This is a genomic window from Streptomyces sp. NBC_01433 (assembly GCF_026340105.1).
Taxonomy (GTDB): domain Bacteria; phylum Actinomycetota; class Actinomycetes; order Streptomycetales; family Streptomycetaceae; genus Streptomyces.
Map to the genome: position 1 here is coordinate 230,687 of NZ_JAPEPM010000002.1, position 57,671 is coordinate 288,357.

Consider the following 57,671-nt stretch of genomic DNA (forward strand, 5'->3'; position numbering starts at 1 on the left):
ACGGCACTGAGCCTGATCGGGTTCTTCCTGGCGCAGCTGGCGGTCGGCGTCATGGGTGTGCTCGTGGTCAGTGGCGAGTACTCGACCGGCATGATCCATGCGACCTTCTCGGCGGTGCCGCGACGGCTTCCGGTCCTGTGGGCGAAGGCCACCGTGTACGCGGCGGTGACCTGGGGGCTGATGACCGCCATGTCCCTGACGGCGTTCCTGGCGGGTCAGGCCCTGATGTCCTCCACGGGAGCCGGTGCCTCGTTGAGCGACCCGGGTGTCACTCGCGCCGTACTCGGTACCGGTCTGTACCTGACCGTTGTGGGACTGCTCAGCGTCGCTGTCGGCACACTGACCCGTAACACGGCGGGCGGCATCACTGCCGTCTTCGGTCTGCTGCTGGTCCTGCCGGAGCTCGTCAGGGCCCTCCCCTCCTCCTGGGCCGACCGGATCGGCCCGTACCTGCCGAGCAACGCCGGACACGCGCTCGCCGTCCTCCAGTCGGATCCGAATACCTTGGCGCCATGGACCGGCTTCACGGTGTTCTGCCTGTACGCGGCTGTGGCGCTCGGCGGAGCCGCGGTGGTACTGAAACGGCGGGACGCGTAGTGGTCGGTGTGGATACGGTCGGATTCCGCAACCAGCGAGGTGGGACGGGCGAGGTCGTCGTCTCCCGACGGGCGGGACGCCGGAGCGAGTCGGCCTGGGTGCCTGCTGCCGGGGCGCTGCCCGCAGGCCGGGCCGTGCCGAGCAGCCGATGACGGCGACTGGGCCCGCCGCCACACCGGTCGGGCGGCCGTGGCGCACCCTGACCGGGCGCGCCCGGCTGCTGCGAGCGCGTGCGCAGCTGCCACCGGTGGCGGTGGACGCGACTCTGGTGACCGCGCTCTTCGTCCTCACCGCCTTCGCCGTCCGCATCGACCTGCACGACCGCCCCTGGCTCCTCGTCATTCAGGCGGCCTTGCTCCTGCCCCTGATGTGGCGGCGTCGGGCACCCCTGACGGTGTTCGCCGCGGTGGCCGTGGCGGCCTTCGCCCAGTGGCTCGTCGATGTCCAGCTACCGGCCGACATCGCGCTGCTGATCGCTCTCTACACGGTGGCCGCACACGCCGGCCGCCCGCTGTTGCTGCTGGCCGGTGCCGTCTCCGAAGCGGGGGTCCTGATGGCATCGGTGCGCTGGTCGACCGAGGGGAGATTTCTCGGGGCGGCCGTGAGCCTGACCGCCATGGCCACCGCAGCCGCGGTCATCGGCACGAACATGCGCACCAGGCGTGCCTACCTCGCGTCCGTGGAGGACCGGGCGGTACGTCTGGAACGTGAGCGCGACCAACGGGCTCAGCTCGCGGTGGCCGAGGAACGGGCCCGTATCGCCCGCGACATGCACGACATCGTCAGCCACAACCTGTCCGTGATGATCGCTCTCGCCGATGCCGCCGTCTTCGCCCAGTACCGCACCCCCGACAGGACGACCACCGCCATGCGGCAGGTCGCCGACAGCGGGCGCCAATCCCTCACCGAGATGCGACGATTCCTCGGGATCCTGCGTGCCGACGAACCGGACGCACTTCGTCACCCGATACCCGGCATCGCCCAACTGCAGTCCCTCCTCGACCAGGTGCGCACCGCCGGGTTGCCGACCCGCCTCCGTCTGGCAGGCGATCCCTCCCACGTCCCCACCGCCGCACAGCTCACCGTCTACCGACTGGTACAGGAAGCCTTGACCAACACCCTCAAGCACGCCCCTCCCGGCACCCGCGCCGAGGTGCGGGTGCGCTGCTCCGCCGGGACCATCGCCATCGACGTCACCGACGACGGCCACGGCCGCGCCGCGCTGGATCCCGACCCGCCGCGCGGGCACGGAATCCCCGGCATGCGTGAGCGCACGGCCGCCTACGGCGGAACTCTGCGGGCGGGACCGCTCCCGGGCGGCGGCTGGCGGGTCTCGGCCCACCTCGACCTGAGCACAGCTGGGACAACAGGGACAGTCGAGATAGCCGGGGCAGCCGGGACAGCCAGGACCGGTGCCGCGTGACGATCCGTATCCTGCTCGCCGACGACGAACCGCTGCTGCGCATGGCGTTCACCATGGTCCTGGAGGCACAGCCGGACATGGAGCCGGTCGGCGAAGCCGGGAACGGCACCGAAGCCGTACGACTCGCCCGGCTGCTCCGCCCCGACGTCGTCCTGATGGACGTCCGGATGCCCGGTAGCGACGGCATCGAGGCGACCGGTCGGATCATCCGGGACTGCCCACAGACCCGGGTCCTCATTCTCACCACCTTCGACCTCGATGCATACGCCTTCGCCGGACTCAGGGCCGGGGCGTCGGGCTTCCTCCTGAAGAACGCCCTGCCCGAGGAACTCCTCGCGGCCATCCGAAATGTCGCCGCGGGCGACGCGGCGATCTCCCCACGCATCACCCGTCGCCTGCTGGAGAACTTCGCCCACCAACTCCCCGTGGACCGTGAGCAGGTGGAGGACGAGCGTCTGGAACGGCTCACAGCACGCGAACGCGAGGTACTCGTCGAGGTGGCCCGCGGCCTGTCGAACACCGAGATCGCCGCCGCTCTGCATCTCGCGGAGGCCACCGTGAAAACACACCTGAATCGGATCCTGACGAAGCTGGAACTACGCGACCGGGTACAGGCCGTCGTCTTCGGCTATGAGACCCGCCTCATCCGCCCGGCATGAGAACGCTCACGGGCGTCGCATCACCGGCGGCCGGCTCTCCGATGCTGCCGTCCGGCGGGCGAGCACCGCCCGCAACCGCCTCGCCCTGCTCTTGTACGAGTACGAGGCAAGCTGCCGTGCCCCAAGGAGGACCTGGCAGCCGACTGGGACATGCGCTCACCGCCATCGCCGACGTGCCCCGGCCGGCGGCGCTCCACAGCGTGGGACCAAGAGCCGGACACTGTTCTGCCGCCGCGAGCCCCGGTCTGCTGGGAACAACCGCCTCGTACCCCCGCCTTGGCGGGCGACTTCGTCGGATGGATCGGTGACCGCGCATTCTGGCACCTCGATGACATCTTCGACGAGCGCAGGCCCTCCCGCGGCCAGGCCGCCGACCTGGGAAACGGTGCCCAGAGGCCCAGGTTTCGGGTCGGCGTACGGCGCCCGGCGCGGCTGTCTTTCCCGCCTCTCCGCGCGCGCAATCGTGGCAGTGGTGAGGGCGGGCGGTAGGTGTGATCGGCGCCGTCGCCCGCTTCGAAGGCGACTGGGGAGGTTCGCGCGCGCCTAGGGTGAGACCGCCTTGCGGTAGCCGGATTTCGTCCAGGTCGGGCCGGCCCCCGGAGCGGCATCGCTGCGGCGGGCGACGGCTCTGAGCAGCGGAGCGTCCTCCTGGGCCGGGGTGGTGCACAAGGCCGGACCGCGCTGCGCGCCCGAGCCGCGTACGCCGGAGCGGGTGCTCCGTATCGCCCTGATGCCGTCGGCTGCCGCGCGGCCTGCGAGCCGGACATCGGGCCGATGCGGCCCCGGTGGGCTCTGAGGCCCGACGTCCGGCCGTGATCCTCAGGCGCGGGCTGCCGCTGCGGCGATGATCCAGTTCCTGAACTCGACGGCGTAGTGCCGAAGATGATGTTCCAGGACGTCGTCCGGGCACGTGGTGGGCAGGTAGACCGTCAGGTTTGCGGTGAAGCCGTCAGCGGTGTCACCGAACTGGATCAGCGCCCGCCCGACGACCGTGCCGTCGGCCAGGAACAGGTTCGAGGACATCTTGCGCGGAAACTCGGACTCCGGGAGAAGCGCGTCCGCGTCCGCGGCCCAGGCCAGCGCGTCCGTTCCCCAGCCGCCCATGTAGAAGGAGCAGACGTGGGGGCCGATGTTCTCCACCACACGCGCTCCGATGGCATCGGTACCCATCACGTAGTGCTCGGGGTGCGCCGCGAGAAGTGCGCTCTCGTCGCCCGCGAACGCTTCGTCCATCCAGGCCAGAAACGTGCCGGAGGTGAGGCCCTGCGTCGCGAGCACGGTCGTGCCTGCCTTGAAGCTGCCGTCGGAGGCGCGAGCGCTCTCGCGCAGGAAGGCGTTGCCTTCCTCGATGTCCGCCGCCAGGAGGTCGAGGAGGCCCTGACGTCCCAATCGCGTCCTGAGGCGGTCCAGGGCGCGGCGGGCGTAGAACAGCTCGAAGTCGTCGATGCTCCCGGCTCCGGTGGGCCCTGACTCAAGCGTGACGGTCACGGGCGGGGAAGTCTGGCTGTCGGTCATGGTCGAACCTCCAGTAGAATGCGAATGTGAATTCACATTCGCATCATGAGGTTACCCATGGGAGTGCAGCACTTGTCAAAGAGACCTGCTGAGACCGCCGCGGATACCATGCGGGACATGACCGAGGAGCCAGACCGTCCCGCGCCCTACCGGGAACCCCGGCAGGCACGCAGCGCCGCGACACTGGCTCGCGTACTGCGGGCGGCCGAGGAAATCGCCTCCTCGTCCGGTCTGGAAGAGATGACGATCACCGGCGTCGCTCAACGCGCCGGTGTCTCGGTCGGCACGATCTACCGCCGATTCGAAGACAAGGAACAGCTCATCACCGCCCTGACGGAGCGGATGCTGGAGCGGCGCGAGGAGTACGTGGCCGAGCGACTGCGCGCAGCCGAACCGTCGCTCTCCGGCGTCATGGACGCCTACGCGAACGCGCTGCTGCAGTCCTTCGCCGACAGCAGCAAGCTCTTTCCCGAACTGATGCGGGTGCGGGGAACGCGTGCCCTGGACCGCGGGGCCCGCACCATCACCGAGATCCACCGCCTCCTGCTCCAAGCGGCAGCCCCCTACGCCGACCAGATCCGGCGCTCCAACGCGCAGACGGCGCTGGACACCGTGGCCCGCGCCATCCTCGGGGCCTGCTTCCACAACTCCGTACGCCCCGACCCCGCTACGGGCGCGGCCTCCCAACGCCGGTACGCGGACGAACTCAGCGACATGGCGATCGCTTACCTCATGACTCCCGACCGTCGCCGCACCGCTCGCAACTGAGGCCGCCGAAGCGACCGGACGCTACGTTCCCGAGGGCGTGCCGCCGGCCCGGAAAGGCGGCTGGGAACGGGCCACCGGGGCCTGCAGCGTACGGACCAGCCGGTCCGTCACCACACCACACCGTCGCACCCGTGCTTTCGGCCCTGGAGCGTTTCTCGTTTGAACTCGGTGCGCATGTGGTCCGCGATCGCCCAGCCTGCCAGGCGACGTGAGGCGGGGTATCCCTGCTGCAGATGATTCCGCACTTCACCGTACATCTGTTGAGAGCTTACGAAAGCCTGAGAAGTGGAGAGTTCACCCACCATGGGAATCATCGAGACACACCACGATGTGCTGAGCCGACGGCTGCCCGGCGACAGACTGGATGAACTCGCCGTCCACCAGGGGCAGTTCCACCAAGTGGTGATCGGCTCGGACCGGGTGGTGTGTTTCGCCCGCACCGAAGCGGCCGCAGTACGGCTGCCCGCGCGGGCAGCCGTACTGCGCGCCCTCGCCGGGCTCGACCTCGGCTTCCGCACTCCGCGGCCGCTTTCCGAGTCCGGCTGCCGGGCTACCGACGAACCGCCGTACCTGGTACTGAGCCGAATCCCCGGAGCCCCGTTGAAGGACGACGCATTCGACAGCCCCGAGGTGGCCGAGGCAGTGGCAACGCAGTACGCCACCCTCCTGTCCGGGCTCGCCGCCGCGGCCAACGACGAGAAAGTGCGTGCCGTGCTGCCGTTGGCCCCCGAGGGGGAATGGCAGGAGTTCGGGGCAGGGGTGCGCGCCGAGCTGTTCCCGCTGATGTCCGACAGCGGGCGGGAGCGCGCCGAGCGCGAACTCACCGCGCTCGACGCGCTCCCCCGCCTCACCGCCGCCGTGGTCCACGGCGACCCCGGCGGCGAGAACGTGCTGTGGGAGACCTCGGGCGGTGTGCCTCGCCTGAGCGGTGTCGTCGACTGGGACGAGGTCACGGTCGGCGACCCGGCCGAGGATCTGGCCGCGGTCGGGGCCAGCTACGGCGAGGAACTGCTGGGCCGGGTGCTCACGCTCGGCGGCTGGGCCGGCACCGAGATGGCCGGGCGGATCGCCGCTATCCGTGGCACCTTCGCCCTCCAGCAAGCCTTCTCCGCGCAGCGCGACGGCGACGAGGAAGAGCTGGCGGACGGCCTCACCGGTTACCGGTAGGCCGGGCTCCCCCGGGAGCCGGGAGCGCTGGGTGGACTCCGTGGCGCTCATGCGCCGTACTCCTCTTCTCCCAACGGCGCCACCCGTTCTCGGGCAGTATGAACAGCGGTTCGTAGAAGGAATAGCGCCGGGCCGGCGCATCAGGTCGTCGGATTCGACCGGGCTGCGGTAGCTCTCCGTCCAGTGGTGATTGCCTCGATCCTGGGCGTACTCGACTGCTTGGCGTGCCACCTCTTTTGTCGACGTACGGCACGTCGCAGACGAGGCGCGGAGTGGCGTAGCCGGGGAAGAGCCGCCGCGACCGGCTCACCCCGGGTGTGGCTCTCGCCGTCGTCGGTGTGAGCCACGACGGTGGGTCAGTTACGCGCGGAAAAGTGGCCGTACCGCGCGTGCGCCTCCCTACTCCGATGGCCTCGCCGCCGACCGGCCCCGGCCAGTGCGCAGCGCCCGGTGACCGGGTCGTAGATGGCGTGGACGGCGTAGAGACAGCTGGCGCCGGAGACTTCGACGTCGCTGTCCCCCTCCGTGTCGAGGTGGCTGACGAGGTCGTCGAGGCGGGCGAGGAGTTCGTCCGGGGACAGGTCAAAGGCGGAGAAGTCGTGCACGGCAGTACGCAACCGTCCCATGGTGGCGGCTGCGTGCAGGCCGTGGCCGACAGCATCGCCGACCACCAGCGCGACCCGGGCTCCGGGCAGCGGGATGACGTCGTACCAGTCCCACCCGCTCCCGGCTGAGCCGGGAGGTAGCGATGGGCCACCTCCAGGGCTGAGGGCGTGGGCAGGAGGCGAGGCAGCAGACCGCGCTGAAGGCTGACCGCCATGGCGTGCTGGCGGGTGAAACGGCGCGCGTTGTCGATGGCCACACCCGCTCGGGCTGCCAACTCCTCGGCGACGGACAGCTCCTCGGGCTCGACGGGTCCCTGCCCTTGCGCCAGAAGTCGACGCTGCCCAGCACCGCACCACGTGCCCGCAGCGGTGCGGAGACCAGGGAGTCGATGCCATAGCCCTGGACTGCGCGGGCCCTGGCGGGTCCCGGGCGATCCAGCCGTCGGAGGCGGAAAGCTCGGCCGTGAGGACGGCCCGGCCGCCGGCCATCCGAATGCGGCGTCCGCACGCCACGATGACCCGCCCCGGCATGTTTCCCTACGCCTCGGCCAAGGCCGGGCCCGTGTGCCTGTCACGCGGCAAGGCCCTGGAGGTCGGGCCGCGGGGGCCCGGGTCCACGCCGTCAGCCCCGGTCACATCGAGACCGACCTATTGACCGGGTACTTCGACCCGGAGCAGCCGGACGTCCGCCGGGACCGCGCTGGCCACACACGTCCTCGGCCGCCTCGGCACCTCCGACCACATCGCTTCCGTGGTCACGTTCCTCCCGTCCGACGCCGCGGGTTCCTCCTGTCCGACACCCGCGGGTTCCTCCCGTCCGACACCCGCAGGTTCCTCCTGTCCGACGCCGCGGGCTTCGTCACCGGTGCGGACTGGGCCGTCGATGGCGCTGTATCGGCCAGGTTCGCCTGACCGATACGCCGGAGGAACAGCCGGCACCGCTGTGTGTCCCGGAGCGGGGACGGCCCCGTCGTGGCTGCCAGATTCACGACGGGGCTTGAGGAGTTGTCACGGGGTGAGCGTGAGCGCACCGTCCGAGCGGTCGGCGGCCCGGTCGCGGATGACGGTCCACGCGGCGGTGTTGGGCGCCGTGGCGCAGTCGGCGGAGGTGGTGTCCGCCCCGACCCTGAGCGTGACCGGTGTGCCACGGACGTCGCCGAGTTGGCTGCTCATGATGGGAGTGATGGCGACGGTGCCGGCCGCCTTGGCGGTGACCTTGCCGTCCCCGTCGACTGCGGCGACGTTCGGATCGCTGCTGACGAAGGTGGCGGACGGCACGAGCGGCAGGATGTTGTCTGTGCCGTTCTTGGTCACCTCGTCGGTGCTGACCTGGGCCGCGTCGGTGGAGTTGAGGTCGGCGCGGAGGTTCAGTCCGTTGTCGAAGTTGTTGTCCTTGATCAGGACCCCGGAGGACCCGCGATAGGAGAACAGCGCGGTGGAGTACGGCGCGGCGGAAGGGACCGCGCGCACCTCCGTGGTGGCGCCCGGTGCCGGGCAGGTGTTCTTGGCCTGAGCGGTGACGGCCGTGTCGCGGCCGAGTCGGAAGACATCATTCCGCTCGAAGGTGACTACGCTCGCGCTCTTGACCTCAAGGAGCCGAACGTCACCGGCCCTGAACTCGTTGTCCTCGATGCGGATGTTGCGGTGCACCGGGGTCGCCGCGTCGACGGCCTGGTTGGTGGGTTCGACGAAGATCACCGGGCTCGCGGGGCGCAGGAACCTGTTGTTCCTGATCAGGACGTCGCGGACGGGACCGGACTCGTACCACTGGTAGGCGTCGGACGAGATGAAGACGCTGGACATCTGATTGCCGTCGAACACGTTGTCCTGTATGACGACCGGTTGCCGGGTGGTGACCAGCACGCCACGGGTGGGGATGTTCCGGAAGGTGTTGCCGCTGATGACGACGGCCGGTGTGTACGTGGTGTTCTCCACCACGAAGTCTCCTGCGGTCACCGAGGACGGGATGGCCCGGTCGAAGGTGACCGTCATGGTGGTGAGGGGCTTGCCGTGGTCCTGCCCCGAAGGGCCCTCGACCGATACGACCTCGGGCGGGGCTCCGGGGACGGCCGCCATGGTCCGCTTGGCCACGATCTCGGCCTTGTCGCCCGGGTGGAACTGCGGGAAGCCGGCGGTCTGGGCGTGCTGGTAGGTGAGTGTGAGCGTGTTCGGCGCGGGCCGCCCCGTCACTTCGACGTAGGTGCCGTGGATGTTGATCGCGTCGTCGTGCGCACCGTCGAACAGATTGTTGGTGACGCGTACGGTGCCCTTGACGCCGGACATCTGGACGAAGTCGGCGAAGCCGACCGTGCTGCGTCCGGAAGCGGGGTCGGTGCGGAACTCGTTGTCGTCGATGGTGATGTTCTCGCTCATCTGCCCGAGGAACCCGAACCCGTGCAGATAGCGGGCTCGCAGGCCCCGGACGGTCACGTCCTTCGACTCCCAGAAGAACGCCGATGCGGTGTCCCGGGTGTCCTCGCGCATCTGGTAGACGAGGCCGCGGTCGGTGGGGGCCGTTCCGTTCGTGTACTCGATGCGGAGCTTGTTGCCGCCCAGGTCGGCCATCGAGGCCACGTCGGTGAACAGCGGGTTGGAGCCGCGCCAGGTGCGCTTCGCCGCCGGGTCGTGGACCTGCGTGTAGCGCATGCCGTCGACGCCCGACCAGTACGGCCGGCCGGCGGCCGGGCTCTTCTCGCCGAGCCAGGTCACCTGGTTGCCGGCGACCGAGAACGGGTTGCCCGGCGGGATGCTCAGCACCCGGTACCCGCGGCCGTCGGCCACGCCCGTCCCGCTGACGGACGCGTCGACGACCTTGGGCGCGGTGACGTCGAAGCTGAAGTTCTGGACGGTGACGTTCCGGGAGCGAATGGCAGCGAACGTGGTCATCAGCCCATGGAACTGGAGATGCGACGCGCCGCCGTCGATGGTGACGTCGCTCATGTCCTCGACCAGGATCCCGATCCGCTTGTCCCGGTAATTCTGGTCCGCACCGACCGTGTTGGACAGGTAGAGCTCCCGCACCTCCGCCTGCTCGGGGTAGATCTGATACGTACCGTGCGGGAACAGCACCCGTACCGGCCCCTTGACGGTCCTGGCCTGGCGCATGGCCTTCGCAACGGCCGCGGCGCTGTCCTTCTCGCCCGTGGGGTCGGCACCGAACGTCGTCACATCGACAACCGTCTCGGCGGTCTCTGTCGCCGTCGCGGCGGGCACGGGCGCTACCAGCGAGGCGACCGCGGCGCCGACGAGCAACGCCGCCCACAGCCTGATACGGCCGCCCTTCCGAGTCGGAGATGCCCCGATGCCGACGGGTGTCGGCGGAGCATCGATGTTCCGTCGCGCACATGGGAGTTGCACTGATTCCTCCTGCGGTCTGTCGGAGATCACGGGCATCACATTCGGCATGAGGGATTTTCCCGCACGGCAGTACGACGGCACGGCCGGAAGCGGCACCACCTGCCTCACCCGCGGCTCACCTGCCGACGCGCCGCCACTGCTGGCCCGTGCCACCGTTGGCCGCCTGCTGCTCGACCGTCGCGCCGTCGGCATCGGAGTCGCCGGCGATCCCGAGGACCCGGCCACTGCGCGCGCAGGTGACGGTGATGTAGCCGTCGCCCGCGTCGGCGATCTTCCACTGCTGGCTGGTGCTGTGTTCCGGCGTCCACTGAACGATCTTGGCGCCGACGTCCGAGGTGCCGCCCCGGACGGACCAGACCAGGGGTGTGCTGCCGTGGGTGGTGTAGATCTCGTAGTGCCCTCCCCCGACGGGGACGAACCGGAACTGCTGGTTCACGGCCGCGCTCGGCGTGTACTGGATCAGCCCGGCACCATTGCCGGTGGAGGCACCCGGAACGTCGACCGCCTTGCCTGTCCTACGGTTGACCAGCTGGGAGACGGCGTGCTGAGCGGGCGGTGTGATGGCCACGAATCCGGCGGCGGGGATCGTGACGTGACTGCTCCAGTCCCCGAAGACGATATTGGTGGACCTGCCCGCCGCCCCCCGCAGCGTCGCGCCGGTGACCTGCCCGTCCTTCCACCGCATGTCGAGTGCGAAGCCCCCGCGTACCCCGATTCCGGTGACGGACCCGGCAGCGGCCCACGCGCGGGGCAGAGCCGGAAGCAGCTCCACCTGTCCGGGCCGGGACTGCACCAGCATCTGGATCATCGCCACGGATGTGCCGTAATTGGCGTCGATCTGGAAGACGGAACTGCTGCCGAAGCTGTACATGTCGAACATGTTGATCGCGCTGCCATTGCTGAAGTTCACCGACGGCTTCAGTACGTCCAGGACAAGCTCGTACGCCTTGTCCGCGTGCCTCAGTTTCGCCCAGCAGCCGGCCCGCCAGGCGCTGGCCCAGCCGAAGCTGGCCATGCCGCGGGCTTCGAGCAGCTTCGTCACTCCCGCGACGAGCTCCGCGGGCGAGTGTCCGAGGTCGATGCGGTCGCCGGGGAAGAGGCCGATGAGCGGCGACAGGTGGCGATGGGTCGTCTCACCGAGGTTGTCGTTGCTCATCCACTCCTCCAGCCAACCACTGGTGGAGCTGACCTCGGGCAGGTAGAGCCTGCCCTGGAGACCGGAGACGGTGGCGGCGTAGGCGGCGTCCTTGCCGAGTGCCGCGGCGGCGGCCCGGTAGTTCTGGAACAGTTGCCAGACCAGCTCCTGCGCGTAAGTGATGCCGCGTGCGTCCTGCGGCCCGTGTTCCGGTGACCAGTCGTGGTCGTCGACCAGGACCTGCTTCGTTCCACCGGTCGCGGGGTCGGGCACGGTCATGATGAGCAGCCGCGACTCCCAGAACTCACAGGCACCCTTGAGCAAGGGGTAGATCCTGGCCAGGTGAGCTGTGTCCTGGGTGTACTCGAAGTGCTCGTACAGGGAGTTGCACATCCATGCGTTGCCGGCCGGGTGCCACCACCAGCCGTTGCCGCCCCAGATGTTCGTGGAGATCCCCAGGGTCCAGCCGGCCACCTTGCCGGAGGTGTTGCGGAACCGGTTGCGGGAGTCCTGGAAGAGGTCCTTGGTGGTGGCCTGCCAGCCGGGCAGCTGAGCGACGCAGTAGTCGGTGAACGCGTCGAAGCACTCGGGCAGGCCCGCACGGTCGGGCAGCCAGTAGTTCATCTGGACGTTGATGTCGCTGTGGTAGTCGCTCATCCAGGCCGGAGCGTTGGTGTCGATCCAGAGCCCCTGGAGGTTGGTGGGGAGGCTGCCGCGGGAGCCGCAGATCGTCAGATAGCGGCCGTACTGCAGGTAGGACGCCTCCAGTTCCGGGTCGGGTGCGGATCCGCTCGCCGCCCGTGCTGCCAGCCGGGCGGGCGTGTCCATCGCCCGCTGCGCGGCGGAGGACGTACCCAGGTTCAGCGTCATGCTCTGCTGGAGCCGCTGGAAGTCGGATACGTGCGTGGCCAGCAACGCCGTTCCGGCGGCCGCCGTCGCCCGCGACGCCTTGGTGCGGGCCACGTCCAGGGGCACGAGGGAGATGTCCTTGTACGCGACGGACGCGTCGGCCTTGTAGTTGGTGCCGCCCGAGATGATCAGCACCACCTCGGTGCAATCCGTGAACGTCACCTTGGTACCGGACGCCGAGACGGTGCCGCCCTGTCCGGCAGCCTTCACCACCGTGGCGTACTTCAGAGCGTTCGGCAGCTCCGCCGAGAACGACGCCTCCGCGGCGCCCGCGTTCACCGACACGGTCTCGCCCCGGGTCCCGGACAGGGTCATGGACCCCGTGCAGGAGCCACCGCCACTCTGCGACAGCCGCACCACGATGACATCGTCGGGATGGCTGGAGAAGACCTCACGGCGGTACGTCACGCCCCCCGTCCGGTAGGACGCGGTCACCAGGCCATTGCTCATGTCCAGTGTGCGGCGGTAGTCGGTGACCGCTCCGGATGCGTGGGCCGGGATCTCCAGTACGGCCCTGGCCAGCGTCCCGAACGTACCGAAGTCGCCCGTGCCGTAAGGGAACTGCCCGTCCGCCTGGAGCGCGGCGTTGGCATGCCCGGTCCACAGTGTCGCGTCCGCCAGGACCATCGCGTCACGGGAGGGATCGCCGGTGACGAGAGCCCCCAGCCGGCCGTTCCCGATCGGCAGTCCTTCCTCGACGATCCGGTTCTCGGCGCCGGGCTTGGCGTACCGGAGCGTCACCGCGTCGCTCTCCGGCACCAGCGACAGCGTTTTCGGGCGTGCCACCGCGGCAGCGTTCGTGGTGAATTCGGGCAGTGACGACAGCGCGGCCAGCGCCGTCATCGATGCCGTCGCGCGCAGTACGCCACGACGGGACATACCGGCCTCGTCCTGGGCGGGAGGCTGGGCGTGTGTATGACGGGACATGGACTGCGGCTCCTTCTGGGGCAGCGGTGCTCGAATCGCGGGGGTCCGACGGCCGCTGGGCGGCGCCTGGCAGAAGTGCAGTGGTACGGGCGCACCATGTCAATGGTTTCGACAAGATTTCCTATATGATTCCCGACGGCTGACACGAGGTACACATTCTGGAACCGGCTCCGGGGAACGACATCGGGTGGTAGCTCCCCGCCGCGCGAACAGCAGGAAGCCAAGCCCCCACACCGCCATCCAGCTGCCTCAAGGGCACTTTTGCGGCATCGCACCCATGACGGCGCCATCCATCCCGGAGACGAATGACGCCGCAGGCATTGACGGAACGAGCACGCTGGTCAACTATCGCCTCATCGATTTCCTATCTGATTCTCAAGAAGGTGGTGGAGATGCGTCTCCCGACCAGAGTTGTCGTGCCGGGCGTTCTCGCCGTTGCCCTCCTCATGGCATCCTCCGCATGCACCGTGAAGACCTCGGGTGAACCCGCGGGCGACCGGTCCCGGGCGTCGGGCAGGACCGGCGGCGGTTCCGCCGAACTCGCCGACGGATCCGGCACCAAGGTGGCGCTCGTCCCCGGCGGAGCCCACCCGTACTTCCAGCCATGGAAGAAGGCCGGAGCAGCTGCCGAGAACGCCTACGGCCTGGGCGACGTGGCGTTCGACGAGACTGCCGAATGGGACCAGCAGAAGCAGAACAACCTGCTGTCCACACTCGCGGCACGTGGTTACAACGCCTTCGGCGTGTTCGGAGTCTCACCGACCGATATCAACACCACGTTCGCGGACCTGAAGGCGCAGGGGTTCGCGGTGGCCTCGCTCGGCTCGTGCCCGGCCGGCGGCAGGAACGAGGCCGAGTTCTGTCTGTCGACGGACGTCGAGCTCGCCGCCTACAAGGCGGCTCGGGCCGCCATCGATGCCATGGGCGGCAAGGGCACCCTGGTGCATCTCACCGGCAACAACGTCGACGCCAACACACAGCTCCGGATGAAGGGCGTCTCCAAGGCGGTGTCCGAGTCCGGCGGCAAGGTCACGCTGCTCCAGACCATCACCGACATCGACAAGGACCTCCAGACCGCGCAGAAGGCGGTCTCGGATCTGCTCGCGGCCAAGGGCAGCAGGATCCAGGGCATTGTCGCCACCGCCTACAACCCGGCGGTAGCCGCCGCCGACGCCGTCAGCAGCGCCGGCTCGACGGCCAAGGTCGTCGCCATCGACGACGACGCCAAGATCCTCAGCTCGATCCGGAAGAGCTCGGTCACCGCGACCGTCGTACAGAACCCGGTGGCACAGGCCGACGTCGGAGCGTGGGCGCTGGCGCTGCTGCGGACCGAGCAGTGCACGGTCCGCGACCCCGGGCAGATCGTGGACTCCGGCTCCTTCGTCGTCACCGAGTCCAATGTCGACGAGTACGACAACGACCGCAGGGCCAAGACCGCGCAGCTCAAGAAGCAGTTCGCGGACGACATCCTCACCTGCGGCTGACGCTGCCGCCGGCACTACAGAAATCGGACGTCGCACGATGAGCATCATCACGACCGCCACGACCCTGCTGGCCGACATCGCCGTGGAGACGGACCGCACCGACGCGGTGCAGGCCTTCGTCAAGCAGGAGACGATCCTCGTCGAGATCACCACCGCGGACGGTCTCCGGGGAACCGGCTACGCCTACACGATCGGAACAGGCGGATCCTCCGTCCTGGCTCTGCTCCAGGACCATCTTCTTCCCCTCCTCGTCGGTGAGGACGCCCGCAACGTCGAGGCACTGTGGCAACGCCTGTTCGCCACGACCCGGTCGACCACCACCGGAGCCATAACCTCCCTGGCCCTCGCCGCAGTGGACACCGCTCTTTGGGACCTCCGCTGCAAGCGCGCCGGGGAACCTCTGTGGCGGCTCGCCGGCGGTCATCGCCGCGAAGTACCCGTCTACGACACCGAGGGCGGCTGGCTCCACCTGACCACCGACGACCTGGTCAAGTCGGCTCTTCAGGCCCAGCAGGCCGGATGGGCGGGCGTCAAGATCAAGGTGGGCAAGCCTCACGTCGGCGAGGACGCCGAGAGGCTGCGCGCGGTGCGCGAGGCCGTGGGCCCGTCGTTGCACATCATGACGGACGCCAATCAGTCGCAGAGCATCTCCTCCGCCATCCAGCTGGCATCCGCCCTTGAGCCCTACGCCCCCTACTGGCTGGAAGAACCCATGCCGGCCGACGACATCAGCGGCCACGCGCAGTTGGCCCGTGCGACGACGATTCCGATAGCCGTCGGCGAGTCCATGTACTCGATCATGCAGTTCCGCGCCTACCTGGAGACACGCGCCGCCTCCATCGTGCAGGTGGACGCCGCCCGCATCGGGGGCATAACGCCATGGCTGAAGGTCGCGCACCTGGCGGAGAGCCACAACGTCATGGTCTGCCCGCACTTCCTGATGGAACTGCACGTCAGCCTCGTCGCCGCGGTACCCAACGGAAAGTTCGTCGAACACATCCCGCAGCTGCGTGCCGTGACCCGTACCGAACTGACCGTCCGCGACGGAATGGCCATCGCGCCCGACGAGCCGGGTATCGGCATCGACTGGGACATGGACGCCATCGACAACCGGCGGGTGTCATGACACCCCCCTCCGCTCCACCCGGCCTCGACGCGGACACCGAGGCACCGCCGGCCACCGCGCGCACACCGCACAAGCCGCCGTTCTGGGTGAACCAACGGCTGGGCCTGCTCGTGCTCATCGTCGCCCTGTGCGCGCTGTTCGGAGTGCTGCGCCCCGCCTTCCTCGACGAACGACTCGTACTGTTCCCGCTCCTGCGTGACATCGCGACTCTGACCGTGGTGGCCCTGGCACAGATGGTGGCCCTGTCCGTCGGGCACATGAATCTGGCCGTCGGCCGCATGGCCGCCTTCGGGGCCCTGTTCGCCGGGTTGGGATACGACCGGCTCGGCCTGCCCCTGCCGCTCGGGCTGCTGCTGTGCCTGTTCGCAGGCGCGGCCATCGGCGCACTGACGGGCTGGATCATCGCGCGAACCGGTGTGAGTTCCTTCGTGGTGACGCTCGCCATGGACTTCGCACTGCTGGGCCTGGTCTCGCTGCTGTACTCGGCCCTCACGGAGAACGCGGCGTTCACCACCAGGCCGTCGGGGCTGGCCGAGCTTCGTTCCTACTCGCTGGCCGACATCTGTGTCGGCCCGGTGTGCGGCTCCCCCGCTGTGCCGCAGATGATCCAGTTCACCGTGCTCGCGCTGGCCGGTCTCGGTTTCCTCTACGGATGCACCCGCCTCGGCCGGGAACTGCTGCTCACCGGTGCCAACCCGGCGGCCGCGGAGCTGTCCGGCATTCCCACGGGCCGCCGGGTCATCCTCGCTCACGCGCTGTCCGGACTGCTGGCCGCGCTCGCCGGTTTCATGGCCGCCGTCGGTACCGGAACCTTCCGCGCGTCCATCGGTGACGACTTCATGCTGCCGTCGTTCCTGGGCGCGGTGCTCGGCGGCACGCTGCTCACCGGTGGTGTCGTCTCGGTGATCGGCGCACTGCTGGGAACCTCCCTGGTCGGCGTCATCCGCAAGGGCCTCGATCTCCTCGGAGTCGGCCTCGAAAGCCTCAACATCTACCTCGGCTGTGTTCTGCTGCTGGCCCTGTCGGCCGATCGCGTACGCACTGTCGTGTCCTATCGCAAGGTGGTGCGCTCCACATGATCACGATCAACGATCGGAGAGCCCTGACCGGCGCGTCCCTGCGGCGCTTCTCCCGCTCGACCACGACAACTCTGCTGGGTGTCGCGCTGGTCGGCTACGCGGCGCTGGGCGTGGCCTCGTCGGGCTCGTTCTTCGAGGGTCCCTCCGTACGCACGTTCCTGCAGTACCTGGCCACGCCGATTCTCATCGGCCTCGCCCAGATGGTCGCGCTGTGCGTGGGACAGCTCAATCTGGCGGTCGGTGCCCTCGGCGGTTTCAGCGCCTGCCTGATGGGCGCGCTCATGGCCGACAGCGGTGTCCCGGCTCCCGTTGCCGTGTTGGTGGGTGTGCTGACGGCCACCGTGGTCGGCCTGGTCACCGGCCTGTTCATCGTGGCGACGCGGATCAACGGCTTCATCGTCACGCTCGGAACGATGACGATTCTCCTGGGGGCCCAGTACCGGCTCGCCGGCACCCGCACCGTCGACGGCTACTCGCAGACCCTCAAGGACCTCGGCAGAGCGGCTCCGTCGAACATTCCGCTGGTCTTCCTCGTCGCACTCGCCTCGGCCGTCCTGCTCGCGGGCTTCATGTACCGCACCACCGCGGGACGTCGGCTCCTGGCAGCCGGTGGAAACCCACTCGCGGCCAGGCTGTCCGGCATCTCGACCGACCGGCAGATCGTGCTCGCCCACACCCTGTCCGGCCTGCTGATCGGCGTGGCCGCGCTCACCGCGACGGCCTCCCTTCCGGGTGTCAACCGCAGCGTCGGCGGCGACTGGCTGCTGCCGAGCTTCGCCGCGCCGATCATCGGTGGTGTCGCTCTCAACGGCGGCACCGTCGCGGTGCTCGGAACAGTACTGGCAGCGTTCGTGATGCGGCTGATCGACGCCGCACGGGCACAGTTCTCGCTGGACCCGAGCTGGGTGAACTTCCTTATCGGCCTGGTGGTATTGGGCACCGTGGTAGGTGGACGCATGCACCAGGCGCGTCTGGAGAAGAAGGGCAAGGCGCACGGACGTGTCCCACCGGACCCGGTGGATACCCGCCTCGACACGGACAACGCTCTGCCGAACGCGGGAGGCGCGCGATGAACGACGTTCTTCTCAACTGCCAGGACATAGTCAAGGTCTTCCCCGGAGTACGAGCCCTGGACGGCGTCGGAATGCGTCTGAGGGCGGGCTCCGTGCACGCACTGCTGGGCGAGAACGGCGCGGGCAAGTCCACGCTGATCAAGGTCCTGACGGGTGTGCACTCCCCCGACGGCGGTCGGCTCGTCTGGCTGGGCGACGAGGTCCACCTGCGCTCCCCCCTGGAGGCCACGCGCACCGGAATCGGCGTCGTCCACCAGGAACGCAACCTCATTCCCGGCTTCTCCGTCGCGGAGAACATCACGGTGACGGTGTGGAGGAAGCTGGCCAAGGCCCTGGGGTTCGTCTCCGCACGCGAGGAGCGAGACATCGCGCACGATCTCGTCGACCGTCTGGGCATCCGCGTCTCCGGGCTCGGGCAGAACGCCGGTGAACTCTCCGGAGGCAACCAGCAGAAGGTGAGCCTGGCGAAGTGGCTCGCGGCCGACACCCGCCTGCTCATCGTGGATGAGCCGACTGTCGGCGTCGATGTCCGCACCAAGCACTCCTTCCACGAACTCCTGTGGGAGCTGGCTCGCAACGGTCTGCCCATCCTGTTGATCAGCAGCGACCTCGCGGAGATGATCACGCTGGCGGACCGGGTCGTCGTGATGGCTGATCACCGTATCCGCGGAGAGGTCGCCAACGACCGCGACTACGAACACATGAGCGGCCGGATCATCCGTCTCATCCATGGCCGCGCGGTCTCGGCCGTGACCAACAAGGCCGATGCCGGGTGAAGCGCGTGGCACAGGTGATCCGGGTCAGACCGGAGAGGCTCGACGAGTACCGCGAGCTGCACCGCCATGTTCCGCCACCGGTGCTGGACCGCCTGCGTGCCTGTCACATCACGAACTACTCGATCCACCTCCTCGGCGACCTGCTCTTCAGCTATTTCGAGTACGACGGCGCGGATCTGGCCGCCGATCTCGCACTCATGGCCGCGGACGAGTCCACGCGAGCATGGTGGCGGCTCACCGATCCGTGCCAGGAGCCGGTGGCGGAGGCGGCGTCCGGGGAACGATGGGCGCCGATGGAACAGGTCTTCCTCATGAAGTGACCGACCCGGCCCGGACACAGCGGACTGCTTCTCCGGCCGCGCTCGGGAGCGCACCGCCCGGGCCCTTAAACTGCGAGTGTCCCGAAACGCCCCGAGCAACAGGAGAACGGATGCCGCCGCAGGACCGTTCCGCGGGCAGGACCGAGGAATCGGACGGAAAGGCTCTGAGTACGCCCCCTGTCAGGCAGGTGCTCTCCGCCAGCGTCTACGAGAACATCAAGGCCATGGTCATGGACCATGAGATCGCGCCGGGTGCCCGCGTCGGCATTGACGCCCTCTCCCGGACCCTGGGCGTGTCGCCGACCCCCGTGCGCGAGGCCCTGGCCCGGCTCGAAGCCGACGGCCTGGTGGTGAAGCGGTCACTTTCGGGATACCGCGCGACCGAGTTGCTGACGCGGCGGGGACTTGAGGAACTCTTCGAGATGCGATTGCTGCTGGAGCCCAGGGCCACAGCGCTGGCAGCGACGAACGCGACCGAGGAACAGCTCGACGCCATCGAACGGATCATGGAGGAGATGCGGACGCTTCCGGGGCCGACAGGCCGATACGCGGACTACCGCGACTTCGCCGCTCTGGACCAGCGCTTCCACGACGCGATCGCTGCCGCGTCGCATCGGCCGTTGCTCGCCGACGCGGTCGAAAGGCTCCACTCACATCTGCATGTCTTCCGGCTCACCAGCGCCAAAGTCGCCGAGGATCCGACGCTGGCCGAACACGAGCGGGTCGTGCGCGCCATACTCCGCAGGAAATCCGATCGCGCCGCCGAGGCTATGACGGAGCATCTGACCCTCAGCCTCCAGCGCCAGCTCAGGCACGAGAGCGCGTCGTGAGGTACGTGCCGACACCTCGCGACAGCGCAGCCCGATGTACTCATCCCCCGGGGCGCCCGGCGGCTTGGGTGACGCGTGTGAGGCCGTAGTAGTCGGCGACGCAGGAAGCGGGCCAGGCCATGCGGCGGCTGAACGGTTCGGTCATTCTACTGATGGGCAGCCGCTGGTACGGAAGGACCTGAGCACCGGCCGCGGACCGGCTGCGCAGCCACTGGTCCTGGTCGTCCCAGTTCCGTGCCCGTGCCGTCATTTCGGTGTCGAGGCTGCCGAGCGACATGGCAAGCGAAAGGCAGACCAGGCCGTACACCGCTGCCCCGGTGGCCAGGGGCCGTGCGATCGGTCGTCCTCGGCGCAGCCACCCGCGACCGAGAAGAACGCCCACGAAGACGAGAAGCAGGAGATAGAGCAGCAGGTAGTCGTTCCACAGGCGCGTGGACGTCGCGACGCTCTCTCCGAATGCGGGGTACGTGATGACCGTGCAGACGTAGCCGGAGACGAGCAGGGCGCAGACGCCCGCCACGGCCCACAGCGCTTCGTCCTTCGTGGGAGCGGTCCGGCCTCGGCGGCGCCGGTCCAGCAGGGCCAGGAGGGTCCCGACCGCGACGACGCCCAGGTACTGCCACGTCGTGAGACATGTGAGGGCGATATCGGCGAAGCCTCGCAGGGACGCGAGGAGCGATTCGGGGTCGAGCATGGAGGCGGCGCCGTGCTTTTCACGGCGATGGCGTGCGCCCGGGGACGTGAAGAGGACCAGCCCGGAGATCAGGATGGCCGCGATCCCGGCCACGCACCAGGACCGGACGAAGCGGCGTCGCGCCGGTGGCAGGACCCGGCCGCTGATCAGCAGCAGAGCGCCCAGGACGGCCACGGTGACGACGGAGGTCTCCTCCGACAGCATGCCCAGGAGCAGCCCCGCGAGAAAGACCGTCAGCAGGGCGAAGATCCTCCCCCGCCGCGACGCGGCACGCAGCAGGGGGATGGCCGCGGCACAGGCGAGCACGGGGGGCACGGTGTGCGAAACGGATGCCGCGGGCCAGTAGAACGTCTTGTAGGTGTTCGCGGAACCGAGCAGGAACAGTGCCGTCACCATGGACGCCACCAGAAGCGCGACTCCCCGCGGGGCGCTCAGTCCCGCTCTCGGCAGGACCGTGGCGACGAACGCCCAGAGGAGGCAGAGGATCAGCACACCGCTGACCAGACCGAACCACTGGTGGCCGGCCACGCCGAACCGCGCGTAGGCCCAGACCAGCACCGCGTTCACGACACGCCCGTTGTCCATGGAGTAGAACGTGTTCACGATCGCCGACAGGCCGCCCTCCCGGACCACGGGCAGGAAGCACCAGTCGTCACCGCTGGGACGGACCCGGCGCCCGGCCCAGGCCGCTGCCGCGAGCAGGAGGATCGGCAGGAGCGAGAGCATTCCGACCGGGAGCGGAACCCACCACCGCCTCGGACTACGGTCCTCAGTACCTCCCGTACTTCGCTCCTGAACGGACTTTTCCTGCACGCACTCCACGGCTGGTGCCCTTTCCGCGTCGGGATCACAGGATGTGCCGGCCGCCAGGACGAGCGGTCAAACCGGGCCGGCCACAGGGACGCGGCTTCCCCGACGCAGGAATATTGCTAGCAGCCCACCCGCTCCCACGGCGGCATCCCTGAGGCCGGTTCGGGGAAGTACCCGACTGCTTCGCCCATTCGGTGCCACCACGGGTGCGGCGGGAGGGCGGTTCAGTCCGCCCATGCACGGGCCAGGCAGCGGTGCTGGAGTGGATCGGGATGATCGGTGAAGGAGGTTCGACCGTGCAGAACGGTGTTGTTGTTCAGCATGAGGAGGTCTCCCCTGCGCAGGGGCAGGCGCAGGAACAGGCTTTCGTCGCCGAGCACTTCGTCGAAGGCGTCGAGGGCTTCCACCTGCGCCGCGGTCAGTGGCTCGCCTGCCGCGTGGTGGCCGCGTTCAATCTGGTACCTGTTGTACCGCACTTGGAGCCGGCCGTCGCTTCGGGTGAAGACGGGCCCGGAGCGTGCCAGGTTCCGTTCCGCGCCGAAATAGAAATCCCGGTAGAGCGTCGACAGCACCGCGGGACGGTCGGCCGAGAGCCGGTCGTGAACGCTGTGACCGCTGACCAGCAGAGATTCACCTCCCTTCAAGGCCGGCCTGACACACAGCAGTGCGAGCAGGCGTGGGGGCCCGGATGGCCCGGCACGGTCGGTGTGCGGAGCCAGTGCCGCCTCTTCCGCCGGACCGCGAAGGATGTCATCGGGGTCAGCAGGCGCGGAAACCCGGGATGTGGGGACGGTGGTGAGGAGATGGTCCATCGGCGCGGCGGACTCCGGTGGGCGGGGTGTGCCCGCCAGGGAGATAGCCGATCGGCACAGCTCCGCGCATGCCTGATCGCTGAGTTCGTCCAGCGGGAGGCCACGCAGAACTACCAGTCCCGGCCCGTCACACAGGGCTGACAGGAGTCGGCACGCCAGGTCTTCGAACGGGTGCGGGCGTAGGGCGGACTTGGCGTTCCCCGGTGCTCGCCCGGCGGTGTCTGTCAGCTCTGTGACGGTGACGTCGCTCGCATGCCTGGACGAAGGCAGGTGGATCAGCCAGGCCTCCTCCTCCAGTGTGTCCCGGTCCCACAGGTGAATTCGTTCGGCAGCGACGGACTCTTCTTCCATGAGCACCCCCTGCGTCCCGCGCACAGGCATTCCCCATGGCGCGGGCCGGAACAAGCTGACGGCATCTTGAGATCAGTAACAGTTTCCCCCCGTCCGACGAGTGCCAAGCAGGGTGGGACGACTGTGTCGGTGACGTGTGGAAGCGCCCTCCGCGGCGTCGTGTTCCTCACCGCCCCCGTCACCCCGGACCGTGCGGCTTCAGGGGATCGAGCTCCCGGCGTCGCCGGCTGATCGAGTCGGGGTCCCAGCCCGGCCGGGGAACGGAGGCCAGCAACAGCCGGGTATAGGGGTGTCCGGGTGTCGCGAGCAGGTCCGCGACGGGCCGGTGTTCCATGGTCCGCCCCCGGTACAGGACGAGTGCCTCGTCGCACACGTACCGGACGACGGCCAGGTCGTGGCTGACGAAGACCAAGCCGATGCCGGTGTCGCGGCGGATGTCCGACAGCAGGTTGAGCACCTGTGCCTGCACCGACACGTCCAGGGCCGACACCGCTTCGTCGAGCACGAGTACGGTGGGTTCGACGGCCAACGCCCTCGCGATCGCCGCACGTTGGCGCTGCCCGCCGGAGAGCCTGCGGGGCAGCGCGGCCGCCTCGCGGTCGCCGAGGCCGACCTGGGCCAGCAGTTCCCTGGTCCGGGCCGCCCGCGCCGCGCGGTCCCGGAGCCCGTGCAGGCGCAGCACCCCGTCGATGGTCGCGCCGATGCTGATCCGCGCGTCCAGCGAGAGGTAGGGGTCCTGGAAGACGATCTGGACCGCCTTGGCCCGTGCGAGCCGGGCCTCCTTCCCTCGTACGGTGGCGGCCAGCGGCTCGTCCTGGACCAGGATCCGTCCCGCGTCCGGGCGTTCGAGGCCGATCAGCATCCGGGCCGTGGTGGTCTTGCCGGAACCCGACTCCCCGACGATGCCGAGTGCGCCCCCGGCCCGCACGGAGAACGACAGGTCCTCGACCGCGACGACCTCCGTCGCTCCCGTCCGGTAGGTCTTGCGCAGACCGCTCACCTGAAGCAGCGTTCGCGCCGCGGGTGTGGGATCGGTGGTCAACGGTCCTCCTTGTGCGGCGAGAGGGAACCGGCCACCGCCACGTCGGCCGCCCCTTGCGTATCCGTGAGTTCGTCGGTGCGGTGGCAGGCGACCAGAGCCGGGCCGTGTCGTTCCAGGGGTGGCGGTGACTGGTCGCACCGCCCGGACCGGACGGCATGGCAGCGGGCCGCGAAGGAGCAGCCGGGCGCGGAGTCCAGGAGGCCCATCGGTGCCCCGGGGATCGGGGTGAGGCGGGCGACCGGGCCGTCCGGCGCCGACAGGGGCGGGGACGAGCTGAGGAGGCCCGCGGTGTACGGGTGGCGGGGGGCGGCGAAGAGCGTGGCCGTGGGCGCCGTCTCGACGACCCGCCCGGCGTACATCACGTAGATCCGGTCGCAGGCGGCGGCCGCGAGTTCGATGTCGTGGGTGATGAGGAGCAGACCCAGGTCGCGTTCACGTTGCAGCCTTCCCAGGATGGCCATGATCTCGGCCTGGGTGGAGACGTCGAGGGCGGTGGTCGGCTCGTCGCACAGCAGCAGTCGGGGTTCGGTGCTGAGCGCTCCGGCGATCATGACGCGCTGGAGCATTCCGCCGGAGAGTTCGTGCGGGTACTGGTTCAGGTGCCGGGCGGGGTCCGGCAGGCCGACCGCGGTGAGCAGTTCGACGGCCCGCGCGTTCGCCCGGTCCCTGGACCAGCGGTGGCTCAGGCGCAGCGACTCGGTGAGGAAGTCCCCGATACGGCGCACCGGATTGATGGCCGCCCGGGGGTCCTGGAAGATCATTGATGTTCTGGCCGTACGTATGGTGCGCAGGCTCGCGGCATCCGCGCCGACCAGGTCGGTGCCGTCGACACGGACCTGTCCCTCGATGCCGGCGCCCGCCGGGAAGAGGCCGAGCGCGGCTCGGGCCGTGACCGACTTCCCGGAGCCGGATTCGCCGACCAGGGCGACCACCTCGCCCGCCGAGACCGTCAGGCTGACGCGGTCGAGGACCGGGCGGGCCATCCCGGGCAGTTCGACGCTCAGGTCCTCGTACTCCAGCAGTGTCATCAGGAGTCCCTCCCCGCGAGCCGGTCGCCGATGTTCTCGCCGACGATGTTGAAGGCGACGACGACCAGCACGACCGCGATCGCGGGCGCGATCGCGGACAGCGGCTCGCCCTGCAGAACGGCGGCCTGGCTCTGGTTGATCATCGCGCCCCAGTCGAGTGTCGGTGGCTGTACGCCCAGGCCCAGGAAGGACAGGGCCGCGAGGTCGAGCAGCGCGTAGCCGAAGTTGACCGTCGACTGCGCGAGTACGGTCGGGGCGATGTTCGGCAGCAGTCTGCGGACCGCGATGAACACCCCGGAGTGCCCCTGCACGCGGTAGGCCGCGATGTAGGGCCTGGCCTTCTCCTGCATGGCCAGGCCGCGCACCAGACGCGCGGTGTACGGCATGTACGCGATGGCCATGGCGATCACCGGTGCGGTCATCCCCTTACCGAAGACCGCCACCGCGAGGATCGCGACGAGCAGCGCGGGGAAGGCGAACACGATGTCGAGGATCCGGCCGATGAGTGTGTCGGCCCAGCCGCCCCGCCAGGCGGTGAACAGGCCGACGGCTATGCCCGTCACGGTGGAGAACAGCACCACCGCGAGCGGTCCGGCGAGACTGGTACGGGTCCCCTCGATGAGGGCCGAGAGGGTGTCGTGCCCTCCCTGGTCGGTGCCGAGCCAGTGTGCGGCGCTCGGGCCCTGCAGGCTCGCGCCGAGGTCACCGAAGGTCGGGTCCTGCGGTGCCAGCCAGGGTGCGAACACGGACACCAGGACGAACAGGATCAGGAGCAGCAGGCACAGGCGTTGCAGCCGACTGCCGCCCAGCGACCTGAGCCGGGTGACCGGGCCGCGCACCACATCGGCGATCTGTGCGCTCATCGTGTGCTCCCCACTGCCGTCACGCGCGGATCGATCAGCGGATGCACCAGGTCCACCAGGGCGTTGACCACGACGAACGCGGTCACCACGAGCAGCACGATCGCCTGCACGACCTGGAAGTCCATCTGGTTGACCGACTGGACGAGGAGAGAGCCCACGCCCGACATGCCGAACGCGGTCTCCACGATCGAGGTGCTGACCAGCATCCCCGAGACGAGCAGCCCGGAGACCGTGACGATCGGTCCGAGCGCGTTGCGCAGGACATGACGCCGGATCACGGTCCGGCGGGGTGTGCCGCGGCTCAGCGCGACCTCGACATGTTCACGGCCCAGTTCGTCCAGCATCGCCGACCGGGTCACGCGGGTGACCAGGGCCATGAAGGTCACGGACAGGGCCACCGAGGGAAGAACGACGTGGTACAGGCTGTCGAGGACGCCGGTGCCGTTCCCGATGGTGGGGAACCAGCCGAGCCGTACCCCGAACAACGACCTCAGCAGCAGTGCGGCGACGAAGGCGGGGGCGGCGGCCCCGACCGTCACGAGCAGCATCAGCGTCGTGTCGGTGCGCGTGCCGCGCCGCAGCGCCCCGACGATCCCGGCCGCGACGCCCACCACCGCGATCAGCAGGGCCGACACCGCGACCAGCAACAGGGAGGACGGCAGGCGTGACCAGATGACCGAGCTCACGTCCTGGTGGAGGAGGTAGGACCGGCCGAAGTCGCCGTGGAACACGCCTTCCAGCCAGTGCCCGTACCGCTCCAGGAACGGCTCGTCGAAGCCGTACTGCCCCCGGATCTGGGCGAGTTCCTCGGGGCTCGCGCTGCGACCGCGCACCAGGAAGCTCGCCGGGTCACCGGGCACGAGGTACAGCGAGGAGAACACCAGGAACGAGGTGACCAGGAGGGTCCCGGCCATACCGGCCAGCCTGCGCAGGACCCGTAGCGCCCGCGTCACCGCGATCGTCATCCGTTCGCCCCGATCTCGGCCGCCCACGGGTAGTACAGGTAGGCGATCGACGGCTGGACGCCGGTGATCCGCTTGCCGAGGAAGACGCTCACGGGCTGTGTGTACAGGGGCAGCCAGGGCAGCTCCTCCATGGCGATCTGCTGGGCCTCCGCGTTGGCGGCGGCGTGCGCGGCGGGGTCGTAGGTTCCGACGGCCCGCTCGACGGCCGCGTCGAAGCGGCGGTCGGACCAGCCGCCGTAGTTGGTGAACGCGCCGGTCTCCAGGGAGCTGTACATGTCCAACGGATCGGTGATCGACGTGTACCAGAAGGTGAGGAAGAGGTCGGTTCCCTTGCGGGCGGCCGGGTCGGTGAAGAGCGTCGAGTACTTCTCCGTGGAGAGGGTGTCGATGCGGGGCTTGAGCCCGATGGCCGTGGCCGCCTGGGCGACGGCCTGCGTGATGATCGTGGTCTGGGAGTCGAGCGGGCTGGTCGAGATGACGATCTCCCGGCCGCCCACTCCGGCCTTCTCGGCGAGCTTCTTGGCCTTGGCCGGGTCGTACTCGTAGGTCGGCAGGTTCTCGCGCAGGGCCTCGCGCGTCCCGGCGGGCGCGTCGCTCCAGAGGTTGTCGGTGACCAGGGAATCGGCCACCTCGCCGACCCCGCCGGCGCCGGCCTTGACGATGCCCTTGCGGTCGATGGCCATGAGGAGGGCCTTGCGTACCCGGGCATCACCCAGGGGGCCCTTGAGGTTGCCGACCACCTCGGCGGCGACGGTCGTGTTGCGGCCGAAGTAGAGCTTTCCCGCCCGGGAGGAGCGGAGTTGACCGAACGCGTCGGACGGGACCGCCCAGCCGCCGTCCACCTCACCGCTCTGGAGGGCGTTGACCCGGGTCGTCGGGTCGCTCAGGAACACGAACTTGACCTGGCCGGACCGGGCCTTGAGCGCCGGGTTCCAGTAGCCGTCGAACTTCTTGAGCACCAGCGACCGGCCCGGGGTCCAGGAGGAGAACGAGAAGGGGCCGGTGCAGTTCACACCGCCTTTGGGGCTGCCGTAGTCCTTGCCCCGCTTGGCCAGGGTGGCGGCGGATTCGACCGTGCCGGGGCTGGCGGCGAGTTGCTTGTTGAAGGTCGAGTCCGGTTTCGTCAGCTTGACGGTGACTTCCAGCGGGCCGGACTCCGCCACCGACTCCACATTGCGGAACGTGTTGGCCCAGGCGCTGCCCGTCGCGGGGTCGAGGTGGCGGCGCAGCGAGGCGACGACGTCCTTCGAGGTGAGGACCGTCCCGTCGTGGAAGCGCACACCGGGACGGATCGTGTAGACCCAGGTGGTGGGCGTCGGATTGCTGTACGAGGACGCCAGGTTCGGCGAGGTCGTCAGGTCGGGGTTCCAGCGCAGCAGGCTCTCGCAGACGTTGGACAGGATCTGGTTGGGCGGGAAGTCGAACGCGTAGGCGTAGTCGATCGAGGTCGGCTCGGCGAAGATCGACCAGGTGAAGGAGTCCACGGCGCCGGTGGGAGCGGGCGTCCGGTCGGTGAGCCGGTACGCGTTGGTCGGGCCGGCGCCCTGGTCCGGATGGGCGGTGCCGCCGCACGCGCCGGTGATGAGTACGGCGGCCGCCGCGAGGGCGGCCCCCGCGATGCGCCGGATTGTTCGTGGCCCGCGCCACGATCCGGCTCTCACTGATGATGCTGATGACATCGTCTACCTCTGTCTGGGGTGGCTGGGGGGCGTACGCGGTCGGGGTCAGCCGGTCGCGGAGAAGACGAGCTGCCCCTCGACGTAGGTCCGGCGCACCCGGGTGTCGGCGATCTCCGGGGCGGGGTGCGCGAAGGGGTCCCGGTCGAGGACGACGAGGTCCGCGTACTTGCCGACCTCGACGGTGCCGGTCACGTCGTCGAGGTGGTTCACCCACGCGCTGCCCGCGGTGTACGCGGTCAGCGCCTCGGCCAGGGTCAGGGCCTGTCCGGGGAGGAACGGCGGGCACGGCGCGGGGCTCCCGGAGGCGTTGGGCGTCTCGACGGGAACGGCCCGGTTGACGGCGACGTGGATGCCCCACAGCGGATCGGGACTGCTCACCGACCAGTCGCTGCCCGCGACCAGGCGGGCCCCGGCGCGCCGCAGGTCCCCGAACGGGTATTGCAGGGCGGCGCGTTCGGGCCCGAGGAACGGAATGGTCAGCTCGTCCATCTGCGGTTCGTGCGCGGCCCACAGTGCCTGGATGTTCGCGGCGACGCCCAGGCTCGCGAAGCGCCCGATGTCATCGGGGTGGACGACCTGGAGGTGCGCCATGTGGTGCCGGTTGTCATTGACGCCGTTGGCGGTACGGGCTGCGGCGAGCGCGTCGAGGGCCTCGCGGACGGCGCGGTCACCGAGCGCGTGGAAGTGGACCTGGAAGCCGGAGCGGTCGAGCGCGCAGACCGCCTCGGCGAGCAGGCCGGGTTCGATGAAGCTGAGACCGGAGTTGGCGGTGGGGCAGCCGCAGCGGTCGAGGTAGGGCTCCAGCATCCCGGCGGTGAAGTTCTCGGCGATGCCGTCCTGCATGATCTTGACGCTGGTCGCGTTGAAGCGGCCGACCTGCCCGGTGCGCCGGCGCTCTTCCAGTACGGGCAACTGTTCCAGGCCGCGGTCGCGGTCCCACCACAGGGCGCCGACGACGCGGGCGCGCAGCGAACCCTCGCGCGCCGCGCGCAGGTAGACGTCGAAGTTGTCGGGGTTGCCGGGGAATTCACCGATCATGGCGTCCTGCCAGCCGGTCACCCCGAGGGTGAACAGGTGCTCCTGTGCGGCGAGCAGTCCGGCGTGCGCCTCGTCCGCCGTCGCGACGGGCAGGTGGCGGCCGACCAGATCGACGGCGCCTTCCTGGAGGGTGCCTGCCGGAGTTCCGTCCGGCTCCCGTTCGATCCTGCCGTCCGCCGGGTCGAGGGTGTGGCGGTCGATGCCCGAGAGTTCCAGCGCGCGGGTGTTGGCCCAGGCGCCGTGGCCGTCGCGATTGGTGAGCATGACGGGCCGGTCGGGGACCACCGCGTCGAGCATGCCGCGGGTCGGCGTGCCTCCGGGGAAGCTGTCCATCGACCAGCCGCCACCCCGGATCCAGGCCGCGTCGGGGTGGTCCTCGGCGTACTGGGCGACCACCGCCAGATACCCGTCGACGGTGTGCTCGTCGCTGAGGTCGCAGCCGAGCATCTGGACCCCGGCCACCGCAGGGTGGACATGGGCGTCCTGGAAGCCGGGGACGAGCAGGCCGCCCGCGAGATCGACGACCTCCGTGTCCCGTCCCGCGAACGACCGCACCGCGGTCGCGTCGCCGACGGCCAGGATCCGGCCGCCCCCGACGGCGACGGCCGCGTCCACCGGAGTCGGCCCGGTCCCGGTGAAGACCCGACCTCCCACGAAAATGGTGTCGGCCCGCTGGCTGGTGTTCGCCATCAACGCATCCTCCGGCTCGGCGGGACGGACCCGCTGGCTTGTTGTTGAGGAGGAGTGAACGGCAGCGCAACGCTGTTGTCAACGGTGTTGCGCTGCCCCGGTTCCGGATCGATACACTGGCCGCATCATGCCGAAGTCACCTGCCGCCCCCGCACGGAACAAGCGTGCGGGCAGCCAGCTCACGCCCGAGGCCATCATTGAGGCGAGCCTGCGCATCGCAGCTCGCGGAAGCGAGGACGCCTTCACCGTCCGGCGCCTCGGTGAGGAGCTCGGCACCGACCCGACCGCGATCTACCGGCACTTCCGCGACAAGGACGAGCTACTGCTGTCCGTTGCGGACCGCACGCTCGGCGAGGTGCTCGACGGCATCCCCGAGGGCCTCGACTGGAGGGGACGCATCCGGGCACTCGCCGTCGGCTCGCTGGAGGTCGCCCTCCGATATCCGGTGGTGGGCTCGGCCATGGCCAGCCGAACCACCCGGCGGACGAACGAGTTCCGGGTCGTCGAGCTCATCCTGGGAGCCGTCAGGGAGGCCGGACTCCAGGGCGCCGAGGCAGCCGTCCACTACCGCATGGTCGGCGACTCGATCCTCGCCTTCGTCGGCCAGCGCGCCGCCTACCTGCTGTTCGACGCGGACATCCGGGCGGCCGACGAGTCCTCCTGGGACCGCGAGTACCGCCTGGTCGACGCGCGGGGATTCCCGAACATCACCGACCTGAGCACCGAGCTCGCCGAGGTGACGGAGGAGCGGATCTTCGAGGTCAGGGTCGAGGCCCTGATCTCCGCGATCGAGAAGCGGGTCGAGGTCCTGCGCGGGGCGTAGCCCTGCTTGGGGCGTAGCCCTGCTTGGGGCGTAGCCCTGCTTGGGGCGTAACCTCGCACGCCCGTCGGCTGCTCCTCCCGGCGGTTCGTCGCCCCACAGCAGGAGGGCTACGGCTTCCGGGCCACGCCTTCGTTGCGTTCGACGGAGTCCGTGGGGAGCGGTGAGCGATGGCGGGCGGCAGACCGGTGGCGTACGGCTCTGATCAGCATGACCCCCGCCGTCACCAGCGCGGCGATGACCGGAGCGCCGTACAGTGCCTCGCGCAGCGGCTCGGGTACCAGGAGCAAGGACCGAACCGCTCTTCCGGGCGCGGCGCCCCGCGGTACCCACATGCTGAACAGGGACGCGGTGACGTACAGGTGACTGACAAGCCGACCAGCCGTGTAGGCGATCCAGAACAACACGAACAGGGTGGCCGGGCGTAGAGGTCCGGCGCGGAATGCCGGGTGCGCACGCAGCACGAAGAACATGAGAGCGAAGGCACAAGTGAACCAGAAGTGCCCTTCCGGCTCGATATGAACAACTGTCAGAAGCTCCTGCACCGTGGTCGGCGGTGCGCTGTCCTCCGGGGACGGCAGCACAGCAGTGCCGCACCCCTGCTGGCAGAGGTGGTCGAGGGCGCGGCCTATCGCCTCGGCCGGGGCGGGCATGACCAGGAGGCGTTCGAATACGGTGGCTGTTGTGGTGATCAGGACTGTCTCGCCGATCCGTGGCCAGAGGGTGCGCAGAGGGCCACGGAGCTTCGACAGCAGAACCAGCGCCCGCCGCCTGGCGGACCGGGGGAATCGGGCGGACCGCATCCGGGCGGGCAACGCCCACACCAGCCAGGTCGCGGCGGCAGCTGTGCCGAGGAGAAGGGCGTGCGGGGCGGCGGTGTACGCGTCTTCCAGGAGACGTGGGAGCTCCGGGCCCTGGTATCTCACTATGCTCTGCCAGAGACCTTCCGGCGGCCGGTCGCGCAAGAGGTCCGGAAGCCTGCTGATCAGCAGGGCCAGCATCCCGGCGCCCGGAGCGACCAACGGCAGAACGACTGCCTCCCGCGTCCCGGATCGTAGGGGCGGTCCCATCCGGGCGACGAGTGCACGTGTGACGGACAGCAGGACCGTCAGGAAGAGCGCCAGCCAGAGTCCCTCCAGGAGCCGGCCCACGACGCCGGTCTGCTCATTGAACCGCCACACAGGCGATACCGTCGCCATCCTCACGGCCTCCCAGGACGAGAGGGACCCCGCCGCCTCCGCCCAGTGGATCTGCGCGGGAAGCACGCCGGCCGAGTGAACGACGGCGACAGCCACAGCGACCATCCGGAGCCGGCCGCTCACGGGGTACCGCCGGGGTCGGCCATGACGTGGAAGGGCCGACCGTCGTTGTCCAGTTCGACCGACTTCGTCTTCTCACCGTCCCACCAGGTCAAGGTGGCCTTCCACCTCACGTCGTAGTTCTCGGTCCGGCCCAGGAGGAAAAGGGAATAGACCTCCCCACTGTTCAGTGAATGCGGCAGGGACACAGGTTTTCCCCAGTCCAGCGCCTCTTTGGCCGCAGCACGCTGCCCGGGCTTCCCACGCAACGCGCTGAGCGACACGGGCCGTCCGACCGCGAGCAGATCGAGGTTGATACCCGCCGCCTGCGGAGGTTCCTCGCCGTTCCCGCACCCCAGCGTCCTGACGTCCGGGCGCACCCCCGTGGGCAGCGGATCACGGCTGACGACAGTGATCGTGACGTCACGTAGCTGCGCTGCCTTGTCGGTGTTACCGCGCAGACCGATCAGAACCCGCAGTGTCTGCCGCTGCACGATCCGCCGCTCGCGCTCCCAGCGCACGATCTCCCGCGTATCCGCCTCGGGCAGCAGGGGCAGCAGATCGTCGTTGCCGGGGAGGGTGGACCAGGTGCTCGTGCAGAAACTGTTCAGCTGTTTGGCTTCAACCACCACCGAGTCTTGAGCGAAGACGTGGTGGTACGCAGAACCGAGCGAGGGCGCCGCGAAGGCCAGACCGGCCAGGACCAGCCCACCCAACGCGATCTTGTTGGCGGAATCCAGGGCGCGGACACGAGCGACCTGAGCGCGGAGACGGCTCGGGCGGCCCAGGGGGGACGGCACGCCCGGCGGCGGTGCGGATGGGGGTTCAGGGGCCGGCGACGGTGTGGGTTCCGGCGGCGGTGCCGGCTGTGGGGGCTGGTCCGGCCGATGAGTGGTGGTGTCCGGTACAGCCGGGCGGGCCGACGAGGTGTCGGGTGGCGGAGGTTCCGGCGTGCCGGGCGAGCGCCCGGCCGGATGGATCCCGTCGGTCATATACATCCCCCTCTTCCGTTCGAACTCCGCAACCCTCGCCTTGCGCAGCGCAGTTGGCAAGCAGCTGCAGCGCTCGCGCGCCCGGAATCACAGCTTCCCGGCGGCTCGGCACCTTGAGTCGATCGAACTCATTCCCCGCCGCCCCCAGGCAAAGCCACACCAACCGGCGCGGAACCTGACCCGGGACCCGACACCGACCACCGGACGCAAGCTCAGTCAGTGCGACCTTGCCAAGCCGCCGACCCGATGAACGCACGGGAGAGGTCATCGAATCCGGCGGTGCTGAGGGTGCCGCCGTCCTTGGCGATGGCGAAGACGCTCGTCGGGTCCGACACTCCGGTCGGCAGCATTCGGCCTCCCCGCCGCGGTGGCCGCGGCGGGGAGGCCGAGTACTGCCCCACACCGACGTCCTCGGCGGAGCCCCGGGGGCGCAGCTCCGGTGGGCGGCACCCTTCCGTTCGCGATGGCCCGGGTCAGGTGCCAGAGGGTCACCTGGCCCGCCCCCCTCCCCTCAACCGAGGTGATGGCCTGGACGAAGGCGGGGACTCACCACCACTGGCACCGAAGCGAGAGGCCGCGCCTGCCGCCGTTTGGGCTCGCCTGCGGCGATCCCGTCACTTCGGGTCGAAGGACAGCCATGTACCGGCGAGGCCCTGCTGACCCGCCCCGGGCTGGGACCAGTCGCACACACCGGTTCGGAAGATCGCCTTCAGATCCTCGAACTGGCCGTCGCTCACCGGAACTTGGTAGTCGGTGCGGACCACAGGACGCTTGCGGCACTTGACGATGTCGTTCGCCACATCGGCTCCGGCGACCATCCGCGGCGATGTCCACACCGGGTAGAGGGTGTTGCACTCGGTGTTGTCGATGCCCTCGACCTGGGGCTCCGCGATCTTCTTCGCACCGATGCCACGGGTCCAGCAGGCGTCCGTGAGACCCTGCGGCCGGTGGCGGACGATCTTCTCGATGGGGGCGTCGTTGACGGGGTCTCCCTTGATGCCGGTGAGCCACTGGTCCATGTCGGACAGCATCCCGGCGAGAGTGAATCCGTGCCCGCTGGAGCGGGTGAGCATGACCTGGTTGGCGTGGGTTCCGTTGGCCTTGTCCAAGCGCGCCCGGGTGGAGAAGGAGTGGAAGCGCATGTGCATGTCCCCGGCCGCCGCGTCGTCCGTGTAGTCGCGGTAGTCGATGATCGGTACGTCGGCCAGGCCGCCACCGCCGTTCAGCATGCGGCCCGTGCGGTAGGCGAGCCGTACCGCCTTGAGATCCGCGACGGTGCGCTCGGCGGCGGGCTTGGCATCGTCGTCGAGGCCGCCGATGCGCCGGTTCAGATCGATGAACTGGCCGATGTCGATGGTCCCCTTGTTCAGGGCCTCAAGTCCGTACTGGATACCGGTGTTGTCGAGCGGCCTGCGCGCCTTCCCGGTCTCCGGCACCTCGCCGTAGACGTTCACGGCGTGGCTGTAGACGTCGCAGCGGGCACCGTCCGGGTTGGTGACGGGGTTGTAGCGCTGCGCCGCGGGCAGCTGCGGCGGACAGTACACCGTGGGGTCGATACGGCCGCCGGCCCTGGCCAGGCTGCCGATGCTCTCCCACTTGCCGAACCCGGAGACCGCCCTCTGCTGGTCCTTGGTGAAGGCGTCCGGCGCGACGTCCTTGAAGTAGTGGTTCAGGAGCTGGGCGTCACTCAGCGTCTGAATCGTCCCGAAGCCGACGTCGGGGAAGCTGCAGCCGGAGAGAATGCCGTCCAGCAGACCCGGGTAGTTGTCGGCGATCTGGTGGGTCTGGTACGAGCCGCCGGAGCAGCCGTTTCCGATGGTGAAGGCCGGGTCGCCGTACGTCTCCACGAAGCGTTCCTTGACCATGCTCATGGTCTCGGCGGCCAGCACGTCGTTGCAGTTGTTGCCGAAGACGTTCAGCGTGGACGATGCGACGCCGTAACCCTTGCTCAGATATGTGTCGTTCATGATGCCGACGGTGTTCCGGCCCTGGACGTACCAGCCGCCGTTGCAGCCCCCGCCGAAGCCGTACACGAGGCGCCCGTTCCAGCCCGGACCGCGCTGCAACGGGTCGGGGGTACCGGCGTTCGGGTCGTGCAGCACGGCCGTCTCGTAGATGCCGCGGTTGATGGTGCCGGTCTCCACGCGGACGATGTACGGCACCTTCTTGCCCGCGCTCGTCGTGGCGGTCGCCAGGTCGGCGGGACGGACGTTCTCGTCGGGCAGCGGAACGAACGTGCCGGCCGTGGTGCGATACATGTAATCGACGCGGGTCTTGACCGAGCAGTCCTTGTCGATCGGCTGCCCGAGGGTGCCGCCGGTGACCGTCTTGAACTCGGCTGTGTCACAGATGAACGGCTGCTCGTGCGGCCCGGCGAACACCGGCCCCGTGATGGGGTGGTTCTTCAGGGTCAGTTGTCCGGAGTCCGCGCCCTGGGCACTGGCCGTGAGCCTGTTGTCGCCCGTGGACAGCTCCTTCACCACACCCATCAGCGTGTTGTCGCCGGAGTGCCGGAAGCTCGACGTCACGTCCCGGCCCTCCACCTCGACCCGGACGGTGTCGGCCACTATGGAGGCGGGGACCTCGACACGTATCAGGGCGTCGTCTCCCGACACCGTGCTGGGGCGCGACGACACGGCCGTCACCTGCAGCTTCTCGCGTTCCTGGCTGCCGGCCGGCGTGGCCGACGCACCCACCAGCACGCCCATGAACGCTATGCCGACAAGGCCCAGTTGGACTGGTCTCGCGGCTCCTCTGAACGACACGACGGAAATCGCCTCACTTCCTGGAGTCGGAATTCGTGCTCAGTGTGCGGACGCGGGCCGTGGGCCCGCCGGGACGGTGACACACCTGTCCCGTTGTCATGGTGTGCGGCCGCCCGGTCTGTGACGGGAAAGGGCCCGCTCCCTGCCCGGCGTCCTGTTCCCCACCGGATGGGACACAAGGGTGGTACGCGGCCTTCGATTCCGCAGGGGTGGGCCGGTGCGGCCGACCCACCCTGCCGGCTACCAGTTGGTGAACGCCCCGTCCGCCGTGCGCAGGTGCGGGCGCTCGGCCGCCGCGGCCTGGTACCGGCGCGCCGCCTCCCGGTCGATGTCGACGCCGATGCCGGGCAGTTCACTCAGCTCCACCCGCCCCGGCACGATCGTCGGCCGCGCGGTGAAGAGGGCGGCGATGGCCGGATCGGGGTCGGTCTGGTGCTCCTGGATCGCCACATTGGGGCAGGACAGGTTGAGTTGGAGCGAGGAGGCGGCTGTGACCGGGCCGAGCGGGTTGTGGGTGGCGAGCTTGATGTGGTGGGTCTCCGCCATCGCCGCGATCTTCTTCGCCTCGGTCAGGCCCGCGGCCACCCCGACGTCCACCCGGGCGTAGTCGATGAGGTCGCCCTCGATGAGTGTCCTGAACTCCCATTTGGAGCCGTACTGTTCACCCGCGGCCAGCGGTACGCCGGTGCGGGCCCGCAGCATGCGGTAGCTGTCCGGGTTCTCGCAGCGCAGTGGGTCCTCGACGAAGTACGGGCGGGCCGCCTCGATCTCCCGGCACAGGGTCAGCGCCTCCGGCGGATCCAGGCGCGTATGGACGTCGAGGATCAGCTCCACCTCGTCGCCGACCGCGTCCCGCACCTGGTGGAAGAGGTCGACCGAGTCGCGCAGGCAACGGCGGGCGTCGAGCGTGCCGTCGACGTCGTGCGGCGAGGCGAACCGCAGATGGCCCCAGCCCTCGGCGACCAGCTCGCGGCAGCGGTCCAGGAACCACGCGCGGTCGTGGTAACCGTCGCCGACATGCACATAGGCGGGTACGTGATCACGCACCCGGCCGCCGAGCAGCTCATGCACCGGTACGCCGAGCGCCTTGCCCCGGATGTCCCAAAGGGCCACGTCCACCGCTGCGATGGCGGCGCCGAGTATGCGGTCGGCGGGGAAGAACCCGCGCCGGAACATCACCTGCCAGAGGTGCTCGATCCGTCGCGGGTCCTCACCGACGATCAGCTCCGCGAGGTGTTCGAGACCGCCCGCGACCGCCCGTTGGCGCGATCTGATGCCGACCTCGCCCAGACCGTGGATGCCCTCGTCGGTGTCGACCACGACCAGCATCATGCTGTCGCCGTGGTCGGGGAGAGTCAGCACTTCCAGGCCGGTGATCTTCATTCCACTCCTCTATGAAAACGTTCCCGCAATTTCAGCACCGTTCTTGAGGGCACATCATCGACAGCAGCCAAGCCGAAGCGCAAGACCCGTGCATGCAGAAGGTTTCCCTCGATGAAATACTCCTGACACATGTCTTGACACGTCATGGGAACGTTCGCAAACATCAACGCATTCGCAGGATCCAGATGCGAGACGGCCGGGTCTCCCGGCTCACAACGACGAGGAGGCCGTCCGTGGCAGTAACGATCCGGGAGGTGGCGAGCGCCGCGGGCGTCTCGGTGTCGACGGTGTCCCGTGCGTTCACCGCACCCGACCAGGTGCAGCCGACGACCCGGCAGCGCATCCTCGACGCCGCGGCCAGGCTCGGCTATTCCCCCAACCCGGCGGCCCGTTCACTGCGCGGCGGCGGCACCGGAACGCTCGGCCTGATCGTCCCGGACATCGCCAACCCGTTCTTCCCGCCGATCATCAAGGCGATGCAGGCCCGCGCCCGGCATCTGGGCTACACGGTCCTGGTCGCCGACAGCGACGAGCGCGAGGCGGACGAGCTGGCCGCCATCGCGGCCGTGTCGAAGCGGGTCGACGGCCTGATCCTGTGGGCCTCCACCCTCCCCGAGGACCGGCTCCATGAACTCGCGGGCCGGATGCCGCTGGTGGTGGTGAACCGTCATGTGCCGGGCATCCCCGAGGTCCGGATCTCACTGTCCGCCGGCATCGCGCAGGCCGCCGAGCAGTTGAAGGCGTACGGCCATCGGCGCTGCGTGTTCATCAACGCGTCCCGCGCCGAGCTGAGCCGCGGCAAGTCCATCCAGGAGTCCTTCGAAGCGCTCGACCTCTCCCTGTCCGAGCTCGGCCCGTACGAGCCTCGGTTCGAGACGGGCGTGCACGCCGCCACCCTCGTGGCCGCCCACGAGGCGACGGCCGTGATCGCCCACAACGACCTGGTCGCCCTCGGCGTGCTGCACCAGATGGCCAACCTCGGCATGAACGTGCCGCGCGACGTCAGCGTCATCGGCATCGACGACACGTTGCTCGCCTCCGTCTCCACTCCCAGCCTCACCACGATCAGGATCGACCCGGAGGAGATCGCCACCCGGGCGGGGGACCTACTGATCGAGACGATCGCGAGCACGACAGGCCGTACCGGACAAGGACGTGAAGTCACTTCTCCCTTCGTGGAGATCGGCTCCCGCCTGATCCCCCGCGCCTCGACGGGCCCCGCACCCGCCCACTGATCCACGGCGCCCACCACCACAACGAGCAAAGCACCGCACTACACCGCGCTACACCGCGCCGAACCCACTCCTGCCCTTCTTGGAGCCGTTATGCCCAGAAACTCCCGCCGTGCGGCCATACTTGGCTGCATGGCGCTGACCGCGACCCTCGCGGGCTGTTCCTCCCTCACCCCGAGCAGCGCCGGCGGGGACGGCGATCTCGTGCTGCGGGTGCAGGGCATGCCGCCGGCCACCGACAAGCCGGGGGTCGCCCTGTTCAAGAAGCAGGTGGCCGACTTCGAGAAGGCCAACCCGGGCATCAAGGTCAAGGGTTCGACCACGGTCTTCGACCCGCTGACGTTCTCCGCGAAGCTGTCCGGCGGCAACGTCGAGGACGTCATCAAGGTGCCGCTGACCGAGCCGCAGCGGCTCATCCAGCAGAAGCAGGTGCAGCCGATCACCGGGCAGCTCAAGGAGTGGAAGCACTTCGAGGAGTTCAACCCCCAGATCCTCCAGCCGCTGACCGACAGCGCCGGTGACGTGTACGGCGTACCGCAGAATCCGTACGCCCAGGGCCTGGTCTACAACCGCGAGCTCTTCGAGAAGGCCGGTCTCGACCCCGACAGACCGCCGACCACCTGGGCGGAAGTCCGTAGCGCCGCCAAGAGGATCAGCGACAGTACGGGCAAGGCCGGCTTCGTCCACGAGTCCAAGGACAACCAGGGCGGCTGGCAGCTGGCGATGCTGACGTACGCCTTCGGCGGCGAGCTGGAGAAGGAACAGGGTGGCACGTACACCGCCACGCTCACCGGGGAGCCGACGAAGAGGGCCTTGCGGCTGCTCAAGGACATGCGCTGGAAGGACGACTCGCTCGGAAAGACCCTCCTCAACAATCAGAACGACGTGATCAAGCAGTTCGCGGCCGGGCAGGTCGGCATGTTCATGGGCAGCCCGGGGACGTACCGACTGGCGAAGATGCAGTTCGGCATGGAGAACACCGACGCCTTCGGAGCGGCCCCGATGCCGCAGTCCGGCGGCGACGCGACACTCACCGGCGGCGACATCTACATGGTCCCGAAGTCCGCCGACAAGAAGCACGCGGCAGCCGCCGTCGAGTGGCTGACCTTCGCCTACGCCAAGCCGCAGTACAGCACCGACATGGCCGCCGAGCAGGCCAAGGCGCTCTCCGCCGACCCGAAGTCCGCGGTGGGCGTGCCGACACTGCCGGTCTTCGACAAGAAGCGGCAGACCGAGATCGACGCCGCGATCAAGCCGTACGTCAATGTGAAGCTGCAGAACTTCAAGCCGTACATCGACGGTCTCTCCACGCTGAAGCTGAAGCCGGAGCCGCCGTACCAGGCACAGAGGCTGTACACCGCGCTCGACCCGGTGGTCCAGGCTGTGCTCACCAAGCGCGACGCCGACATCGACTCCCTGCTGGCCTCGGCCGAGAAGGACGTCAATGCCAAGCTCGCCGCGGACCAGAAGTAGTCGGCCCGTGGCCCTGCTCACTCCGTCCCGCCGCCCGGCCGCTGTGTCCAAGGACCCCGTGCCGCGCACCCTGCCGCTGCGGCAGCGTGGCACCGGCGCCCGCAGACAGTTCACGGCCTGGCTGTTCCTCGTCCCCGCGCTGCTGGTCTTCGGGCTCTTCGCCTGGTGGCCGATCGTGCGCAGCATGCTGCTCAGCTTCCAGAAGACCAACCTCGTCGATCCCGCGGTCTGGGTCGGCCTGGACAACTTCCGTACGCTCTTCGACGACCCACTGCTCGGCACCGCCGTCGGGAACACCCTGTTCTTCGTGGTCCTCGGCCTGCTGATCGGATTCCCGGCGCCACTGATCCTGGCGGCGATCATGTCGACGGTGCGGCGCGGCGCGGGCGTCTACCGCTTCCTGGTGTATCTGCCGGTGGTCATCCCGCCCGTCGTGGCGATCCTGCTCTGGAAGTGGTTCTACGATCCCGGGAGCGGGCTCTTCAACAACGTCCTCGGCAAGGTCGGGCTCGGCCCGTACTCGTGGCTGGAGTCCTCCGACAGCGCCATGCTCTCGCTGGTCCTGGAGTCCACCTGGGCGGGCATGGGCGGCGCCGTCCTGATCTACCTCGCGGCGATGGTCGGCATCCCCGGCGAACTCTATGAGGCCGCCGAGGTGGACGGCGCCGGAATCTGGCGGCGGATCTGGCATGTGATGCTGCCCCAGCTCCGTTCCGTCATCGGGCTGCTGCTGCTCGTCCAGCTGATCAACACGGTGCAGGTCTTCACCGAGCCGTACGTCTTCACCGGCGGCGGACCCGAGAACGCCACCCTCACGGTCCTGCTGCTGATCTTCCGGTACGCCTTCCAGGACGGCGAGTACGGCCAGGCCGCCGCGCTCTCCTTCCTGATGGTGCTCGCCCTCGCCCTGCTCTCCGCGGTCTATCTGCGGGCCACCCGCAGCTGGAGCACGTCATGACCACGCTCACCACCTTCGTCTCCACCAACGACCGCCAACGCCCCGGCGTACGCGCCGCGGTGCGCTCCATTCAGGTGTTCACCCTGATCCTGCTGCTGCTCATCGGCATCGGACCGCTGTACTGGATGGTCAAGGGCGCGGTCTCACCGCCCACCGAGCTCACTACGCAGCCCCTGGCCCTCTGGCCGGACCGGCCGGCCCTGGGCAACTTCTCGACGGCGTACACCGATCTGAGTGTCGGCCGCTATCTGATGAACACCTTCCTGGTGGTCGGCGGATCGTGGTTCGTGCAGCTCTTCGTCTCGGCCACGGCGGGCTTCGCCCTTTCGGTGCTCAGGCCGCGGTTCGGCAAGGTCGTCTACGGGGCGATCCTCGCCACGATGTTCGTGCCGTACACGGTGAACATGGTCAGTCTCTTCATGACCGTGATCGATGTGCCGTTGCTCCACCTCAATCTGGGCGACACCTACTGGGCGATCTGGCTGCCGGCCGGCACGAACGCCTTCACGGTGCTGCTCGCCAAGCAGTTCTTCGACGCCCTGCCGAAGGAGCTGTTCGACGCGGCGCGGGTCGACGGGGCGAGTACCTGGCAATTGCTCACCCGAATCGTGCTGCCCATGAGCAAGCCGGTGCTCGCCGTGATCAGTCTGCTCGCGGTGATGCACTCCTGGAAGGACTTCATCTGGCCGCTGGTGGCCATCACCGACCCCGAGAAGCAGCCGATCAGCGTCGCTCTCGCCCAGCTCGCCACGCAGGCTCCGCAGGACCAGCTGATCGCCGCGATGGTGCTCGCCGTCGCCCCGCCGGTGCTCGTCTTCGTCGTCTGCCAGAAGTACATCGTCGCCGGGCTCGGCTTCACCGGAGTCAAGGGCTGAGATCCCCCGGAGCCGGACGTCGTGTTCCGCCGGTGCCGACGCCGAGCTCTCCGCTCCCCTGCCACAGCTTCCGCTTCCGATTCCGCTTCGGAACATCCGGAGCATCCGGAACACCCCCACCAAGAGAAGGGCACCTCCATGTCAGTCGCCCGCCGCAGATTCATCCAGGGCACGGCCGTCGCCACCGGCGCCGCGCTGTTGCCGACCGTTCCCGCATACGCCGCGGACCCGGTCACCATCGAGGCCGACGGCATCACCCTGGTCGGCCGCAGCGACGGCAGCGTCCTTGTGCGGGACGGTGCGGGCGCCGATCGCATCCTGCTCAGCCACTTCATGTTCAAGGACTCCGCACTCGGCCAGCAGCGCACCTTCGGCGGTACGCCCGCCCGGATCACGCTCCCCGACGGGCGGCCCGCGATTCAGGTCACGTACACGATGGCGAGCGGCACCTCCGGAGTCACGGTGCGCGGCACCTTCGACGTCACCCCTGGCAAGGCACACATGAAGTGGGAGGTCGGCGGCTCCAGCACGCTCACACCGACCGGCTTCATGTTCTCCCGCACGGTGTACGAAGCGAGCGCGGCGGAGTCGTACGAAGCGCTGACCGTGTGGGAGCGGGACGCCCGGGGCGGCATTCCGTACGAGGTGAACGCGGGCGGCGTGTACGTGGAGACATGGGCTGGGTCGAAGGGCTTCTTCTGCCTCTCGTCCACCAACCCCGCGAACACGAACGCCACCTGGGTCCATTCCCCCGGCACCTCGACCGGTGCGAGCACCGCGGTCACCGAGGCCGATCTGGTCCTCGGCGATCTGCGGCCGCGCGGGGCGGGAGCGCTCGCCGCCAAGAGGCCCCTCGGCGTGGAGGTGTGGACCGACCAGCCGTTCAATCTCTACAAGGCTGCCGGGCAGACGATGACGCTCAAGGCGCAGGTCGTCAACGGCTCCGCCGTGGCCAGGAAGGTGACCCTGACGTGGTGGGCGCGCGACTTCGGCGGTACGAAGATCGCCGGTGGAACGCTCTGCAAGACCCTCGCGGCGGGCGCCGCCTGGGACGCCTCCTTTCCCGTGACCTCGCCGTCGCAGAACATCGTGTTCACCGGGGTGGAGGTGGTCAGCGGAAGTGACAAGGCGCTGGCCCGCACGAATCTGAGCGTACTACCGGAGTTCGCGTACAAGGCGGGCAAGGAGTCGATGTTCGGCCTCGCCAACTACCCCTGGCTGCTCAAGCCCAGCAAGGAGGCAGTGCTCGGGCTGGTCAAGACGCTCGGCATCAAGTGGATCCGCATCGCCTACGCGGGCGCACCGGGCATCGACACCGCGACTCTGGACGCGAACGGCATCGGGCACAACGTGGAGCTGTCCGGCATCCCCGTGGGCGGCAGTGCGGAACAGATCGCGGCCTGGGCCGACACGAATGTCGCCAAGGCCCTGAACGCCGAGGCCGCGTACTTCGAGGTGAGCAACGAGGTCAACCAGCCCTGGATGTCGGGCCGCGGCGCCGACGCCTATGTCCGGGACGGCCTGCGTCAGGTCACCACGCGCCTCGACGCGGCGGGCTCGCGGATGAAGGTCATGAACGCCGGCCTCGGCGGCATGGACTACGTGTGGACGAAGAACTTCCATGACGCGGGCGGCTGGGACCTCATCGACGCCTTCGCCTTCCACCCCGGTCGCGGCAACTTCACGCCCGACTTCGCGCCGCCGCCCGAGGAGTGGACGCAGGGGTCGGCCGGCTCGTACTGGAACTTCCTCGGCGCGCTGCGCAAGGCGAACCAGGTCCTTGAGGAGTACGGCGGCGACAAGGAGCTGTGGCTCACGGAGGCATACGCACCGACCCGGCCCAACGCGTGGTGGAGCGACACCTACCGGCACGCGGCCGAGAACACGCTGCTCACGCTCGCTCTCGCAAAGGCCGAGAAGGTACGTGCCGTCAACTGGTACCAGCTTCACGACTCGGTGCTCTACCACCCCCAGGAGGCCGATCCGGCCAACGCCGAGTACCACTACGGCCTGATGAACCGCGACACCAGCGCCAAGCCCTCGCTCCTCGCCTTCGCGACCGCCGCCCGGGTCCTGGACGAGGCCGAGTTCGTCCGGCATCTCGCCTTCGCGGACAAGGACATCAAGGGGCTCCTCTTCACCACTCCCGGCGGGCCGGTGTCGATCCTCTGGAGCCGCAAGGACGGGTACATCCTCAACTCCGAGCACGGTGAGGACCCTTGGTTCGCTTCGCCGGAGCCCTGGGTCGACACCTGGACGACCAGGACCCCGGTCGTCGCCCACTCGGGGACGGTCAACGGCACGGTGCGGGAGCTGAACTGCATCGGCCAGGAACGCTCCCTCAAAGCCTCCGGCGGCAAGGTCACCCTCACCCTCGACGGCGCCCCGCGCATCTACTACGGGCTCGCCGCCAATCCTGACTGGAAGTAGTGACGTACGACATGAGGAATGAAACCGCACGGCACGACATCACCGTCGTCGGCGGCGGCCTGGCCGGGGTCTGCGCGGCGATCGCCGCGGCCCGGCTCGGCCGGAGCGTCGCGCTGATCAACAACAGGCCGGTGCTCGGCGGCAACGCGAGCAGCGAGGTCCGGGTCTGGGTGTGCGGCGCGACCGGCCACGGCAAGAACCACCACGCTCGTGAGGGCGGCATCATGGGCGAGCTGCTCGTGGAGAACCAGTTCCGCAACCCGGACGGGAACCCCTACTACTGGGACGCCGTGGTCCTGGACGCCGTGCGCGCCGAGCCCGGCATCACGCTCTACCTCAACACCGACGTGCGAGAGGTCGACGCCGAAGGTCCGGACGAGGCCCGGCGGATCACCTCGGTCACCGGCTGGATGATGGGCTCGGAGCGGCGGATCCGTTTCGAGAGCTCGCTCTTCCTCGACTGTACGGGAGACGGCCTCATCGGCCACCTGGCGGGCGCCCACCACCGCATCGGCCGGGAATCACGCGCCGAGTACGACGAGGCATGGGCTCCGGAGACGGCCGACGACATCACCCTGGGCTCGACTCTCCTCTTCTACACGAAGGACGCCGGTCACCCGGTCAAGTTCGTGCCGCCGAACTTCGCCAAGGACATCACCGGGACCTCCATCCCGCAGCGCCGCATCATCAAGGCGGGCGACAACGGCTGCGCGTACTGGTGGATCGAGTTCGGCGGCGAGCTCGACACCGTCCACGACAACGAACGCATCCGCGACGAGCTGTGGTCCGTGATCCACGGCATCTGGGACCACATCAAGAACTCCGGCGAGTTCGACGCGGAGAACATGACCCTGGAATGGGTGGGCTCGATCCCCGGCAAACGGGAGTACCGGCGCTTCCTCGGCGACTACGTCCTGCACCAGGGCGACATCCTCGGCCAGACCGAGTTCGCCGACCGGGTCGCCTTCGGCGGCTGGTCGATCGACCTGCACCCGCCGCAGGGCATGTACGCCACCGAGGCAGGTGCCAAACAGCTCTACGCGGACGGCATTTACCACATTCCGTACCGCAGCCTCTACTCGGTGAACACCGAGAACCTGCTCTTCGCCGGGCGCAACATCTCCGCCAGCCATGTCGCCTTCGGCTCGACCCGCGTCATGGCGACCTGCGCCACGATCGGCCAGGCGGCCGGCACGGCGGCGGCACTCTGCGCCACCGGCGAGGTCACCCCGCGCGAACTCCCCGTACCCGAGCTGCACCGGGCGCTGCTGCGCCAGGACGCCTCGCTGATCGGCCTCGCCTCGACGGACCCGGAGGACCTGGCGCTGCGGGCGACGGCCACGGCATCGTCCACCTTGAGCAGCCTGGCCGTCGAGGACTCCGACGAGCTGTGGCCGCTCGCGGCGGACGCCGGACTCGTCCTCCCCGCGGACCCGGACCTCTCCGGGGTGGAACTGCTCGTCGACGCCGACCGCGACACCGAGATCGTGATCGATCTGTACGACCCCGAACTCGGCCAGAACTACGTCCCGCGCCGCCTCGTCACCTCCATCACCCTGCCCGTCGCCGCCGGTGCCCGGCAGTGGCTCAAGACCGGCCTGGACTGGACTCCCGAAACCCCGCGCAACGCCTTCCTGGTCGTCCGCGCCAACGACGCCGTCGCCCTGCACCGCTCCGACCGCCCGACCCCCGGCGTCCTGTGCTTCGCGCGCGTCCCGCTGCGCCCGTCGGACGAATCGCCGCAGCCGCTGCGCGAGTGGACGGACAAGGGCCTGCTCCGCCGCACCTTCTGCTTCCGTACGGGAGAGACCGCGGCCTACTCCCCCGCCAAGGCCACCGACGGCTATGCCCGCCCGTACGCGGGACCGCACATGTGGGCCTCGGCACCGCTGGCGGACAGCCCTTCCCCCTGGCTCAAGTTGGCCTGGTCCGAGCCGGTGCCGCTGGGCCGGATCGAGGTCATCGCCGACGACGACGTCAACGAGGACCTGATCAACCTGCACCATCACCGCACGCCCTTCGACACCCTCCCCACCCTCCTTCGCGACTACCGCGTCGAGGCACTGGATACTGACGGCACCTGGCGCGTCATCGCCCGTGCGGCGCGAAATCGGCGGCGACGCGAGGCGCACACGCTGCCGGAGCCCGTCACCACATCGGCGATCCGGGTCGTCGTCGAAGCCACCAACGGGGCGGCGTCGGCGCACATCGTCGCCGTGCGCGCCTACAAGTAGAAGCACCGACGCAGGAGAGTGACTGGATGGCCGGAAGAGTGATGGTCACCGGGGCCGCCGGGCGGATCGGGCGAGCGGTTCTCGCGCTGCTCGCCGAGCGCGGGATCGAGGCGAACGCCTTGGTCCTCGATGATCCCGGTGACCTCGCGGCGCGCCTGGTCGTGACCGGTGACGCCGCCGACGCGAAGACCGTGCGGGCGGCTCTGGAGGGCGCCGACGCGGTCATCCACCTGGCGGCGATCCCGACTCCCGAGCGCAACACCGCGTTCGAGGTCTTCGCGGGCAACAGCCTGTCCACCTTCACCGTCCTGGAGGAGGCCGGCCGGGCCGGGATCCGGCATGCGGCGGTGGCGAGCTCCTGGGGTGTCACGGGCCTGCCCTGGACGGACGCCGAGGATCCGCATCCGCCGTACGCACCGGTCGACGAGGCGATGGCCTCCCAGGTGGCCGACCCTTATGGCCTCTCCAAACAGGTCGACGAGCTCACAGCGCGGATGATGGCGCGGCGGCACGGGATGAGCGTGGTGTGCCTGCGCTATCCGTACGTGGGCGGGTTCGAGGAACGGCTGCAGGCGCACGCCGCCCGGCTCACTGCCGACCCGGCCGCGGGGGCAAGGGACCTGTGGACATACCTTGAGGTCCATGACGCGGCGAGGGCCGCGCTGCTGGCCTTGGACGTACCCGGCCGTGCGGCGCACGCGGTACACCTCTGCGCCCCCGAGATCATCGTGCCGTACCCGACGGAGGAACTGCTGCGCCGCTACCATCCCACCACCGTGCTGCGGCACCCGTTGCCGGGGCGCGCGGCACCGGTCGACACCTCGGCCGCGCGCAGGCTGCTGGGGTTCACGGCACAGAATCTTCTCGGTCGCGGGGCGGTTCCGCCGAGTTGAGATCATGACGGCCGCCGAGCCGCCGCAGAACGGGAGAGAGCACGACGGCCGCCGAGGGCGGTGGCGTACCGGGGGGATACCGAGTGACATCCGCCTCCCCAGCGGCCGTCCCGTGGATCATCTCCGAGCTGCCTCGGGAGTCGTTGGCCGTCGTGCGGACCGCTCGTCTGTCCGGCGAGGGTGAGGTGGTGCATCCGGCTGATGCCGAGCGTGGCGTGGTGGACTCCGTCGCCTTTGAGGCGGCAGTCGCGGAGGATCTTCCAGGTCTCCATTCGCGCGAAGACGTGCTCGACGCGGGCGCGGACCTGCTGGTGGGACTTGTCGTGTGCTTCCTTCCGGTCCGGAGGGTCTTCGCCCTCGCGCCGCCGGTGGGGTATGACGAGCCAGGTGCCGGTCCTTCAGCTGGAGGCTCCACGGCCGGTCCTTGCGGACGGCAACAGCACCCTCGCGCCGCGGTACGGTCACCAGCTTGCCGAACAAGGCGAGGGCCCGGTGACCTGCGTCAGTCGAAGAGGGCGACGACTCCATTCACCCAGATCGCGAGGAACGCGAGGACCGCCGCCAGGCATCCGGCCCCTGCCAGGAAGTCGGCGAAGGCGCTTCGCCCGCTGTCTTCCTTCTCTCCGGATGACACCGTGTCCCAGTCGACGGCGCGCCCCATGGCATCGGAGCAGGCTGCTCGTACTGCTGCCAATTGGTCTCTGGCAAAGGCTGTTCGGGCAAGCGACTCACGACCCTGCCAGGCGAGTGCCCGCATGCGCTGCTGAGCTGTGTGGTACCTCGCCTCGAAGGCGGAGGTCTCTGCTGCGTCCCTGTCCTGTTCGAGGTACATCCAGCGGCCCGCTTCCGCGGGCTCTCCGTACAGGCGGTACGCCTCGGCCAGGCGCCGGCGAAGCGTCAGGTCGTTCGGAAAGGACGACACCAGCCCGCGCAGGCGCTGGCGCGCGACGGGAATCCGGCCGGCGGCCAGGTCCGCGTCGACTCGGGCAAGGGTGTCTCTCAGAGGCATGAACGCATAATCGGGTACCGCACCGACCTACGTCGACCTGGTTTTGACGCTCAGCACTCGCTCGCTCGCTCTCAACGGCATCGCTGAACCTCACTGAGACGGGACACCGCAGGTTGACGAAACACCACCAGTTACGGGACAGCCCTTGATGTCGATCACGCGCGGCAAGATCACCCCGCTCTTCTCCATCCTTGTTGGATTGTGGTGCGATTTCGTCGGACCCTCGTTGAGGCGAGGGCCGACTCAATCGCGGGCGTGACCTCAGGGGCGGCTCCAGTCGCCCAAGACGGTCGGGTGCACCCAGTGCAACATCGTCACGGCATGCACCAGACGCATATCCGGCCAGCCACTCACGACTCGGTAACTGCCCTGGTCGAAGTGCATCACCTCGTGCCCTTCACACCGCCACCGAGTCGTCAACGGCATCCGCGGGAACTCACCCCCGAGCGGAATCAGCACCAGCATCACTGCCCATACCGGCGAGAACAGCCACCACAGGAACCAGCCGGCCAAGTGCCCCTTGAGTCCATGCAACACCGGCCCGTCGCTCACCTCCACCCGCCACGACGTGCGGGCGAGGCGGAAGATACTCCCCCGCCGACGCGTCACCCGCGCCAACAACTCGCCCTGAGAACCGCGCACGCGATACACAGCCGTACCGGAATCGGCCGACTCGGTCTCGATCACCATCACCCAGGCCTGACGTCGCGCGTCCCCCCACAGCGTCAGATGCCGCCAGTCCTTGTCCTGCGTCTCCTTGTCCCGCTTGACATCGTCGACGAACAACTCGTATTCGGGCACCTGCGGGGACGAATCCCCACCAGGACCCGTCGACAGCAACGGCCCCGCCCATGTCCCGGCCGGCCGTTTCCGCAACGTCTTCTCGTCGAGCTGCATCCTGACATTGACCTTGGTCCCCGCCGCTATACCCGTCACGTATGTCATCCCGTCCCCCGTCCGATCGGCCGACCCGACCAACAAGGCGAATCGTACGGCCCACCCAGCATCCCCGCAGTCGCGATTCCCCCGGCACCGAAACAGGTCGTACGAGGTCGGGTTCGCGGCGCGGGCCGCGCGGCTGGCCGCCATCGACGGGTGCACCGCACCATGACAGCGAGACCGGCGCGAACACAGCGACCGCACCCGCCCACCACCACGAACACCATTGGCTGATGCCCCATCACGACCGGCACTCCACTGATATCAGACCGGTGCATCGCGACGAGCACCCAAACCCTGGAGCAATCCTTCATATGCTCATCCGATGGCCACAGCACTGATAGTCGCCGGAACTGGCGTCGCGCTGCTCATCTTGATCATCGTCACCGTGCTGCTGCTGTGCGGACGCCGAGTGCGGCGCGGCCGGAAGCTTGGCCGCTACCAATACCGCGCCAAGCCCAACGGCACCCACGACAGCTCGTCGACGACCAGCCCCCACTGAACGCGGAGACAGCGCCGTTCCTTCTCGGGCCGCTCCGGCACACCAGGCAACACCAGGCAGCTCAGTCCGGAACGCCGCTCGCTTCCACAGCGACGCTGTGAACTCGGCCGTTTCCTCTGCCGCCGCCACCGTTCCCGTGTCCCACCCAGATGTCCCAGGCAGTCGGCGCCCTTGCTGGTCAGCGCCCGTTCCAGCATTCCAGTGTCCCGTAGTGGCGTCCTGTTGCGGCGGGCGGTACGGATCGCGGCACAAGCTGTGGTCGTCCAAGCCTTCCGCTGGGCAACCCCACTTCCCTGACATGGAGACCTCGATGCGTTCGCGCCTTGCCACCCGTTCCGCCCGCCTCGTCCTGACCGCCCTCGTCGCGGCGGCCCTCACCGCCGCTGCCACCACCACCGCCCTCGCCGGCAGCGGAAGCACCACCGACGCCGCTCAGAAGGACGGCTGGGGACAGGTCTGCGGTACCACCGACCTGACCTTCAAGGTCAGCGAGGAGACTCAGGCAGGCGGCTACTTCCTCGTTGCCGCGAAGGCCAAGCCCGGCATCACCTGCTACCTGGAGGGCACCATCCCCTCCGCCTCCTTCGGCTCCGCCCCCGACACCCAGGCATCCCCTGCCGAGCAGGCGGTCAGCGACACCATCAAGCTCTCCGGCTCCGCCACCGCTTACGCCGGCATCAACCCCAAGTCCACCAACACCAATTACGGCAAGGAACTCGGCCAGCTCATCATCGCCGTCGTCGGCGACGAGTCCAACGCCGTTGCCTTCAAGCTCCCCAGGACCGTCCTTGTCGACGAGCCCATCACCACCAACTGGCACGCCAACCCCGCCGACGCCGTTCCCTTCACCGACTGACACCCCACGTCGAGCTGCCGCACCACGCAAGGGCGAAGCCCAGCGCGGAGGCCACCAGACGCCCGGGGGGGGGCAGGGGCCGGGGCGGTGGTCAGCACTTCCGCCGCCTCCGGCGAGGGCACGCACGACTTCAACGCCACCACCCTCGATACGCGCGTCCAGGACCACGACGAGCCTGACGATGTCGGCGCCCCGGCGGAGCTGTTCCTGCCAGGTGTGGGCGCGTACGCCGCCGGGTTCCGGTGACGCGCCCGCCGGTTCCCCGGCCGGTCCGCACCCGCGCGGGGCCGGCCGGTCATCTGCTCCAGGGCCCCGACGACCGCATCGCGCACCCTCTGGGCCTGGCGCGTCTGACGCGTCACAAAACCCCGGCATCCCACCGCGACGTGGGGTGTCGGGGTCCATCGCTGTGCGCAGCCGAAGGAGCGCCTTGCCGCGGAAAGCCTTCCAAAACCTGGCCCGCTGCTACGAGCGCCGAGCCACCGGCGCCCACGCCGTCTTCCAGCTTGCCGCCACCATCGTCACCGTGCGTAGCCTGATCCGCCGAGCGCGGACCGCTCACTGCTGGGGCCCGTCTCAGCGCCGACTCAGGCTCGGCCTCGCTCGATCTGCTTTGCTTCTGCTTCTGCTTCTGCTTCTGCTTCTGCTTCTGCTTCTGCTTCTGCTTCTGCTTCCGGACCCTGACGGCGCCCCGTGGGAATCGAAAACGGCCTCCGACGTCAGGGACCGTCTGTTCGGTGCGGCTCAATTGGCCGTCCAGCGTGACGCCGAGGCCATTGTGGTCCCCCGCAACACCTCCACCGTCACCGCGATCGACGCTCTGCGTGAGAATTTTGAACCCCGCGTGCCTGTGACCGGATCTGTGCCCGCCGTGAAGTCGACCGCAGCGGCTGACCATCGCATCGCTGTGCGGGCAACAACCGTCCGGACAGCCAAGGATGACGCGGCGAGGGCGAATCTGCGGCTCGACAACTTGGCCCCCACCCTCCGCTGAACACTTCAGGTCTGCGGCCCGCCGCCCACTGGGGCAGCGGGCCGTCCCCACGTCTGGAGCGCGAGTCCAAACCGATGGGTCCCCCTGGGTGGACCGTACGATTCCGCCTTGTTGGTCGGGCCGTCGAAGGTACGGGGCGGCCGCTCGATCGTGGCCACGCTCGCGTCGATCCCGAGTTCGATGGCGACCTGTATGGCGCCGGGGGCTGTGTCGATGCCCGTCACCTTGTGCCCGGCCCGGCGCAGGGCACAGGCGTGGCGGCCGGGACGGGTCGCCCGGGACCGTCTTCCGCGCGGGCGGATGGAATGTTGTGTACGCCGGTGGCCGGAGCGAGAACTCACAGAACCGCGAACATTCACCCATGGCGTTTCAGGAGCACGCCATGCTGGTCGGACTGAGGTGCCCCGGCCCTCCTAGGGCGTGGCCTTGACGAGCGGGTCTCCGTAGTTGCGGCTGGGACACCCAGGCCGACGAGTTCCCCGGCGGGGTCGCAGGCCGGGCGCCACGACTCGGGCGGGCTCGGCATCCAGCGCCAATAGTCCACTTCTTCCTGGGTGGCCGCCTCCAGCCCGGATGCGGCGATGGTGCGGAGCGCATGGGCGTCGAGACTGCCCTGGTCGAGAACCGCCGAGTCGTCGGGCTCGGGACGGAACTCGATGCGCCCCGGGCGCGCGGGCACGCCTAAGTCCGGCGTACAGCGGCGAGGCGCGAAGCGTTGTACGGCCGCACCGGCGTCCGTGAAGTCGAACCGGTCCAGAGAGACCGGGTTGTCGTCCTTCGGCCCGGCCCACCGGGAGGCGCGGGCCCGCGCCTCCTCGGCCCACCACGCCAGACGACCGGAAGCGTGATCGCCGTAGCGTTCCAGGGCTCCGGACACAAGCTGGTGAGCCTCGCGGGCGGTTCCGGCCCCGTCCTTCAGACCTCGTATGCCGTGTCGGCCCGTACCCGGCCCGCACCGGCCCCCCGGCATCAAACGATCAGGGAACCGGGCATCACGCGGCTACGCCGAAGTCTTGGGACGGCAGGTCAGTACGCCGTTCTCCCCCGCGTGCAGCCTGGCTACCCGCTCAAGTCCGGCAAACGATCAGGCCGGCTCCGCTGGGCATCGAACGCACCCGCCTCGTGACCGTCCGGCTACCGCCGCCGCTGCTGCTACTGCCTCCGCCCCCGCACCGGCCGTAGCACCCGCTGCCGCCGTCCCGCCTTCGGCTCATCACCGAGGTCACCGTGCCGTCGGCCGCCGGGGCCCCGTCCACGATGATGCCCCCGTCAGCGTTCGGTAGCCGACGATTCCCGCCGGCCTTCCAGCCCCTCGTCGCGCTGAGGGCGCCCGGTGAGCACGAGCGGGCCGTTCTCGGTGATGGCGACCGTGTGTTCGGAATGGGCGGTACGCGAACCGTCGGCCGAGCGGATCGTCCAGCCGTCGGGGTCGTAAACGATCTTGTTGGTGGTGCGGGCGAACCAGGGCTCGATCGCGATCGTCAGACCGGGGCGCAGCTTGAAACCGCGACCGGGTCGGCCGTCATTGGGGATGTGAGGGTCCTCGTGCATGGTGCGGCCGAGGCCGTGACCGCCGAACTCCAGGTTGACCGGGTAACCGTAGTCCGAGGCGACCGCGCCGATGGCCGCGGAGACATCCCCCAACCGGTTGCCAGGCCGGGCAACCTTGATCGCGGCTTCCAGCGCCGCCTCGGTGGCCTGTATCAGCCGCAGGTCCTCCTCGGCAGGCGTGCCGACGATGACGGAGTACGCCGAGTCAGCGACCCAGCCGTCGATGCTCACAGCCATGTCCATGCTCAGCAGGTCCCCATCACGCAACTTGTAGCTGTGCGGGAGCCCGTGCAACACGGCGTCGTTGACCGAGAGGCACACCACATTGCGGAAGGGGCCGCGCCCGAACGAGGGCGAATAGTCCCAGTAGCAGGATTCCGCACCGCGCTCCTTGATCCGACGGCGGGCATGGTGCTCCAGGTCCATCAGATCGACACCCACCGCGGCGAGGTCGCCAAGCTCCGCCAGCAGGCGGCCGAGGAACTGGCCAGTGACGCGCATACATTCGATCTGATCAGGAGACTTGAGCTCGATCACTTACGATCCTCGATTCCCGGATTGCGTGGAGGTATTTTTATACCGGAGGTATTTTTATACCAGATGGTGGAGTGGTTGTCGTCCGAAGGATGTGGCCATACCGTGGTCCGCATGGTCCGTCATCCGCTCGCCCCCGAACAGATCGACGCGGGACGACGCCTCGGGGCCTTCCTGCGCGGCGCCCGGGGCGGGCGCCGCCTTATCGAGGTGGCCCTGGCGGCGGGCATCTCGCCGGAAACCCTCCGCAAGATCGAGACCGGCCGGCTGCCGACGCCCGCGTTCGGCACCATCGTCATGCTCGGCGAGGTGCTCAACGTCTCACTGCCCCAGCTCGCCGACGCCTGGCGCGCCGGTCTGGTCCAGCGCGAAGCCATCCCCGCTCCGGTGGCCGGTGCGGTCGGCGTCACCGCCGCGCATCCGGTGGCGCCGACCGGTGCTCGGCTCTCTTTGACGCACCCGTAGAGGAAGAGCCCCCCTCCCCGAGCCGCTCAAGGATCCATCAGCGCCGCCCGTTGCCCTCCGCACCGGACTGAGCGAGGCACACCAGGTCCTCAGCGTCGAGGTCATCGAGGTCGTCGATGGCCGGGTCCTCTCGGTGAGCTCCGCGGTTGCCGTCCGGCTCAGATCTATCGACAGGCCGGTTCTCGTCGGCCGCGCGACAGCCGGCTTCTGGGCCATCGAAAAGCTCTCCGGGAATCTTCGCGCCGACAGCGATGAGTTCCGTCGGAGTGCGCGGTCCAACCAAATGACAGCAACTGATGGCCAAGCTTGCAGGAGCACCCCATGCGGAAGATCATCGCCTATCTGTTCTCGTCTCTGGACGGAGTGGTGGAGGCCCCGGAACTGTGGAACATGCCCTACAACAGCAGCGAGACGGGCGCGGCCTTGCTGCGGCTGTTCGAGGACGCCGACGCCGCCCTGCTGGGCCGCAACACCTACCAGGAGTGGAGCCCGTTCTTCCCGCACGCCTCCAACGAGCAGGTGCCCACCGCCGACTGGATGAACTCCTCCCCCAAGTACGTCGTCTCCTCCACACTCACCAGCGTGGAGGAGTGGAAGAACAGCAGCCTGGTCACCGGGGACGACATCACCGGTCAGCTCCGGGCGCTGAAGCAGCAGCCCGGCGGCTCCATCAATGTCGGCGGCAGCATCACCCTGGTCCAGTGGCTGATGCGCAACGGCCTACTGGACGAGCTCTACCTGCAGATCAACCCTGTCATCGTCGGCACCGGGCGCACCCTCGCCGACGGCGAGCCGATCCCCCTGACGCTGGCTTCCAGCCACACCTTCGCCAACGGCGTCATCGAGGCCCACTACAGCCTCCAGGCCCGCTGACCCCCGGCGCCCAAGTCCACGCGGCCGGAGCGTGAGCACCCACCGACGAAAGCTACGGCCGGATCCGACCTCCGAGCCACCCGTCGGAGCAGCCACGTCAACGGCAGCCACTCCCCCGCTCCCCGGTCCTCGCACCGCCGCCCCATCTGTCCGGCCATTTGCCCGCCCGGTCAGGATTCGGAGGTCGTGATCTCGCGGTAGATCTGTCGGGTTCCGGCCACGCCGCCCCCAACCACGCCCTGAGCCCGACTCCGCACGCAACCGCAGCGCTGACCCCGCTCGGCTCCCGGCTCTCGCACCAAAGCGGCATCTCCCTGAACAGCCAGGAGACGCCGGGCCCTTCAAAACCAGACGCTCCATACGACGCCCCAGAACCACCAAGGACGACAACGGTGCCCCGGGCACCGGGCAAGCCTCCGCGCGGGAGAGCTTGCCCGGGGTCGCCTTCGGCCTGCCCGGTCGCCCTACGGCAGCGTTACGGTAGGGGCTTGTTAGCGAACACCCACCGGTTACCCGCCAGTGCGTCGTTCGGCTCGGGCAACGGGCCGCGTCCGTGATGGCGGGTGAAGTCGAAGGGGGTCCGGACCGATGTGGACCAGCCGTTGCTCGCCAGATCGCCGGCGGAATCGGGCCGCGGCTCTCTGTCGAAGAGGCTGAGCAGGTCGATACCGATCTGGTGAGTCGTCGAGGTGTAGAGCGGGCTGTCGCGGTATTCCAGCAAGTCCTTGTCGAGCTTGACCTCGAACGCCAGAGCGCTTCCACCCGTGCTCAACCGGTCCACCGTATCGATGAGGTACGTCTCGGCGGCGGCGGGCAGGTAGAACATCAACCCCTCCGCCAGCCAGACGCTCGGTGCGGCCGTGTCGAAGCCGGCGTCGGCCAGCGCTCCGACCCAGTCGGCGCGCAGATCGATCGGGATGGGTACGCGCGCTGCCTTCGGGGTGGCCGACAGTCCGTCGAGCACCTTGTGCTTGAACGCCAGCACGCCTTCCCTGTCGATCTCGAAGATCACGCAGCCGGGAGGCCAGTCCAGTCGGAATGCCCGCGAATCCAACCCCGCCCCGAACAGCACGACTTGGCAAGCGCTGCCCGTGCGCACCGATCGGAGGAGAAAGTCGTCGAGAACCCTCGTTCGCAGCCCGAAGTAGCGCGCGAATCGCCCCCACAGCGGGTTCGCGTCCCCATCCGGAACCTGCTGCATGCGGATCGGCCAGTCGGCGGACGCCGGTGCGGCGAGCACAAAGTGCTCCGCATAGACGTCCCGTGCCAGGCTGTCGTGACGGTGGGTCTCGATCGCCCGTGCCGCGGCGACCATGAGAGCGGTCAGACCGACGCCTCCCTCCACACCCTCCTTGCCTTCCACGCCGGTGTTCCGAGGCGTAGTGCCGACCACGTGTTCTCCCTTGGACGAGTTGAGACCCGCTGATAGCGAGGAATGCGAATGATGGATCGATGGTGGACGCACGAGGCCACCGCTCCGGGCGCCCCGATACTCGGGGAATGCCGATAGCGCGCAGCCTCGCGGCCATCCGGCTCCCCAGTCCGGCCGGCCCGGCGTGGGGCGGGTAACCGTGCGGGCCGGCTACCGCAGTGCGGTGTCCGGTGCCTGCCGTCGGACGGCGGCCGATCGGAGTGGGTCGGATGGGTAGCGGCGTGTAATGCCTCGCTCATCGGTTCCTGCCCTCGGGAAGCAGGACGGGTTTGACCACGCGGCCCGCGTCGCAGTCGCGTTCGGCCTCGTTGATGTCGGCGAGTGGGTACGTACGGATCAGTTCGTCGAAGGGAAACCGCCCGGCCTGCCACAGCCCGGTCAGCCGCGGAATCAGCAGGCCCGGCACCGCGTCCCCCTCGCAGATGTGGGAAATCTTTCTGCCCCGGTCCAGTGCTCCCGGTTCGAGCGACAACGCGGTGTGGAGCCGTGCCACCAGACCGAGGTGGCCGGTCGGGCGCAGGGACCGGAGTGCGTCGTTGATCAGCTGGGCGGAGGCCGTGGTATCCAGCGCGTACTGCGCACCGCCGTCGGTCAGTCGCTGGATGCGGCCGGGCAGGTCGGCCGTCGCGGCGTGCAGCGGGGTCGCGCCGAATCGTTCGGCGAGTGCCAGCCGTTCGGGGTGCCGGTCGACGGCCACGATCACAGCTCCGGAGGCGGCGGCCGCCATCACCGCGGCCAGGCCCACCGCTCCCGCGCCGAAGATCACGACGGTGTCGCCGGGCCCGACGCCGAAGGAGTTGAAAACCGCTCCGGCGCCGGTGAGGAAACCGCAGCCGAGCGGCCCGAGCAGTTCGATGGGCAGCGAGGGGTCGGCACGGACGGCGTTGCGGGCCGGAACCACCGCGTACTCGGCGAACGAGGACTGGCCGAACCATCGGGGGGCCAGTTCGTCTCCGGCCGCGTCGATGAGCCGCGCGGCGTTCTCCTCGCGCCCTCCGAAGAGGTTGAGCGAGGCGAAGGAGTCACAGTAGGCGGGGGCAGCGCCCATGCAGTTCCGGCAGTGTCCGCAGGAGTCGAAGCTCAGTACGACGTGGTCGCCGTTGCTCAGGCCGGTGTGCGGGCCGCCCGTCTCCACCACGACCCCGGCCCCCTCGTGGCCGAGCACCGCCGGCAGCGGTGAGCGGCCCGCCGAACGCCGGACCGCGAGATCGGTCCGGCACATCCCGCAGCCCGCAATTCTGACCAGAATCTCGCCTTCGGCCGGTCCCGTGTCAAGGATCACCTCCTCGATGGCGAATCGGCCCTCGTACGAGCGCAGAACCGCCGCGCCGAACCTCATCGTCACGCTTCCTCCGGACGGTGCACGACGAACGGCCTGAGGTTCCCGTGGATCCCCCATATCCCGCCCGCGACGCCGACACCGCTCTCCTTGATGCCCGCG

49 protein-coding genes and 2 pseudogenes (2 of these 51 running past the window's edge) are annotated in these 57,671 nt (G+C 69.0%); 26 read left to right on the forward strand and 25 right to left on the reverse strand.

Annotated elements, in window-relative coordinates; genetic code table 11:
- The 3 genes from OG413_RS28695 to OG413_RS28705 form a co-directional block, all read left to right on the forward strand.
- Positions 1-597 carry the 3' portion of an ABC transporter permease subunit gene (locus OG413_RS28695; RefSeq protein WP_266810721.1) on the forward strand. 228 nt of this gene lie to the left of the window's left edge, so 597 of the gene's 825 nt are visible here — the last part of the coding sequence; the start codon falls outside the window, past its left edge; the stop codon is at positions 595-597.
- A 148-nt stretch (positions 598-745) separates the two neighbouring features.
- Entirely contained in the window at positions 746-2,020 is a 1,275-nt protein-coding gene (locus tag OG413_RS28700; protein ID WP_266810723.1) for a sensor histidine kinase, read from the forward strand.
- Positions 2,017-2,679: a response regulator transcription factor gene (locus OG413_RS28705; protein ID WP_266810725.1), complete on the forward strand. Its 663-nt coding sequence runs from the start codon at positions 2,017-2,019 to the stop codon at positions 2,677-2,679. The genes OG413_RS28700 and OG413_RS28705 overlap by 4 nt, the downstream gene beginning before the upstream one ends.
- An 819-nt stretch (positions 2,680-3,498) precedes the next feature.
- Here OG413_RS28705 and OG413_RS28710 read toward each other — a convergent pair.
- Positions 3,499-4,194: a hypothetical protein gene (locus OG413_RS28710; RefSeq protein ID WP_266810727.1), complete on the reverse strand. Its 696-nt coding sequence runs from the start codon at positions 4,192-4,194 to the stop codon at positions 3,499-3,501.
- A 117-nt stretch (positions 4,195-4,311) separates the two neighbouring features.
- Here OG413_RS28710 and OG413_RS28715 point away from each other — a divergent pair, with 117 nt between their 5' ends.
- Together OG413_RS28715 and vph are read left to right on the forward strand one after the other, a co-directional pair.
- Positions 4,312-4,962 (forward strand): TetR/AcrR family transcriptional regulator, encoded by a 651-nt coding sequence (locus OG413_RS28715; RefSeq protein WP_266810729.1) that lies wholly within the window; start codon positions 4,312-4,314, stop codon positions 4,960-4,962.
- A 285-nt stretch (positions 4,963-5,247) separates the two neighbouring features.
- Positions 5,248-6,129, forward strand: a complete 882-nt coding sequence (gene vph / locus OG413_RS28720; RefSeq protein WP_266810731.1) for a viomycin phosphotransferase — start codon at positions 5,248-5,250, stop codon at positions 6,127-6,129.
- Between the two features lie 431 nt (positions 6,130-6,560).
- On the opposite strand, the pseudogene OG413_RS28725 reads toward vph, so the two are convergent.
- From OG413_RS28725 to OG413_RS28740, 3 genes and pseudogenes are all read right to left on the reverse strand, one after another.
- Positions 6,561-7,214: pseudogene (locus OG413_RS28725) on the reverse strand (PP2C family protein-serine/threonine phosphatase); the annotation flags it as partial.
- Positions 7,215-7,742: 528 nt separating this feature from the next.
- Positions 7,743-9,902, reverse strand: coding sequence for an Ig-like domain-containing protein (locus OG413_RS28730; protein WP_266810733.1), 2,160 nt, complete (start codon positions 9,900-9,902; stop codon positions 7,743-7,745).
- A 304-nt stretch (positions 9,903-10,206) separates the two neighbouring features.
- On the reverse strand, positions 10,207-13,062 hold the full coding sequence (locus OG413_RS28740; RefSeq protein WP_323137929.1) for a glycoside hydrolase N-terminal domain-containing protein: 2,856 nt from the start codon (positions 13,060-13,062) through the stop codon (positions 10,207-10,209).
- A gap of 392 nt (positions 13,063-13,454) precedes the next feature.
- Here OG413_RS28740 and OG413_RS28745 point away from each other — a divergent pair, with 392 nt between their 5' ends.
- The 7 genes from OG413_RS28745 (at position 13,455) to OG413_RS28775 (ending at position 19,750) form a co-directional block, all read left to right on the forward strand.
- The gene (locus tag OG413_RS28745; protein ID WP_266810735.1) at positions 13,455-14,546 is read left to right on the forward strand and encodes a substrate-binding domain-containing protein; all 1,092 of its coding nucleotides are present in this window, start codon (positions 13,455-13,457) and stop codon (positions 14,544-14,546) included.
- 37 nt (positions 14,547-14,583) lie between these two features.
- Positions 14,584-15,672 carry a mandelate racemase/muconate lactonizing enzyme family protein gene (locus OG413_RS28750; protein WP_266810737.1) on the forward strand — a complete coding sequence of 363 codons (1,089 nt, stop codon included), beginning with the start codon at positions 14,584-14,586 and terminating at the stop codon, positions 15,670-15,672.
- Positions 15,669-16,751: an ABC transporter permease gene (locus tag OG413_RS28755; protein ID WP_266810739.1), complete on the forward strand. Its 1,083-nt coding sequence runs from the start codon at positions 15,669-15,671 to the stop codon at positions 16,749-16,751. The genes OG413_RS28750 and OG413_RS28755 overlap by 4 nt, the downstream gene beginning before the upstream one ends.
- Positions 16,748-17,824 (forward strand): ABC transporter permease, encoded by a 1,077-nt coding sequence (locus tag OG413_RS28760; RefSeq protein WP_266810741.1) that lies wholly within the window; start codon positions 16,748-16,750, stop codon positions 17,822-17,824. The genes OG413_RS28755 and OG413_RS28760 overlap by 4 nt, the downstream gene beginning before the upstream one ends.
- Positions 17,821-18,600: an ATP-binding cassette domain-containing protein gene (locus OG413_RS28765; RefSeq protein ID WP_266810743.1), complete on the forward strand. Its 780-nt coding sequence runs from the start codon at positions 17,821-17,823 to the stop codon at positions 18,598-18,600. Before OG413_RS28760 ends, OG413_RS28765 begins: the two co-directional genes overlap by 4 nt.
- A complete protein-coding gene (locus OG413_RS28770; protein WP_266810745.1) occupies positions 18,597-18,920 on the forward strand; it encodes an L-rhamnose mutarotase in 324 nt (107 codons plus the stop codon). The genes OG413_RS28765 and OG413_RS28770 overlap by 4 nt, the downstream gene beginning before the upstream one ends.
- A 110-nt stretch (positions 18,921-19,030) precedes the next feature.
- Positions 19,031-19,750 carry a GntR family transcriptional regulator gene (locus OG413_RS28775; protein WP_266810747.1) on the forward strand — a complete coding sequence of 240 codons (720 nt, stop codon included), beginning with the start codon at positions 19,031-19,033 and terminating at the stop codon, positions 19,748-19,750.
- A gap of 40 nt (positions 19,751-19,790) precedes the next feature.
- On the opposite strand, the gene OG413_RS28780 is transcribed toward OG413_RS28775, so the two are convergent.
- From OG413_RS28780 to OG413_RS28815, 8 genes are all read right to left on the reverse strand, one after another.
- Positions 19,791-21,170 (reverse strand): DUF6056 family protein, encoded by a 1,380-nt coding sequence (locus OG413_RS28780; protein WP_266810749.1) that lies wholly within the window; start codon positions 21,168-21,170, stop codon positions 19,791-19,793.
- Positions 21,171-21,478: 308 nt separating this feature from the next.
- The gene (locus OG413_RS28785) at positions 21,479-22,471 is read right to left on the reverse strand and encodes a TauD/TfdA family dioxygenase (RefSeq protein WP_266810751.1); all 993 of its coding nucleotides are present in this window, start codon (positions 22,469-22,471) and stop codon (positions 21,479-21,481) included.
- 124 nt (positions 22,472-22,595) lie between these two features.
- Entirely contained in the window at positions 22,596-23,459 is an 864-nt protein-coding gene (locus OG413_RS28790; protein WP_266810752.1) for an ABC transporter ATP-binding protein, read from the reverse strand.
- Positions 23,456-24,487, reverse strand: a complete 1,032-nt coding sequence (locus tag OG413_RS28795) for an ABC transporter ATP-binding protein (protein ID WP_266810754.1) — start codon at positions 24,485-24,487, stop codon at positions 23,456-23,458. Before OG413_RS28795 ends, OG413_RS28790 begins: the two co-directional genes overlap by 4 nt.
- Complete coding sequence (locus tag OG413_RS28800) at positions 24,487-25,350, reverse strand: ABC transporter permease (RefSeq protein ID WP_266810756.1); 864 nt, start codon at positions 25,348-25,350, stop codon at positions 24,487-24,489. Before OG413_RS28800 ends, OG413_RS28795 begins: the two co-directional genes overlap by 1 nt.
- Entirely contained in the window at positions 25,347-26,315 is a 969-nt protein-coding gene (locus OG413_RS28805; RefSeq protein WP_266810758.1) for an ABC transporter permease, read from the reverse strand. The genes OG413_RS28800 and OG413_RS28805 overlap by 4 nt, the downstream gene beginning before the upstream one ends.
- The gene (locus OG413_RS28810) at positions 26,312-27,976 is read right to left on the reverse strand and encodes an ABC transporter substrate-binding protein (RefSeq protein WP_266810760.1); all 1,665 of its coding nucleotides are present in this window, start codon (positions 27,974-27,976) and stop codon (positions 26,312-26,314) included. The genes OG413_RS28805 and OG413_RS28810 overlap by 4 nt, the downstream gene beginning before the upstream one ends.
- Positions 27,977-28,039: 63 nt before the next feature.
- Complete coding sequence (locus OG413_RS28815; RefSeq protein ID WP_266810762.1) at positions 28,040-29,722, reverse strand: amidohydrolase; 1,683 nt, start codon at positions 29,720-29,722, stop codon at positions 28,040-28,042.
- Between the two features lie 127 nt (positions 29,723-29,849).
- On the opposite strand from OG413_RS28815, the gene OG413_RS28820 reads away from it, so the two are divergent.
- Complete coding sequence (locus OG413_RS28820) at positions 29,850-30,545, forward strand: TetR/AcrR family transcriptional regulator (protein ID WP_266810764.1); 696 nt, start codon at positions 29,850-29,852, stop codon at positions 30,543-30,545.
- A 107-nt stretch (positions 30,546-30,652) separates the two neighbouring features.
- On the opposite strand, the gene OG413_RS28825 is transcribed toward OG413_RS28820, so the two are convergent.
- From OG413_RS28825 to OG413_RS28845, 5 genes are all read right to left on the reverse strand, one after another.
- Positions 30,653-31,723 carry a hypothetical protein gene (locus OG413_RS28825; RefSeq protein ID WP_266810766.1) on the reverse strand — a complete coding sequence of 357 codons (1,071 nt, stop codon included), beginning with the start codon at positions 31,721-31,723 and terminating at the stop codon, positions 30,653-30,655.
- Positions 31,724-31,860: 137 nt separating this feature from the next.
- On the reverse strand, positions 31,861-32,640 hold the full coding sequence (locus OG413_RS28830; RefSeq protein ID WP_266810768.1) for a hypothetical protein: 780 nt from the start codon (positions 32,638-32,640) through the stop codon (positions 31,861-31,863).
- Positions 32,641-33,044: 404 nt separating this feature from the next.
- Positions 33,045-33,182: a hypothetical protein gene (locus OG413_RS28835; RefSeq protein WP_266810770.1), complete on the reverse strand. Its 138-nt coding sequence runs from the start codon at positions 33,180-33,182 to the stop codon at positions 33,045-33,047.
- A 264-nt stretch (positions 33,183-33,446) separates the two neighbouring features.
- Entirely contained in the window at positions 33,447-35,597 is a 2,151-nt protein-coding gene (locus OG413_RS28840; protein WP_266810771.1) for a DUF6351 family protein, read from the reverse strand.
- Between the two features lie 240 nt (positions 35,598-35,837).
- Positions 35,838-36,980 carry a mandelate racemase/muconate lactonizing enzyme family protein gene (locus OG413_RS28845; RefSeq protein WP_266810773.1) on the reverse strand — a complete coding sequence of 381 codons (1,143 nt, stop codon included), beginning with the start codon at positions 36,978-36,980 and terminating at the stop codon, positions 35,838-35,840.
- Between the two features lie 233 nt (positions 36,981-37,213).
- Here OG413_RS28845 and OG413_RS28850 point away from each other — a divergent pair, with 233 nt between their 5' ends.
- The 7 genes from OG413_RS28850 (at position 37,214) to OG413_RS28880 (ending at position 47,075) form a co-directional block, all read left to right on the forward strand.
- On the forward strand, positions 37,214-38,215 hold the full coding sequence (locus tag OG413_RS28850) for a LacI family DNA-binding transcriptional regulator (RefSeq protein ID WP_266810774.1): 1,002 nt from the start codon (positions 37,214-37,216) through the stop codon (positions 38,213-38,215).
- Between the two features lie 129 nt (positions 38,216-38,344).
- Positions 38,345-39,685: an ABC transporter substrate-binding protein gene (locus OG413_RS28855; RefSeq protein WP_266810776.1), complete on the forward strand. Its 1,341-nt coding sequence runs from the start codon at positions 38,345-38,347 to the stop codon at positions 39,683-39,685.
- A gap of 7 nt (positions 39,686-39,692) precedes the next feature.
- Positions 39,693-40,643, forward strand: a complete 951-nt coding sequence (locus OG413_RS28860) for a carbohydrate ABC transporter permease (protein ID WP_266810778.1) — start codon at positions 39,693-39,695, stop codon at positions 40,641-40,643.
- On the forward strand, positions 40,640-41,518 hold the full coding sequence (locus OG413_RS28865) for a carbohydrate ABC transporter permease (protein ID WP_266810780.1): 879 nt from the start codon (positions 40,640-40,642) through the stop codon (positions 41,516-41,518). Before OG413_RS28860 ends, OG413_RS28865 begins: the two co-directional genes overlap by 4 nt.
- A gap of 138 nt (positions 41,519-41,656) precedes the next feature.
- Positions 41,657-43,948, forward strand: coding sequence for a hypothetical protein (locus OG413_RS28870; protein ID WP_266810782.1), 2,292 nt, complete (start codon positions 41,657-41,659; stop codon positions 43,946-43,948).
- Between the two features lie 11 nt (positions 43,949-43,959).
- Positions 43,960-46,182: an FAD-dependent oxidoreductase gene (locus tag OG413_RS28875; RefSeq protein ID WP_266810784.1), complete on the forward strand. Its 2,223-nt coding sequence runs from the start codon at positions 43,960-43,962 to the stop codon at positions 46,180-46,182.
- A 26-nt stretch (positions 46,183-46,208) separates the two neighbouring features.
- On the forward strand, positions 46,209-47,075 hold the full coding sequence (locus tag OG413_RS28880) for an NAD(P)-dependent oxidoreductase (RefSeq protein ID WP_266810786.1): 867 nt from the start codon (positions 46,209-46,211) through the stop codon (positions 47,073-47,075).
- A gap of 170 nt (positions 47,076-47,245) precedes the next feature.
- On the opposite strand, the pseudogene OG413_RS28885 reads toward OG413_RS28880, so the two are convergent.
- The 3 genes and pseudogenes from OG413_RS28885 to OG413_RS28895 all read right to left on the reverse strand — a co-directional run.
- A pseudogene (locus tag OG413_RS28885) lies at positions 47,246-47,467 on the reverse strand (IS5/IS1182 family transposase); the annotation flags it as partial.
- Positions 47,468-47,577: 110 nt separating this feature from the next.
- Positions 47,578-48,084 (reverse strand): DUF6584 family protein, encoded by a 507-nt coding sequence (locus OG413_RS28890; protein WP_266810788.1) that lies wholly within the window; start codon positions 48,082-48,084, stop codon positions 47,578-47,580.
- A gap of 261 nt (positions 48,085-48,345) precedes the next feature.
- Complete coding sequence (locus tag OG413_RS28895; protein WP_266810790.1) at positions 48,346-48,981, reverse strand: hypothetical protein; 636 nt, start codon at positions 48,979-48,981, stop codon at positions 48,346-48,348.
- A 367-nt stretch (positions 48,982-49,348) separates the two neighbouring features.
- Here OG413_RS28895 and OG413_RS28900 point away from each other — a divergent pair, with 367 nt between their 5' ends.
- The 4 genes from OG413_RS28900 (at position 49,349) to OG413_RS28915 (ending at position 51,375) form a co-directional block, all read left to right on the forward strand.
- Positions 49,349-49,525 (forward strand): hypothetical protein, encoded by a 177-nt coding sequence (locus tag OG413_RS28900; protein WP_266810792.1) that lies wholly within the window; start codon positions 49,349-49,351, stop codon positions 49,523-49,525.
- Positions 49,526-49,835: 310 nt separating this feature from the next.
- Entirely contained in the window at positions 49,836-50,381 is a 546-nt protein-coding gene (locus OG413_RS28905; protein WP_266810794.1) for a DUF4232 domain-containing protein, read from the forward strand.
- A gap of 87 nt (positions 50,382-50,468) precedes the next feature.
- Entirely contained in the window at positions 50,469-50,627 is a 159-nt protein-coding gene (locus OG413_RS28910; RefSeq protein WP_266810796.1) for a hypothetical protein, read from the forward strand.
- Between the two features lie 184 nt (positions 50,628-50,811).
- On the forward strand, positions 50,812-51,375 hold the full coding sequence (locus OG413_RS28915; protein WP_266810798.1) for a hypothetical protein: 564 nt from the start codon (positions 50,812-50,814) through the stop codon (positions 51,373-51,375).
- 355 nt (positions 51,376-51,730) lie between these two features.
- On the opposite strand, the gene OG413_RS28920 is transcribed toward OG413_RS28915, so the two are convergent.
- Both OG413_RS28920 and map read right to left on the reverse strand, forming a co-directional pair.
- Entirely contained in the window at positions 51,731-52,252 is a 522-nt protein-coding gene (locus OG413_RS28920; protein ID WP_266810800.1) for a hypothetical protein, read from the reverse strand.
- Between the two features lie 392 nt (positions 52,253-52,644).
- On the reverse strand, positions 52,645-53,463 hold the full coding sequence (map, locus tag OG413_RS28925) for a type I methionyl aminopeptidase (protein ID WP_266810802.1): 819 nt from the start codon (positions 53,461-53,463) through the stop codon (positions 52,645-52,647).
- A gap of 111 nt (positions 53,464-53,574) precedes the next feature.
- Between map and OG413_RS28930 the strand changes: the two genes are divergently transcribed.
- Both OG413_RS28930 and OG413_RS28935 read left to right on the forward strand, forming a co-directional pair.
- The gene (locus OG413_RS28930) at positions 53,575-53,925 is read left to right on the forward strand and encodes a helix-turn-helix domain-containing protein (protein ID WP_266810804.1); all 351 of its coding nucleotides are present in this window, start codon (positions 53,575-53,577) and stop codon (positions 53,923-53,925) included.
- A 321-nt stretch (positions 53,926-54,246) separates the two neighbouring features.
- Positions 54,247-54,798, forward strand: a complete 552-nt coding sequence (locus OG413_RS28935) for a dihydrofolate reductase family protein (RefSeq protein ID WP_266810805.1) — start codon at positions 54,247-54,249, stop codon at positions 54,796-54,798.
- Between the two features lie 475 nt (positions 54,799-55,273).
- Here the strand turns inward: OG413_RS28935 and OG413_RS28940 are convergent, their stop codons facing one another.
- The 3 genes from OG413_RS28940 to OG413_RS28950 all read right to left on the reverse strand — a co-directional run.
- The gene (locus OG413_RS28940) at positions 55,274-56,191 is read right to left on the reverse strand and encodes a class I SAM-dependent methyltransferase (protein ID WP_266810806.1); all 918 of its coding nucleotides are present in this window, start codon (positions 56,189-56,191) and stop codon (positions 55,274-55,276) included.
- A 274-nt stretch (positions 56,192-56,465) separates the two neighbouring features.
- A complete protein-coding gene (locus tag OG413_RS28945; protein ID WP_266813137.1) occupies positions 56,466-57,569 on the reverse strand; it encodes an NAD(P)-dependent alcohol dehydrogenase in 1,104 nt (367 codons plus the stop codon).
- A 2-nt stretch (positions 57,570-57,571) separates the two neighbouring features.
- A protein-coding gene (locus OG413_RS28950) for an aldehyde dehydrogenase family protein (protein ID WP_266810807.1) crosses the window boundary here: on the reverse strand, positions 57,572-57,671 show its end. Its footprint extends 1,304 nt past the window's final position; 100 of the gene's 1,404 nt are visible here — the last part of the coding sequence; its start codon lies beyond the right edge, outside the window; its stop codon occupies positions 57,572-57,574.

Coding starts and splice junctions, on each gene's coding strand:
- OG413_RS28700 (WP_266810723.1), top strand. CDS start 746: ATGACGGCGACTGGGCCCGCCGCCACACCGGTCGGGCGGCCGTGGCGC.
- OG413_RS28710 (WP_266810727.1), bottom strand. CDS start 4,194: ATGACCGACAGCCAGACTTCCCCGCCCGTGACCGTCACGCTTGAGTCA.
- OG413_RS28715 (WP_266810729.1), top strand. CDS start 4,312: ATGACCGAGGAGCCAGACCGTCCCGCGCCCTACCGGGAACCCCGGCAG.
- OG413_RS28740 (WP_323137929.1), bottom strand. CDS start 13,062: ATGTCCCGTCATACACACGCCCAGCCTCCCGCCCAGGACGAGGCCGGT.
- OG413_RS28745 (WP_266810735.1), top strand. CDS start 13,455: ATGCGTCTCCCGACCAGAGTTGTCGTGCCGGGCGTTCTCGCCGTTGCC.
- OG413_RS28750 (WP_266810737.1), top strand. CDS start 14,584: ATGAGCATCATCACGACCGCCACGACCCTGCTGGCCGACATCGCCGTG.
- OG413_RS28755 (WP_266810739.1), top strand. CDS start 15,669: ATGACACCCCCCTCCGCTCCACCCGGCCTCGACGCGGACACCGAGGCA.
- OG413_RS28760 (WP_266810741.1), top strand. CDS start 16,748: ATGATCACGATCAACGATCGGAGAGCCCTGACCGGCGCGTCCCTGCGG.
- OG413_RS28765 (WP_266810743.1), top strand. CDS start 17,821: ATGAACGACGTTCTTCTCAACTGCCAGGACATAGTCAAGGTCTTCCCC.
- OG413_RS28775 (WP_266810747.1), top strand. CDS start 19,031: ATGCCGCCGCAGGACCGTTCCGCGGGCAGGACCGAGGAATCGGACGGA.
- OG413_RS28780 (WP_266810749.1), bottom strand. CDS start 21,170: ATGCTCTCGCTCCTGCCGATCCTCCTGCTCGCGGCAGCGGCCTGGGCC.
- OG413_RS28795 (WP_266810754.1), bottom strand. CDS start 24,487: ATGACACTGCTGGAGTACGAGGACCTGAGCGTCGAACTGCCCGGGATG.
- OG413_RS28800 (WP_266810756.1), bottom strand. CDS start 25,350: ATGAGCGCACAGATCGCCGATGTGGTGCGCGGCCCGGTCACCCGGCTC.
- OG413_RS28805 (WP_266810758.1), bottom strand. CDS start 26,315: ATGACGATCGCGGTGACGCGGGCGCTACGGGTCCTGCGCAGGCTGGCC.
- OG413_RS28815 (WP_266810762.1), bottom strand. CDS start 29,722: ATGGCGAACACCAGCCAGCGGGCCGACACCATTTTCGTGGGAGGTCGG.
- OG413_RS28820 (WP_266810764.1), top strand. CDS start 29,850: ATGCCGAAGTCACCTGCCGCCCCCGCACGGAACAAGCGTGCGGGCAGC.
- OG413_RS28835 (WP_266810770.1), bottom strand. CDS start 33,182: ATGCTGCCGACCGGAGTGTCGGACCCGACGAGCGTCTTCGCCATCGCC.
- OG413_RS28845 (WP_266810773.1), bottom strand. CDS start 36,980: ATGAAGATCACCGGCCTGGAAGTGCTGACTCTCCCCGACCACGGCGAC.
- OG413_RS28855 (WP_266810776.1), top strand. CDS start 38,345: ATGGCGCTGACCGCGACCCTCGCGGGCTGTTCCTCCCTCACCCCGAGC.
- OG413_RS28865 (WP_266810780.1), top strand. CDS start 40,640: ATGACCACGCTCACCACCTTCGTCTCCACCAACGACCGCCAACGCCCC.
- OG413_RS28870 (WP_266810782.1), top strand. CDS start 41,657: ATGTCAGTCGCCCGCCGCAGATTCATCCAGGGCACGGCCGTCGCCACC.
- OG413_RS28875 (WP_266810784.1), top strand. CDS start 43,960: ATGAGGAATGAAACCGCACGGCACGACATCACCGTCGTCGGCGGCGGC.
- OG413_RS28880 (WP_266810786.1), top strand. CDS start 46,209: ATGGCCGGAAGAGTGATGGTCACCGGGGCCGCCGGGCGGATCGGGCGA.
- OG413_RS28890 (WP_266810788.1), bottom strand. CDS start 48,084: ATGCCTCTGAGAGACACCCTTGCCCGAGTCGACGCGGACCTGGCCGCC.
- OG413_RS28895 (WP_266810790.1), bottom strand. CDS start 48,981: ATGCAGCTCGACGAGAAGACGTTGCGGAAACGGCCGGCCGGGACATGG.
- OG413_RS28900 (WP_266810792.1), top strand. CDS start 49,349: ATGGCCACAGCACTGATAGTCGCCGGAACTGGCGTCGCGCTGCTCATC.
- OG413_RS28905 (WP_266810794.1), top strand. CDS start 49,836: ATGCGTTCGCGCCTTGCCACCCGTTCCGCCCGCCTCGTCCTGACCGCC.
- OG413_RS28930 (WP_266810804.1), top strand. CDS start 53,575: ATGGTCCGTCATCCGCTCGCCCCCGAACAGATCGACGCGGGACGACGC.
- OG413_RS28935 (WP_266810805.1), top strand. CDS start 54,247: ATGCGGAAGATCATCGCCTATCTGTTCTCGTCTCTGGACGGAGTGGTG.
- OG413_RS28945 (WP_266813137.1), bottom strand. CDS start 57,569: ATGAGGTTCGGCGCGGCGGTTCTGCGCTCGTACGAGGGCCGATTCGCC.